A 57,671-nucleotide genomic window follows, 5' to 3' on the forward strand; every position below is an offset into this window, starting at 1 on the left:
CACCTCCTCCCAAGGCCGCACCGCAATCTCCGGTACCTCGTCGACCCACCACCCGGTCAACGTGTCGCCGATGTCGTCCAACGCCGCGGCGACCAACCGTGAACCGCGGTCATCCGCCGGACAAGGTTTCCCCGACAACTCAGCGGGAGACACCCTCAGCGCCTCGGCGAGGCCCTCCACCAGGCTTCGCTTCTCCACCGCACGACGACCGTGCTCGATCATGCTGAGGTAAGACTGCGAGATCCCCGCCAGGCCGGCCGTGACCGACATCGTCATACCCCGCCGCACCCGAATCTCACGGACACGACGACCAATACCCGGATCCTCAACCGTCACGCCTTCCCAGGTGTGCGATCCGCCGACCAGCCCGTGCGCGAACTCCGCCTCCGACCACAGGCACCACCAGCCTACACGGCGCAGTTTCCCCAGGTCATTACTGAATGTAGCGCAGGACGACGCCTGACCGTCAGTAGCCCAGGTCGGGTTTGTAGCGGTTGAGCAGGGGTTTGCCGTCGAGCCAGTGGCGGAGGTTGGTGCAGAAGAGGGTAGTGATGAGGGTGTTTTCGTTGGCGGCGGTGGAGGCTGAGTGGGGGGACACGAGCACGTTGGGCAGGTCCCATAGCGGTGAGTTGTCTGGTAGGGGCTCCACTGTGGCGACGTCCAGTGCTGCGCCCCGGAGGGCGCCGGTGGACAGGGCAGTGATCAATGCGGGTTCGTCTACGACCTGGCCGCGGGCGATGTTGACGACCACGGCGTCCGGTTTGAGGGCAGCGAGTTCCGTGGCGCCCAGTAGGCCCTCGGTGTCGGGGGTGAGTGGGCAGGCCAGTACGACCGCGTCCACGGTGGGTAGCACTGGTCCGATCGCGTCGAAGGTGACCACTTGGGACACTCCGGGCGCGCTGGCGGTGCCGCCGGGTCGGACCGCGGCGACCACCTCCACGCCGAGGCCGGCCAGTACGGTCGCGGTGTGTCGGCCGACTGCGCCCAGGCCGACTATCAGTACGCGTTGGCCGGTCAGGGTTCGGCTTGTGTAGCGGCTCCAGCGGTGTTCGGCTTGCCAGGCCTGGAGCTGCGGCACGTCTTTGACGAAGTGCAGCAGGCCGGTCAGCACGAACTCGGCCAGTGGGGCGGCGTGCACGCCCGCTGCCGTCGTCACGACGACCTTCGACAGGTCCAGGGGGAAGCGGTCGGTGAACCTGCCCAGGCCCGCGCTGGTTCCCTGGATCCAGCGCAGGAGCGGGAAGTTCGTGTTGATCTGGGCGGGGGCGCGGCGGTCGAAGTCGAAGGCGATTTCGGCCGATGAGGTCAGGTCGAACCACCGTGCTTGTTGGGCGTCGGTCAGTTCCGGCAGCACGCCGACGTGATCGCCCGCGTAGGCGGGGACGGGCAGCAAGTCGGGTTCGTACAGCACTTCCACCCGGGGGTCGACGGCCGCGATGCGGGCCACCAGTTCGGGTTCGAGCGGGGAGCAGATCACCACCCTGGTCACGAGACCTCCTTCGCGGCGCCGTTGAGCGCGTCGACCATGCGGTCCAGTGCGGCCGACCACCCGGCTTCCTCCCGGGCATAACACACCCGGAACCGGCCGTGGCCGGACGGGCCGAACTGGTACCCGGGGCTCACAACCACCCCAGCTCGCTCCTGCAACGCCCGCGCCACCGCCACGTCGTCCAGGCCCAGCGCCGAGACGTCCGGCCAGAGGTACGCGGTGCCCGCGCCGGGGCGCACGACCAGGCCCTCGACCCGGCGCAGCCGATCCGTGGTCAGCTCCCGCAACGCGGCCAACTCCGTGACGCGGGTGCGCACGAACTCCACGTCGTCGACCAGCCAGCGGGTCAGCACGTGCTGGGCGTACGCGGGCGCGCGCAGGCACGAGATCGCCATGACCTGTTCGATGGCGTCCACCACGTCGGCCGGGCCGATCGCGACGCCCACCCGGTAGCCGCTCAGCGATTCCGTCTTCGACCCGCCGAGCAGTGTGACCGTCCGCGCCGCCATCCCTGGTTCGGCCGCGAGGTGGGTGTACGGGACGTCGTCGTAGACCAGCCTGCAGTACAGCTCGTCCACGACCACCAGGAAGTCGTGCCGCACAGCGAGAGCGGCCAGCCCGCGCACGGTCTCGGGTGTGTACACCGTTCCCGTGGGGTTGTTCGGGTTCGACGTGAGCACCAGCTTCACGCCCTCGCGCGCCACAGCCTCCAGCGCGACCAGGTCCAATTGCGGTCCGGCGGGGTGCTCGACCATGCCCACGCGCACCACCCGCGCGCCCAGGAACCGCAGCATCCGCTCCACGAACAGGTACTCCGGATCGGCCAGCGCCACCACGTCGCCGGAGTCGACCAGGGCGGCGAGGGTGGCGAACAGACCGCCCTGGGTGCCGGTGGTGATGACGATCTCGCGGTCCGGGTCGACGTCGACGCCGAGCAGGCCGGACACCGAGCGAGCGCACGCCGCCCGCACGGCCGCGTTACCCCGGTAGCCGGTGTAGGCGAGTTCGCCGTCGGTCGCCGCGTCGGTGAACGCGGGCAGCGCCCACGGCGGCGGCGGGAAGCGGACGGTGTCGAAGTGGGTGGTGTCGAGCAGGCCGTGTCCGGCGCCGTCCAGCCGCAGGCCCAGGTCCGCCTCCCGCACGGACATGCCGAGCGTGTCCGCCCGCTCCGGCAGGTGCGTCCGCAGCACCCGCCGCGATTCGACGGTGTGACGGGTTGCCGCCATGTCGGTGTCTCCCTCTGCAGTCGTCTGGTTCGCCTCGGCCGGGTTCACGGCTCCGCCCAGTGGCAGGCCACGCCGCCGAGCAACGCGGGGACCTCACCGGAGCACCGCGCGCGCTGCGCGTCGGTCAGCTCCGCCAGGTACTTCGGGCACCGGGTGCGGAACCGGCACCCGGACGGCGGGTGCGCCGGGCTGGGCACGTCGCCGGTCAGCACGATCCGTTCCCTGGCCCGCTCCGCGCGCGGGTCGGGCAGCGGCACCGCCGACACGAGCGCCCGCGTGTACGGGTGGCGCGGGCGGTCGAACACCGCGTCGCGGTCGCCGGTCTCCACCACGCGCCCCAGGTAGAGCACGGCCACCCGGTCGGCGATGTGCCGCACCACCGACAGGTCGTGCGCGATGAACAGGTACGCCAGGCCCAGCGCGTCCCGCAGGTCCTCCAGCAGGTTGATCACGTCGGCCTGCACGGACACGTCCAACGCGGACACCGGCTCGTCGAGCACCAGCACCCGGGGCCGCAGCGCCAGGGCGCGGGCGATGCCGATGCGCTGGCGCTGCCCGCCGGAGAACTCGTGCGGGTAGCGCTCGGACCGTGCGCCGGACAGCCCGACCGACCGCAGCAGCTCCAGCGCCCGAGCCCTGGCCTCGCGGCGGCCGGTCCCGTTGACCCGCAGCGGTTCGGCGACCAGTTCCGCCGCGGTCATCCTCGGGTCCAGCGAGTTCGTCGGGTCCTGGAAGACGATCTGCAGGTCGCGGGCGTGCCCACGGCGCGAGAGCGGTTCGCCGTCGAGCAGCACCCGCCCGCCGGTCGGGTCTTCCAGGGACATCAGCAGCTTCGCGATGGTCGACTTGCCCGAGCCGGACTCGCCGACCAACCCCAGCGTCTCCCCCGCCGACAACTCGAACGACACGTCGCACACCGCGTGCAGCTCACCCCGGTCGCGGCGGAACAGGCCGCCGCCGCGCACCCGGTAGTGCTTGACCAGGCTAGCCGCGGTCACAATCGGCGCGGCAACTGTCGGTGTGGTGATGATCGGTGTGGCCTGCTCGGCGACCGGCGCGTCCGGCGGCGGGGGTGCGGGGCGCGGTGGGAACACGTCCTGCGGCCGCTTGCCGACGAGGTCGGCGCTGAAGTGGCAGGCGGCCAGGTGCTCGCCGTCGACCGATGCCAGCGGGGGCTCCTCGGTGCGGCACAGGTCGGTGGCCAGCGGGCAGCGCGGCGCGAACGCGCACCCGGTGATCGGCCGGTCCAGCGGCGGCGGGGTGCCCGCGATGGGGGTGAGCCGCGCCTGCTGCCTGCCGTCGAGCCGGGGCAGGCTGCCCAGCAGGCCCAGTGTGTACGGCATGCGCGGCGAGTAGAAGACCTCCTCGACGGTGCCGGACTCGACGACCTTGCCCGCGTACATCACGACCACCCGGTCGGCCTGCCCGGCGACCACGCCGAGGTCGTGGGTGATCAGCACGGTCGCCGCGCCGGTCTGTTCCCGGGCGGTGCGCAGCGCGTCGAGGACCTGGGCCTGGATCGTCACGTCCAGCGCGGTGGTGGGTTCGTCGGCGATGATCACGTCCGGGTCGTCGGCCATCGCGATGGCGATCACCACGCGTTGGCGCATCCCGCCGGAGAACTCGTGCGGGTAGTCCGCGATCCGTTCCCGCGCGTTCGGGATGCCCACCACCTCAAGCAACTCGATCGCGCGCTCGACGGCCTCGTCGCGACCCAGTTCCGGGTGGTGCGCCCGCACCGCCTCGGCGACCTGGAAACCCACCGAGTACACCGGGTTCAGCGCCGAGAGCGAGTCCTGGAAGACCATCGCCACCGACCGGCCGCGCACCGCCGCGAGCTCGTCGTCGCGCAGGCCGAGCAGTTCCCGGTCGTGGACCCGGACCGAACCGCCGACCTCGGCCCCGAGCGGTAGCAGCCCCATCACCGCCAGCGCGGTCGCGGACTTGCCGCACCCGGACTCGCCGACCACGCCCAGCACCTCCCCCGGCCGCAGCGACCAGGACACGCCGCGCACGGCCGTGACGCGACCGCGCTCGTCGGGGAAGGACACGGTGAGGTCCCGGACGCCGAGCACCTCGGCCACCACGCCGCTCATCGCCTGCTCCTGGACCTGGTGTTGTCGAAGGCGTCGCGCAGGCCGTCGCCGGTGAAGTTGACGCTCAGCGCGATGAGCACGATGAACAGGCCGGGGAAGTAGAACAGCCACGGCCGGGTGGACACCGCGGTCTGGTTCTGGCTGACCAGCAGGCCCAGCGAGGTGTCCGGCGGGCGGACGCCGAACCCGATGAACGACAGCGCCGTCTCGGCCAGGATCGCGACCGCGACGATGATGGTCACCGCCACGATGATCGTGCCCAGCGCGTTCGGCAGCACGTGCCGGAAGATGATCCGCCACGAACCCGCGCCGAACGTGCGCGCGGCGGCGATGAACTCCCGCTCGCGCAACGAGAGCACCAGGCCGCGCACCAACCTGGCCACGTACGGCCAGGTGAGCGCGGCGAGCACCAGCCCGATCAGCAACCAGCCCTGGCTGGACGCGCCGACGTTGTTGGCCAGCACCGCCGCGACCGCGATCGCCGGGAAGATCAGCACCAGGTCGGCGATCCGCATCAGCACCGTGTCGACCTTGCCGCCGTGCAGGCCCGCGACCGCGCCCCACACGCTGCCGAACACCCCGGACACCGCCGCCACGAACAGCGCGATCTCGACCGACCGCTGGGTGCCGCGCAGCACCTGGGCCAGCAGGTCGTAGCCGGTGGCGTCGGTACCGAACGGGTGCCGGGCCGATGGCGGCTGGGAGTTGTCGGGGGTGTAGACGTCGTAGGAGTAGTGCCACAGCGCGCCGCCGACGAAGGCCAGCAGCACCAGCAGTACGAACACGACCAGGCTGACCGTCGCCAGCCGGTGCCGGAGGAACCGGCGCACCACCAGCCGCCACCGGGGCGTCGCGGTGGACAACTCCCCGTCCGCGGGCGCGTACGCGATCTCAACCAAGGCGGACCCTCCTGTCCAGCACGGCGTAGAGCAGGTCGGCGATGAGGTTGAACAGCACGACGATCACCGAGACCAGCAGCAACCACGCCATGACGGCGTAGATGTCCTTGTCCCGCACCGCGGACAGCAGGAACGAGCCCATGCCGCGCCACTGGAACACGGTCTCGGTGACCACCGCGCCGGAGAACAGCACGGCCAGGTCGAGCGCCACCACCGTGGTCAGCGGCACCAGCGCGGTGCGCAGCGCGTGGCGGATGAGCACGGTGCGCCGCTTGAGGCCCTTGGCGCGGGCCAGCCGCACGTAGTCGCTGTCCTGCACCTCGATCATGGACGACCGGACGAACCGGCTCCACGGCGCGAAGGCGGTCATGGCCAGCACGACCGTCGGGAGCACCAAGTGGCCCAGCACGTCCCACACCGTGGGCCAGAACCCGGTCGGCGGGGGGATCGAGGCCTCGCCGACCGTGTAGACGAGCGTGGCGCCGGTCGCCTGGTTGAGGTCGATCGCCTGCTGCTTGAGCAGGATCGCGAACCAGAAGGCGGGCATCGACAGCAGCAGGAACCCGATGGCGGTGAACACGTAGTCCACTGTGGAGTACCGCTTCACCGCGCTCACCACACCGACCAGCAGGGCCAGCGTCAGCGCCAGCAGCACGGCGAGGGTGACCAGCCGGGCCGACACGAGCAGCCTCGGCCAGATCTCCGCGCCGATGTCGATCTTCTTGACCGACGGACCCCAGTCACCGCCGAGGATGCCGGTCAGCCAGTGCCAGTAGCGCTCCAGCACGGGCTGGTCGAGCCGCATCCGGTGCGCCTCGGCGGCCAGGACGGCCGGGGGCACCGGCGGCTGCTTGGCCTTGAGGTCGCCGAGCGGGTCACCGGACGCGCTGACCATGATGAACGTGATGAACGAGCCGACCAGCACGATCGGGACCGAGTGCAGCAACCGCCGCAGCACGTAAGCCAACATCGTCGCCCTGCCTTCCCTGGCGTGGCGCGGACTCCGCGGCCCGCGCCACGCTGCTGTCAACCGTTGTCCGTCAACCCGTGAAGCCCCACTCGCCACCGTTGTACGGCGGCCCGAAGTAGGTGCCGTTGGCCCGGACGTTGACCAGGTTCGCCTTGTACACCAACAGGTCCGGCACCTGGTAGAGCGGCAGGATGTAGGCGTCCTTGGTCAGTTGGGCGTCCACCCCGTTGAGGTACTCGGCGACCTGTGTCTCGTCGGTGGCACCCAAAGCCTTGGTGAGCAGGTCGTCCACCACCGGGCTGGAGTAGCCGCCGAAGTTCAGGCCCGCCTTGGTCATGAACGCCTGGGAGTACTGGGAGGCCAGGAAGGTCTGGCCGATCCAGCCCATCGCGAACAGGTCGAAGTCCTTGCCCGCCTGGTGGGTCACGGTCGCGCCGACCGAGTCGGTGGTCTGCACGTCCACCGTCACCCCGAGCTTCTTGGCCGTGTCGGCGAACAACTGGCACACCGTCTGCAGGATCTGGTTGTTCTGGATGTAGCGCATGGTCAGCGTCGGCACCGGCACGCCCTTGGGGTCGACCAGCTTGCCGCCGTCGATCTTGTAGCCCGCGTCGGTGAGCATCGACGTCGCCTTGGCGACATCACCGGTGCCCAGGGTGTCCAGGTTGTCCTTGTACCCGGGTTGCTGCGGCACGTAGATCCGGTTGCGCAGCGGTTGGGCGTCCGAGGTGAGCTGACCGACGGTCTTCTGGATGGTCTGCCCGACGTCCATCGCGGTGAACAGAGCCTTGCGCAGCACCGGGTCCTGCATCGCCGGGTTGTTCAGGTTCGGCAGGATCATCTGCTTGCGCAGCCCCTGCACGAGCTGGTACCTCACCCCGCTGAGGGCCTGCACGTTGCGCAGCAGGTCCACCTGCGGATCGGGGTTGATGACCTGGACCTCGTTGTTCTGCAACGCGGGCACCTCCTGCGAGGTGTCGGTGATGACGCGGAACACCAGGCTGTCCAACGTGACCGGCTTGCCCCACCACTTCGGGTTGGGCACCAGCGTCGCGGCCTGGTTGGTCTGCCAGGACTTGAAGATGAACGGGCCGCCGGACCAGTCGGGGAACGAGTCCTTGTAGCGGAACCCGTCGTTGAACGACTTGGCCAGGCCGTCGGGGGTGCCGTCGTCGCCGAGTTTGTGGGCGACGTGCGCGGGCAGGATCGGGCCGAACAACGACTTCCAGTCGCCGAAGGGCTGGCTCAGCGTCACGGTGACCGTGCGGCCGTCGTCCGAACCGACCAGCGAGGTGATGTGGTCGTAGCCCATGGTGGAGGCGACCTCGCACTTGGGGCAGGTCTTGGGGTCCGACGCGCGTCGGACGTAGTCGAAGTCGGCGGCGGTGATCGGGGTGCCGTCGTTCCACACCGCCTTGGGGTTGATCTTGTACACCAGGGTCTGCGGCGACGTGCCGGTCTGCTCGGCGCTGACCAGCAGGTCCTTGTTCAGCTCGACGGTCTTGAGGTCGGGCAGGGTGACGAACGGGGCGGGGTCGTAGACGTCGGCGACCAACTGGGTGGCCACACCGATGTCGGCGCCCAGCGGGTTCCAGTCGACGATGTTGCGTTCCAGGACATAAGTCAGGGTGCCGCCCTGCTTCGCCGTACCCGTGTTGGCGGTGTTGGCCTCACCCTTGACCTGGTTGCCCGTGTCGCCGCCCCCCGGCGAGCCGGCGGAACAGGCGGTCACCACAACGGCGACGGCGAGGAGACCGGAAAACTTTCGACCTTTCATGCTGCTCCACATCTCTGTGCGATGGGGCGGATCGCGGTCTCCAGAGTGAACAGGTGGCCTTCCTGGAAAAGCAAGCAACAACCGGTGAAGGCGTCCGTTAAGACCTGCTAAACGCATTCGGTGGCGGGCGCGCATTCGCTTCAAGCAAACGTAACCGCCGGGGTCGTCGAACTGTGTCTTGCATTCCCGGATCGGCGCGACGCAGAATCCGCGCACCGAATGTTCAGCGCAAGAACGCCAGGGAGCGAATATGCCGACACTCGCCGAAACGATCGAGTGGACCGACCACCCGGTCACCTCGTCACTGGCCTACGGCTCGGTCGACGTGCGGATCGGGACCGTCGGGCACGGCGGCCCGGTCGGGTTGGTCGTGGCGAGCGTGCACGGGGACGAAGGGCCCTGGGGGACGCTCGCGGTCAACCGGCTGCTGGCCTCCGTGCGGGAGGAGGAACTGCTCGGCACGCTGCGGGTGGTGCCCGTGGCCCACCCGCTGGCCACCGAGGCCGACGCCAGGCAGACCCACCTCGACCTGCTCGACCTCAACAGCTCGTTCCCCGGCGACCCGGCGGGCTCGCACACCCAGCGGCTGGCCGCCGTGCTGGCCGAACACGCGGTCGACGGCGCGGAGGTCGTGCTGGACGTGCACGGCGGCGGCAGTTGGAACATCAACTGCTTCAGCTACCGGTTCCCCGGCAGCGAGCACGTCGCCGAGTGGATGGGCACGCCGCTGATCCTCGACGGCCCCGACCGCGCGTCCAGCCTCACCGGGTACGCCAGGGTGCGCGGCGCGGTCGCCGTGTGGATCGAGATGGGCGGCCGCGGCGAGTTCGAAGAGGACAGAGCGGCCACCGTCACCCGCGGCCTGCGCCGGGCGCTGGGCAAGGCGGGGGTGCTGACCGAGGCCGACCTGCCCGACGAGCCGGGCACGCCCGCCGCGGGCAAGGTGCCGCTGTCGACCTCCCGGCCGGGCATCTACCAGCCCGTCCTGCGCGAGTCCGCGCTCGGTTCGGTGGTCGAGGCGGGCACCGTCGTCGGCCACCTGCTCGACCCGGTGTCCAGCGAGGTCCTGGAGACCTTCCGCGCGCCGTTCCCGCGCACCGCGCTCGCGCTGCTGCGCCCCACCCTGGCCAGGATCGAGTCGCCCGGCCAGGTAGTCGCCCTCGTCGCCGAGATCGTTTAGGAGAACCAGGATGATCGACCCCACCGGCCGGTTCGCCATCGTGGCGGGCAACGCCGAGGACATCGGCCACGCCGTCGCCCGGGAACTGGCCACCGCGGGCATGACCGTGGCGGTGCTGTGCGACCAAGCCGACGCCGTGCGCGCGTTGGCCGAAGAAGTGCCGTCCGTGCACGCGTTCGTCACCGATTTCACCGACGCGGAGGTGCTGCGGGCGTCAGCGGAGGAGGCATTGCGGCAGTTCGGCGCACCGCGGGCGCTGGTGCACAACTCGGCGGTGTTCCGCGAGGTGTCCGTGTTGGAGTTGGGCGTGGCGGCGTTCAAGGCCGAGTCCGACAGCATCCTGCAGAGCGCTTTCGTGCTGGCCAAAGCCGTGTGGCCGCACATGATCGAGGCGCGGGACGGCAGCATCGCGTTCGTCTCGTCGGGTTCGGCGTTGTCGGGGTTCGCGAACGAGGCCGCTTACGTCGCGGGCAAGCACGGGCAGGAAGGGTTGATGAAGGTGTTGGCGTTGGAAGGCAAGGAACACAACATCGCCGTCAACACCATCACCACCGGGGCGCCGATCGACGGTCCACTGGCCTACACCTACTCCGACGCCATGCGCGCGGTGATGGTGCCGCCGTCGCGGCTGGCGCCCGCGTTCGCGTTCCTGGCCGGGATCGACGCGGACTTCGCAACCGGCCAACGGTTCAACGCGTTCCAGGTCTCCGAGGCCATCCGAATCACCCGGGAAGGGGTGTCCGCGTGATCGACATCAACGGCAAGGTGGCGTTCCTGACCGGCGCCGCCGAGGGGCTGGGTCGCGAGATCGCGCGTGAGCTCGTCGCGGGCGGCATGCGGGTGGCGCTGATGGACGTGCAGGCCGAGAAGTTGGCGGCGGTGGCGGAGGAACTGCGGTCGACGGGCGCGGACGTACTACCGATCACTGTGGACCTGGCCGACCCGGTGGCCACGGCTTCCGCCGTCGAAACGGCATTGGCGCACTACGGCACGCCCCGGGTGCTGATCCACAACGCGGCGGTGCTCAAGGAGGTGTCCATGGTGGACGTGTCCTTTGCGGACTGGCGGCGTGAGGTGGACATCATCTTGGGTGCTGCTTACGTCCTGACGAAAACGGTGTGGCCGCACATGGTCGAGGCGCGCGATGGCAGCATCGTGTTCCTGTCCTCGGGGTCCGCGCTGTTCGGTTTCGTCAAGGAAACCGCCTACACGCCTGGGAAGCACGCGCAGGAAGGGTTGATGAAGGTGTTGGCGTTGGAGGGAAAGGAATACAACATCGCCGTCAACACCACGTCCACCGGTCGTCCTATCGACACACCCATGTCGGACTCCCACTACACCGAGGAGATGCGGATCGGCATCGTGCCGCCGTCGCGGCTGGCGCCCGCGTTCGCGTTCCTGGCAGGCATCGACGCGGACTTCGCGACCGGCCAACGGTTCAACGCCTACCAGTTGTCCGAGGCGATCCGGGTGACCCGCGGATGACCCCGCCCGCCGGGCACTACCAACCGTTCGTGCGCGCGGGCGACACCGTGTACGTGTCCGGCCAGGTACCGCGCCTGTCAGACGGTTCCTACGAGCCCGCCGACGTCGCCACGGAGACGGCGCTGGCGCTGGACAACCTCGCCGCGGTCGTGCGGGCGGCGGGCGGCGACCAGACCTGCGTGGTGAAGGTGACCGCGTACCTGACCGACGTGGCGGACTTCGCGGAGTTCGACCGCGCCTACGCCGCCCACTTCGGCGAGTGGAAACCGGCGCGGACCACGGTGGTCGCGGGGCTGCGGTCGGTCAAGGTCGAAGTGGACGCCGTGCTGCACCTGCCGTCGGCAATCGGTGACGGTGAGTGACAGTTGACCGGTTTGCACCGGTGTTGTGCCAGGATGGCCGGGGAAGGCGAGTACTGGGAGTGAGGTGACGCCGGCGTGCTGACGGTGAGCCTGGCTGGGCTGCGCGCGATCGACGCCCTCGCCACCCACGGGTCCATGACGGCCGCCGCCAGCGCGCTGGGCTACACCCCGTCGGCGATCTCGCAGCAGATCGCCCGGCTGAGCCGCGACGTGCGCCAACAGCTCGTGGAACACCAGGCCGGGCGGACCACGCTGACCCCGGCTGGCCGGGTCCTGGCTGAGTCGGCCAGCCGGATCGTCATCGAGCTGGAAAGCATGAACGCCGAACTGCAGGCGCAAGCCGCGACGGTCACCGGCACGCTCACCATCGCCGCCTTCCCCACCGCCGCCCGCGGCGTCCTCCCCGCCGCCATGCGGGAACTCGCCGACACCTGGCCCGGCCTGTCCCTGCGGCTCATCGAGGCCGACTCGCACCGCGCGGTGGAACTCGTCGCCCGCGGCACCGCCGACCTGGCAGTCGCCCACGACTGGATGGCGATCCCGCTGTCCCTGCCGGAAGGGCTGCAGGCCAAACACATCGGCAACGACCTGTCCGACGTACTCGCCCACCACACCCACCCGCTGGTCGACCGCGACTCAGTGGACCTGGAAGAACTCCGCGACGAACCCTGGCTCTACGAACCCGGCTCCGTCGCCCACGACTTCCTGATCAACGCCTTCCACCGCACCCCCAGCCCCTCCCGCTTCACCCACATCGTCAGCGAATACGCCACCCAGATCCAACTCGTCGGCGAAGGACTCGGCCTGGCCCTGGTCCCCCGCATGGGCCGCGGCCAACTCCCCCCAACAGTCCGCCCCCTCACCATCCGCTCCCCACCCCTACGCCGCACCTACGGCGTCTGGCGCATCCCCACCGGCCGCCGCCCCGCGTTGACCACCGCACTGGACGTCCTGGAAGCCGTATCCACCCGACTGGAACAGGAAAACTGACCGGATCGTTCCACAGCGGACACGCAGACCGACGTAGGGCCACAGGCGATATCTGAATATATTTTGTCAGCGACGACAGGTCATTCGTCGCGGTTGAGCTCGTCGTCCGCCGTCATTTCCTCGGAGGAGGACTCGGGAACAGCCTCAGTCACCTGTCCCAAGCGATAGTAGCGGCACGCGCTCTTGTACTCATCCGGCGAATCGTCATACATGATCACGTAACCCATGAGAGCCGCTACCTGCCATGACTCGGGGAGCGCCTCCGAGACGAGCCGAAATGCCTCATCAGCCGACGGGCTGTACGTCGAGAGCTCGATTTTCGCGAGCTTGGATTCTGGTGGTTCGGCATAGCGAAAATTGTAAGGCAGCCCGCTCTTGAGCGCCTTAAGGAAATCGTGTAGAATGTATTCACCTGGCTTCAGGCCTTCGACACGCTTGCCAAGGTCTATACTGTACACCACATCGAAGTGGTTCTTCTTCAGCAGCGTGCTGTCACGCCTACGTCCGGGGTCCTTGTTTCCGAAGCCATTATTGTTCCATGAAATTCCACCTTTCCCCTTGTAGTGACTGATAAGTAGCTGCTCGGGAGCCAGCGCGGAGAAATCTTCGTCAACATACAGGCAGGAAAATGTAACGTGGGCGAGGTCGATTCCGAGTCGACCGGAAAGCTTGCGAAGGTGATTCTTGAGCCTGCCTGGCAAGGTTTTGTCCGCTTTACCGACGTACACCAGATCGCCGTCGAAGTACAACTGGTATACCCCCGGTCGCTCCTCGAGGACAGCGAGGCTGTTGTCATCCAGAGGGGCCTGCACCATGCCATCCAGCGCCACAGCCAACTGGTCGCCGAGCGCCTTCGTGATACTCAGCCGGAAGTCACCATGAAACCCGTGCTTGACCTGCCGGTCTGGCCACTTCATGTGTCCACCCCTTTCCACAGCGTGATCACCCGCAGCCTATGCTCCACCGAACGCCGGGGACGACTCGCCCCAGTGCGATCACCTGACCCACGCGAGGCCCGCGGTAGGATTCCCCCATGGTTGACCAGCCCAAGGGCAAAGTCGAGGCCCGCACCAGCGTTGAGCTGTTCGCGGGCGGGGGCGGTCTCGCCATGGCGGTCCACCAGGCCGGTTTCCGCCCGCTGTTGTTCAACGAGTTCAACAACCGCGCTTGCGAGACGCTCGTGGCGAGCGCGCGGACGACCCTCGGGGTCGATGGCTTGGTCGTCGCGGATGAGAAGACGCCGAGCCCACCGAAGCCGGGTCAGCCCGCTCCCCTTTACCCGGGAGACGTGCGCGACCTCGACCTGAGCGCTCTCGAGGGGCAGGTGGACGTTCTCGCCGGAGGGCCGCCCTGTCAGCCGTTCAGCGCCGGAGGAGTGGCCAAGGGGGACGAGGACAAACGCAATATGTTCCCCGCCATGTTCAAGGCGGTTCGCGAGATCCGGCCGAAGGCCGTCATCTGCGAGAACGTTCGCGGCCTGCTCAGGCCCTCATTCGCTGGATACTTTCAATACATCCAGAACGAGCTCCGCCTGCCGTTCGAGAAGCGCGACAGCGCCGCGAGATGGCAGGATCACGACGCTCACCTGAGCGGCATCCTGCGTGGCTTGTCCGACGATGACGATGACCCCGACCACTACAAGGTCGTGATGGTCCCGGTCAACGCCGCCGACTACGGCGTTCCACAGGTGCGCAACCGCGTTGTCCTCGTGGCGTTCCGCGCGGACCTTGGCATCGATGTCCACGCCTTCGCGAAATACGTCACGACACCAAGGTTCTCCGAAGCCGCGCTACTGCGCTCCATGCGGGACGAAGATGGACCCTACTGGCAACGCCATCCGTACGTACCAGACCATGTGCGCGAACGAGTCCGCAGTCGCCTGCCCAAAACAATCAAGGAGGACGACTGCAGGCCTTGGCGCACCCTCCGCGACGCGATCACCGGATTCGGCACCGACGGAAAACTGCCTCCACTGCCTCCAGTGGACTTCACGCGGCTCGCGGAGAAGCACGACTTCGGCGACGCGATCGGAGTCGTCGACCACATCGGATGGCCTGGGGCGCGAATCTACAAGGGGCACACACCCAACGAACTCGACCAGCCCGCCAAGACCGTCAAGGCGGGCGTCCACGGTGTGCCGGGAGGGGAATCGGTCATGCTCCTGGACGAGCGAGTCCCGGACTCCGGTTCACCCGACGGCTGGTCCTACCTGCACCGATACATGACAGTCCGTGAGACCGCCCGGGTGATGACTTTCCCCGACGAGTGGCTGGGTTCTGGCCCGCGGGGCGAGCAGATGCGACAGTTGGGCAACGCCGTTCCCGTGGTGCTCGGCGAGTTCTTCGCCAAAGCGGTGGCTGAAGCCTTGACCGCCGCGGGGCACTGACCGATGGCGCGGCAGATGGAAAAGCAGAGTGTCTGGAAACCGCGATTGCCGCCGGACCGGGCCTACAAGCGGCGCGCCACTGGTGCGTCGCCCGCGATCGAACAGGATCGGGCCGCAGGCGGCCGTGACCAACGCTCTGTCGATCTCGGTGACGGCCGCCTCGCACGGGCTTCAATCACTTTGCGGCTATACCGCCGGACGCGGCGTATCAGGGCATACCTCCGGTGGGCCCAGGAAGGGAAGACACGCGAGCGGTATGTCTGCGAGGTCGACCATGACTATCGGGGAAAGAACTTAGCTGAGGCATGGCGACGCGCGCGGGAAATGGGGTTTCTGACCGAGGAGACTTTGCCGCCTGAATCGAGCGCGTCCTCGCCAGGAGTCCGCGCCTCCATGCGCGGCAACAAAGGCAAGGACACCCGGCCGGAGCTCGCGTTGCGCAGTCTGCTCTACCACCGTGGCCTTCGCTACCGTGTCGACGCCAGACCACTTGCCGAGATTCGGCGCAAAGCGGACGTGGTGTTCCCAAGCGACCGGCTGGCGGTCTTCGTCGATGGCTGCTTCTGGCACGGCTGTCCCGAGCACTATCGTCCCGCGGTGAAGAAGGCCGAGTTCTGGCGCGACAAGATCACTGGCAATCGCGCCAGGGACGCCGATACCAACGACACACTTCTCGCCGCGGGCTGGCAGGTGCTGCGAATCTGGGAGCACGAGGACCCCGCGAGCGCGGCCGAACGAGTCATACAGAGGCTTCAAGAGCTCCGCTCTTGACCTGGTTCCCAGGACCGCGTCCAGTACGGTACTCCGAACCCGCCCGGATGTCCGCGGGGGTGGACATCCGGGCGGGTGGAGGTGGTGGGGCGGGCCGTGGGGGGAGGGGCGGCCCCACCTGGTCAGGCGGGTTGGGGGGTGCCGAGTTCGGTGAGGCGGTGCCAGCCGGGGGTGCCGAGGTGGGCGTGGAGGGCGGGGTCGTCGCCCACGATGACTCGGTGGGCTACCTGGGTGAGCATGGGGAGGTCGGAGCTGTGGTCGCCGTAGGCGATGCAGTGTTCGGGGCTTGCCTCGTGGTCGCGCATGGTGGTGAGGACGGCTTGGGCCTTGCCGTCGCCGATGACGGGGGGGCCTGCCAACTCGCCGGTGTGTTTGCCCGCGGTGATGATGGGGCGGCTGCACAGCACGATGTCGGCTTCGACGTGTTCGGCGATGGGGTCCAGGCAGGCCGGGAAGGAACCGGAGACCAGGGCGATGGTGGCGCCTGCCGCTTTGTGGTGGCGGAGCCAGGCGAGGGTGTGCGGGTTGAACAGGTCCGGGGCCGTGCGGTCGAACCAGGCGCGGCCGGTGGTGGTGATGGTGGCGGCGGAGTGGCCTGCGAACATGCGGTAGTAGGCGCGGTTGGTGTATTCGCGGGGGACGCCCGCGGCGGCCAGGGTCTTGAGGTGGGTTTCGGCGCGTTCGTAGTCGGCGGGGGTGAAGTAGTCGGCGAGGAAGGCGAACATGCTCTTGGGGTGGATAAGGGTCTCGTCGACATCGAAGAACGCCAGGCGGATGGGGGTCATGACGCGCACGCGGGGGCCGGGACGGTGACGGCGAAGGGGGCGCCTTCAGGCAACAAGTCGGTCACGTAGAACACGACCGGCTCGGTGCCGCGGTTGACGCCCTTGTGCACCTCGGTGGACCCGGCGGGCTCGATGTAGGCGTCTCCGGCGCGGTAGGTGCGGACCTTGCAGTTGCGGTCGAGGCGTTCGACGACGCCCTGGATCTGGACGACCACCTGCTCGCCGACGTGGTAGTGCCACGGGGTCTCGCCGCCCGGGGGGATGGTGACCTTGCGGGCGACGAACTGGCGTTTCTGCCACGACACCAGCAGGTACGGGTCGGTGGTGGTGCCCTGGCCCAGGATCTCCGCGGTCGGCGCGGGCGGGGCGGTCGCGGCGGCGGGGGCGGCGACCAGGAACAGGGCGGCCGCCAGGGCGGCGAGGGTGGCGAACAGGCGGGTCCTCATCGTGGTGTCCTTTCCGGGGAGGTGAGTTCACGGGCGAGGTCGCGGATGCCGCGACGGGTCTTGCGGCCGAGGTAGCCCCCGGCGACGGCCTCGACGAGCAGCGGGGCGGGCGTGTCCCCCAGCCCTTCGACCACGCGCGCCGCCACGTCGAGGCCGACCAGGTCGAGCAGCTTCGCGGGACCCATCGGGAACCCGTGCACCGCGCGCATCGCGGCGTCCACCTGGTCGATCTCGGCGGGTTCGACCAGCCGCAGGGCGTTGTTGAGGTACGGGAACAGCAGCGCGTTGACGACGAACCCGGGCCGGTCGCCGCACTCGACGGCGTGCTTGCCCAACCGCCCGCACACTTCCCGGGCGACGGCGAGCGCGCGGTCGCCGGTGTGGGCGGTTCGGACCACCTCGACCAGCGGCATCGTCGCCGCCGGGTTGAAGAAGTGCAGTCCCACCACCGTTTCCGGGCTGCCGGTCGCCTCGGCGCACGCGGTGACCGGCAGCGCGGAGGTCGTCGTCGCCAGCACCACGCCCGGTCCGCACACGGCGGCGAGGTCGGCGAACAGCGACCGCTTGACCTCGGCGTCCTCCACCACCGCCTCGACGACCAGGTCGCAGTCGGCGACGAGGTCGAGGTCGGTGCCGCCCACCCAGTGCCCGGGTTCGTCCACGCCGGTGCGGGCGACGTGCCAGTCCACGGCGTCCCGCACGGCGGCGACCCGATCACCGGACCGTCCGACCTGCGCGACCGCGATACCGGCTGACACGAACGCCTGCGCGATGCCGGTCGCCATCACTCCGGTGCCGACGATCCCGACCCGCCGCACCGTCTTCTCGGCGCCCCAGACCGGCTTTGCAGGCTCCGGCAGCGGTCCACTTGGGACACCTTCGACGATGGCGTCCAGCAGGCGCAGCGGCCCCCACGGCAGCCCGCAGCCCACCCGCATCGCCAGGTCCACCGCAGCGGCGTCCACGTAGCCGACCATGCCCGCCGCGGCGTTGAGCAGACCGAGGACGAGTTCGAAGCTGACCGGTCGGTCCCCGGCCTCGACCACCGGGAACCCCAACAGGTCCACCAGGTCGCGCGCCCGTTCCCGGGCCCACGGCGCGACCGCGTCCGGGATCGCCAGTTCGACCCCGGTCCCGCCCCAGCCGACTCGGAGCCCGACCGTGCGGTCCTCGGCCCCGCTCGGCGCGACCGCGCTCACCGGGAGCGTCACCGAGGTGGTCACCAGGAGCCCGGTCCCGCTGTACTCGGCCAGCGCGCCCGCGGCGCCCTCAACGAGCACGTCCACGTCGTCGAAACCCGCAGGCACGACGTCGATCCCGGCGGCGCGGGCCGCCTCGGCGATGCGGGACCCGGCGGCTGAGTGCCCGACCACCCCGATGCTGCCGATCGCGCGGGCGAGCGGGGGAACCAGGGACAAGGCGCGGTCAGGCACGGCTGAGCACCAGGGCCGCGTTGTGGCCGCCGAAGCCGAGCGAGGTGCTGACCGCCACGTCGACCCGGGCGGTCCGCGCCGCGCCGGTGACCACGTCGACCTCGACGGCCGGGTCCACCTGCTTGGTGCCCGCGGTCGGCGGGATGATCCCGTCGCGGAGGGTGAGCGCGGTGAACACCGCCTCGATCGCGCCCGCCGCGGCCAGCGTGTGCCCGGTGACACCCTTGACCGAGGTCACCGCGACCCCCTCCCCCAGTTCCGCCCGCAGCGCCCGCGACTCGGTGACGTCGTTGAGCTGGGTTGACGTGCCGTGCGCGTTGACGTGGTCGACCTCGGTCGGCGCCACGTTCGCCTGGGTCAGCGCGGCGCGCAACGCCCGCCGGATGCCCGCGCCGTCGGGAGCCGGGGCGGTGGCGTGGTGCGCGTCGGAGGACGCGCCCACCCCGGCGACCCGCGCGTACCCGGTGACCCCGCGCGCCCTGGCGTCGGCGGCCCGCTCCAGCACCAGGGCACCCGCGCCCTCGGCGGGCACGAACCCGTCGCGGTCGAGGTCGAACGGCCGGGACGCGGTGTCCGGGTCGTCGACCCGGTGCGAGAGCGCCCCCATCCGGCGCAGCCCGGTGATGGTGGCCGGGGTGATCGCCGACTCGGTGCCGCCCGCGATCGCCACGTCGCACGCCCCGGCGCGCAGCAGGCCGGACGCGATGGCGACCGCGGTGGTGCCGGAGGCACAGGCGGTCGCGGTCACCAGGCTGGGGCCGGTGGCCCGGATGTCGATGGCCACGTAGCCCGCGACCATGTTGACCATGGCCATCGGCACCATCAGCGGCGAGACGTCGTCGGCGTCGCCGTCGTGGAACACCTTGTACTGCTTCTCGAACGTGGTGGTGCCGCCCAGCGAGTTGCCCAGCACCACGGCGACCCGCGCTCCGTCCCAAGTGGACGGTACGAGTCCGGCGTCGCCGACCGCCTCGCGGACCGCGCACAGGGCGAGCTGGGTGAACCGGTCCAGCCGCCACGCCTGCCGAGCGCCCAGCGCGGCCACCGGGTCGAAGCCGGCCACCCGGCACGAGACGTCCGCGTCCAGCCCGGCCAGGTCCGGGTCCGTGCGGGCGGTGGGGATGCCGGAGCGGACCCGCTCCCAGTTCTCCGCCACGCCGATCCCGGCCGGGGTCAGCAGCCCCAGTCCGGTGATCACGACCTCCGGGGTGCTCATCCGCGCACCGCCTTGGCCGCCACCAACGCTGCGGCGTCGGCCACGGTGTGCGTCGGCTCCAGCTCGCCCTCGGCCAGCAGCACGCCCCACTCCTTCTTGATCTTCAGGGCCAGCTCGACCAGCACCAGCGAGTCGATGTCGAGCTGCTCGAAGGTGCCCTCCCCGGCCAGCTCGGCGCGCGGGATGCCGAAGTCCTCGCTGAGCAGCTCGGTGATGCGGTCCTCGATGTCGGCGGTGGTCGCGGCAGTCCCAGTCAGGGCGGTCTCGATCACAGTGGACTCGATCACAGCAGTCTCGATCACAGTGGACTCGGTCATAGCGGTCTCGGTCATGGTGGTCTCCTTCATCGGTGTCTCGGTGGTGCCTGCACGGCCAGGTCCGGCCAGAGCAGCGCGGCCGACCCCCAGGTGAGGCCGCCGCCGAAACCGCACAGCATGGTGCGCGCCCCCGGCGGCAGCACGCCGTCGACGACGGCGTCGGCCAGGGCGAGCGGGATGGACGCGGCGACGGTGTTGCCGACCCGGTCCAGGTTGAGCACGACCTGCTCCTCGGTCAGCGCGAGCTGTTCGCCGACGGCGGCCAGGATGCGGGCGTTGGCCTGGTGCGCGACCAGCCGGTCGACCCCGGTCCAGCCGACCGCCGAGCGCACCGCCAGGGTGGACTCGCTCATCCGCAGCACGGCGTGCCGGAACACCGGCTTGCCCGCCATGGCGAAGTAGTGTTCCCGCTCGGCGGCGGGCACCCCGGTGGAGCGCTGCCGGGAGCCGCCGGCGGGCACGGTGATCAGGTCGGCGCCCGTGCCGTCGCTGCCCAGGTCGAACCCGAGCAGCGCGCCCGGTTCGTCGGCGGCCCCGGCGCGCAGCACCACGGCGCCCGCGCCGTCGCCGAAGATCGCCCGGGTGGTGCGGTCCTCGGGGTCGAGGATGGTGGAGAACGTGTCCGCGCCGATGACCAGCACCGAGTCCGCGCCGGTCGCGATCAGGCCCGCGCCGACCCGCAGGGCGTAGACGAACCCGGTGCACACCGCCGCCACGTCGAACGCCGCGATCCCACCCAGACCCAAGCGGGACGCCACATCCGGCGCTGTCGCCGGGCACGAATGGTCCGGTGTGCTGGTGGCCAGCACCACCGCGGACACCCGCGTGGTCCCGGCCGATTCCAGTGCCCGCCGCCCGGCCGCCACCGCGAGGTCCGAAGTAGACTCTCCTGGCGCGACGATGTGCCGCAGGCCGATGCCGGTCCTGGTGCGGATCCACTCGTCGGAGGTGTCCAGGACGGTGGACAGTTGGTGGTTGTCGACGGTCCGTTCGGGCAGCCAGGCCCCGAGTCCGGACACGACCGCCGCCGGGCTCACGTGCTGGTCCTCTCCACGACCAGGCAGGACCAGGTGAATCCGCCGCCCGCTCCCAACAGGACGACGATCTCCCCTGCGGCCAGGTCGTCGTCGGCGTACAGGTCGGCCAGGCTCGCGGGGACGTCTCCCGCGCCGAGGTGACCGGTGCGGGAGCCGACATCCAGCACCGGCGCGCGCACCACGGACCCGACCACCGGGCCGTAGATGTCGCGGGCCGTGCTCACGCCGAGCCTGGGGAGGATGACACGGGTGATGCGCGAGTCGTGCGGGTGGATGCCCGCGTCGGCCAGGCCACGGCGGACGACGGTGGCGACCTTGTCGCGCACCAAGTCCATGAACCGCTCCTTGCCCGCCAGGCGCAGGAAGTCCTTTTTGGTCCGCCGGGCGTTGACCACCGCCCGCGGCGCGGAGGTGAACTCGTCGGTTCCCCGGTGCATGAGTTCCAGCGCGGGGGCGGCGAGGGTGACGATGGAGCGCAGGGCGAACGGGGATTCGTCGCCGCGCTCCAGCAGCAGCGCGGTTCCGGCATCCCCGTACCAGAGGCCGTAATCGCCACGCCAGCGGTCGAAACCGGGGTTGGCGAACCGGTCCCCGGTGGTGACCAGGGCGCGTTCGGTGTCCGGGTCGGACAGCAACCGAGCGGCGGCGACTTCGACCGCCATCGCGCCGCCGTTGCACATCTGCTGCACCCCCACCGGCAGCGCCCTGTCCACACCGGACTCGTGGGCGACGTAGTGCGCGGGCGACCAGAAGTCGTGGCCCTGGTGGTAGATCCAGGCGTGCAGGGCGAGGCCGATCCGACTCGGGTCCCACCCGGTGAGGGCCAGCGCCTCCCGGGCGGCCGACACGGCCAGGCGCGGCGCCGGGACGTCGGCCACCGGGAGTTGCTCGTAGCCGACCGCGACCGCTTCCTCCTCGGTGACCCGGCCCGCGGCCACCATGTCGACGGTCTTCTCGGCGAAGTCGGGGTACCAGGCGACCGCCGCGGTCAGCCCGACGCGTCCGTCGATCTTCACCGGCTGCTCCTGGACACGGTCGTGGTGGACATGGTTCCCACGGCGATCGCCTCGCCGTGCTGGGCGAACTCGACGGGGTAGGTGCGCACCGCGGGCAGAGCGGCGGAGAGCTCCGGATCGGCCGGACCGGGCCGGAACAGGGTCACCGTGGTCGGCGCGTCGAGCTCGGCGTAGCGGCTGAAGGAGAAGTCGAACCCGGCGACGGTGGTGCGCGCGGGCGACGCGGCGAAGTAGTCGTCCCCCGCCAGCAGGCACAACTGCCGCGCCGCCTCCATCAGCACCATGCCCGGCACGTGGTCCTGGGCGTGGTCGAACATGCTGCGGTTGTCCACTGGGACCCGCAGCGCCGCGACCGCGTGCTCATCGTCCACTTTGGCCTCGGCCAGCACGACGTTGGCCTGGTCGGACCGGCCGACGGCGCGGGCGGGAACCCCGGGCGGCGGCACCTGGATGTCCGAAGAGGATGGTGGGGCGACGCCGTCGCGGCGGTCGAGCCGCAACTGCCGGTAGGACTCGCCGGTGAGGTAGCCGACGTCGATGGTCACCGCGCCGACCGGGACCCCGCCGAGGAACACGGCGCTGTCGTAGGTCAGCGCCCGCAACCGCCCCGGCCGACCCCGGTGGCCGCTGGTCCGCACGTCCATGGCGACCGCGTCCGAGCCGGTGGCGGCGGCGGTCAGCAGGCCGGGCAGGCGCACCCGCCACGACCGCAGGATGAACTTGGTCGAGTCGGGGACCGCGAAGAACGCGTGCCCGCCGTAGGTCTCCGCCTGGCGGGCGGATTCCAGCAGCAGCAACGGGTCCGGGACGGGTACCCGCAGCGCGTGGTCGGTGTAGTAGGCGTGCGCCGGGGGGAGCTGCGCGGCGGCGAGGTACCGGTCCGCGCCCGCCGGGGTCGCGTCGGTGAGGAACACCTCCGAGAGCGAGCGGCGGTGCAGCAGGGACCGGTCCACCGTGCGCAGGTAGCTCAACCCGGCCAGCGCGGTGGAAAGGTCCGGGCCGTCCAGTGCGGTCGTCACGTTGTCTCCTTGCCGGGATCCGGCGGTGGCGCGAACGCCACCCGTTCGTGGTGGAACCCAGACTCGCCGCCCGCGCTCAACCACCGCTCAAACCGATCTCACCCGGCCGCGCCCGCGGCGGATTCCGGACAGTTCGAGCAATGTCCGAGAGGACGGCACAGAACTGCGAACCCGCGTCGGAAGCACCTTTTGTCGTTGGTGCCGGTGGTGTAACCTCATCGCATACGAGAAACGCACCGACACCACCCGTGAACTGAAAGGCGGTGCCGGTGCGGCTATTCGCACTATTCTCAGGCAACCGGGGCGGCGGCCGCCAGCGGTGGCGGGACTGGATCGCCGACCAGGATCGATTGGTAGAGCCGGGAGAGCCGTCCCGACGGCTGCACGCCCAGTTCCGCCACGATCCTGGCGCGGAAGCGCAGGAACGAGTCCAACGCCGCCGCGCTGCGCCCGCACTGGTGCAGGATCATCATCAGCAGCGCCTGGAACCCCTCGTGCAGCGGGTGCTCCGCGCACAGCGGGGTGATCTCGGCGTGCATGTCCCGGTGCAGGCCCGCGGCCATGTTGAGCTCGATCCAGCGCTCCTGCATGGACAGCCGCAGGTCGGCGACGCCCTCGGCCCACCGGCTCAGCAGCGGGCCGGTCTTCAGGTCCTCCACCGGGTTGCCCCGCCAGCACTGCAGCGCCGCGCGCAGGTTGCGCCTACCGGCAGCGAGGTCGCCGACGGCGATCGCGGCCCTGGCCCGGACCACCCCGGTCTCGAAGGTGTGCAGGTCGAGGCCACCCTGGTCGAGCCGCAGGCTGTAGCCGCCCGCCTCGGTGACCAGATACCGGCAGGCGACTTCCTTGCGCCCCAGGCACAACCGCTCGGCGAACGCCTGCCGGATCTGGCCGATGTAGGTCTGCAGCGCGGTCAGCGCCGACCGCGGCGGCTGGTCGTGCCAGACCTCGCGCACGATGGAGTCCACCGGCACCACCCGGTTGCGGTGCACCGCGAGCAGCGCGAGCACCTGGCGCTGTTTGCCCGCGCCGGGACGGGCGTCCCGGCCGTCCGCGACCGCGGTGAGCGGCCCGAGCAGGCCGAGCCGCACCGCTGGCCGGGGCACCCCGGCGGCGACCGGCGGCTGCCGCGCCGACGCGGCCGCGTCGGCTAAGTCATCGAGATCGTCTTGTTCCAGCGCCGCGTCCTGGTCGACCGCCGCCGAGGATTCCGCTACCGCCCCTGATACGCTTGGCATACAATTCCCCCACGAAATTGATATCTGCCCTGGTTGGGATTCAACCCGGTCAGCGTATCGTAAGAACACGATTCACCAGATGGCCGTGACCTACATCACCGACCAGGTTTTCACAAAATGGTCCCGTCTTGACATCAACCATTTTGGGAGAATGGCGGAGAAGCGCCACACCCCTTTCGGCGAGAAGTGCAATGCTCCACCCGGAAGGAGCATTGCACTTCTCGGCGCCGCTGTTCGATTTCGCTAGCCGTCCACGCCGACCGGCGAGTCGGCGCGGGCGGCGTTGGTGGAGATCTGGTGCCAGTGCGGGTACGGCGGCGGCGCGTAGCTCACCAGGTCCAGGTCGGCCCGCTCGGTGTCGTCGAGCGTCCAGCCCACCGCGGCCAGGTTGTCCTCCAGTTGGGCCAGGTCCCGCGCGCCCAGGATCACCGAGCTGACCGCGGACTGGTCGAGCAGCCACCGGATGGCCACCTGCGCCGGTGTGACGCCGCGGTTGTCGGCGATCTTGTGCAGCACCGACACGGTGTCGAACGCCTTACCCGTGTCGTGCGGTTCGAAGTAGCCGATCGCCCGCCGGGTGCCCGCGGGCGGGTGCTGCCCCGGTCGCTGCCGCCCGGCGAGCAGGCCGCCCGCCAGCGGGCTCCAGCAGGTGATGCCCACCCCCTGGTCGACGGCCATCGGCAGCAGGTCCCACTCCGCCTCCCGGCTGATCAGGTTGTACTGGATCTGGTGCCCGACGAACCGCTCCAACCGGTCGCGCTCGCTGATGCCCAGCGCCCTGGTCAACTGCCAGGCGGCCAGGTTGGACGCGCCGAGGTAGCGGACCTTGCCGGTGCGCACCAGGTCGTCGAGCGCGCGCAGGGTCTCCTCCCACGGCGTCCGCCCGTCCCAGCCGTGCACCTGGTACAGGTCGATGTGGTCGGTGCCGAGGCGGCGCAGGCTCGCCTCCACCGAGCGGACGATGTGGTGGCGGGACAGGCCCTGGTCGTTCGGCCCGGGGTTGCCCGCGACCGCCCACCGCACCTTGGTGGCGATCAGCACCTCCGAGCGCAGCCCGCGCAGCGCCTCGCCGAGCACCTCCTCGCTGCGCCCGCCGGAGTACACGTCGGACGTGTCGAACAGGTTGACCCCGGCGGCGACGCACCGCTCGACGATGGCCTTGGCCTCGGTGCCGTGCACCTGGCCGATGTGCTGGTAGCCGTGGCTGCCGCCGAAGGTCATCGCCCCGAAGGACAGTTCCGAGACTTGCAGGCCGCTGCGGCCGAGGAATCGGGTGCGCATGGCTACCGGCCCACCGGTGCTTCCGAACCGGACTCGGTCGACGCGCCCGCCTCGACGGCGACCGGCGCGGCGCCCGCCCCGCGGCGCAGGAACACCACGGTGGTGAGCACACCGAACACGATCACCGCGGCGGCGGTGAGCACCCCGGCCTGGATGCCGTCGAGGGTGGCGGCCAGTTTGGCGGCGGCGTCGGTGATCGAGCCGAGCCCGCCGGTGGCGATCGAGCTGAGCACCGGGATGCCGACGGTCAGGCCGACCAGTTGCGAGGTGGTGATCAGACCGCTGGCCAGGCCCTGCTCCTCGTTGGGCAGCCCGGAGGTGGCGACGATCGCGTAGGCGACCACGGCGACCATGTGCCCGAAGCCCGCGATCCCGGTGCCGACCAGCAACAGCACCGTGCTGTCCGAAGTGGACAACCAGAACAGCGCGCCGGTGCCGATGGCCTGCAGCACCAGGCCGACGATCAGCGTGCCGCGGGCCTGCAGCGCCCGGACCAGTCGCGGCGCGACCGCGCCACCGACGACGGCGGCCAGGCCGAGCGAGGCGAACGACAGGCCGGTCTGCAGCGGGTTGAACGCCAGCACCCGCTGCATGTACAGGGTCATCAGGAACACCGTTGCGGTGATCATCGAGAAGGTGATCAGACCGGCCAGGTTGCCCCAGCCGACAGTCGGGCGGCGCAGCACGTGCAGCGGCGCCAGCGGGGCCTTGCTGCGCGCCTCGATCGCCAGGAACGCCGCCAGCAGCACCACACCCACGGCGAGTGAACCCAACGTCGTCGGCGCGGTCCAGCCCGCCTTCTCCGCCGTCGCCACACCGTAGATGACCGCGAGCAGACCGCCGGTGACGGTGATCGCGCCCGGGATGTCGAGCGAGGTGCTCGCGGCGTTGCGGCTCTCCGCGATCAGCAGCGGGGTGGCGATGAGCACCAGCGCGCCGAGCGGCACGTTGATCAGCATGGTCCAGCGCCAGTCCAACGCCTCGCCGATGACCCCGCCGAGCACCACACCCGAGGTGAAGCCGAGCGAGATCAGCGCGCCGTTGACGCCGAGCGCCCGGTCGCGCTGCGGTCCCTCGGGGAAGGAGGTGGTCAGCAGCGCCATGCCGGACGGCACGATCATCGCCGCGCCGAGGCCCTGCCCGGCGCGGGCGGCCAGCAGCAGCCACGCCGACCCGGCCAGCCCGCCCAGCAGCGAGGTCAGCGTGAACAGGGTGAGACCGGCGAGGAAGATCCGCCTGCGGCCGAGGAAGTCGCCGAGGCGGCCGAACAGCAGCAGGAACCCGCCGCACGGCAGCGCGAACGAGGCGACCACCCACTGCAGGTCGGACACGGCGATGCCGAGGTCGTTGCCGATGCTGGGCAGCACGACGCTGACGATGGAGAAGTCGAGCGCCACCATGAACTGGGCGGCGCAGAGCAGGACGAGGATGAGCCAGTACCGCGATCCCGCGAGCGACGCGGGCTGGTCGGTATGCCGAACGGTAGCCATGGTGGCAGCTTGGTGAGATCTTCACCGCCGTGGGGAGACCGAACTTATAGTAGTGGTGTGACCACTACCAGTCCGCCCGAGTTCGTCCGGCGTCGCGAGGCACTCCGGGACTTCCTGCGCAGCAGGCGCGCGCGGCTCTCCCCCGAGGACGTCGGCCTGCCCGGCGGGGGCCGCCGCCGCACCCCTGGCCTGCGCCGCGAGGAGGTCGCGGTGCTCGCGGGGGTGGGGGCGTCCTGGTACATGTGGCTGGAGCAGGGCCGCGACATCCGCGTGTCGGAGAGCGTGATGGACGCCATCGCCGTCGCCCTCCGGATGAGTGAACTCGAACGGGTGCACTTCTACCGGCTGGCCGGGATGAACCCGCCGCAGCCGGTCGAGTCCGCCGAGGCCGAGGTGTCCGCCGAGCTGCGCCGGGTGCTGGACACGTGGCTGCCCAACCCGGCGTACGTGCTGGACCGCTACTGGAACGTCCTGGCCGTCAACGACTCCGCCCGGGTGGTGCTCGGCCTGCGCGACGGCGACGGCACCGGCGCCGACGGGGAACCGATGAACTGCCTCGTCGCGTACTTCACCGAGCCGTCGTTCCGCAACCGGTACCGGTACTGGGCGGAGTACGCCCCGCACGTCGTGTCGGAGTTCCGGGTCACCGCCGCCCAGTACCCGGACGACCCGGAGTTCCAGGCGCTGGTGGCGGACCTCTCCGAGCGCAGCACCGACTTCGCCGGGCTGTGGGCCGAGCAGGAGGTCCGCCTCCCGGGCGGCGGCGTCAAGGCGATCGAGCACCCCCGGGCGGGCTGCCTGATCTTCGAGCACACCACCCTGCGCCTCGCCGAACGCACCGACCTGCGCCTGGTCCTGCAGACCCCCCTCGCGCACACCGACACGATGACCAAGCTGACCACCCTCCTCGAACAGGAAGCATCAGCTCCCCGCATCACCTTGGTAGAAGCAGGCTGAATCCACCCGAACGCCCGCCAAGCCGGGGATGGCGCGGGTGAGCCGACCTGCCAAGCCGGGAACGATGCCGGGCGGGGAAGAGGGGGCGGGGGGCGGGAGAAATAGGCACTGAGGGGAGCTTGAGTCGGGGTTGAGAACCGTCCAGCAGGTTGGCGAGCGGCCGAGAGCACGGCCGAACCACCCCACCTACTGGAGGGCCTCTCCCGCCATGAGCACAGCCTCCCCACCGGTCGCCCGGCCGGGACTGACGTTGTTCGCCGTGTGCGCGGCCGTGTTGGTGTTGCCCGCCTCGCTCACCGGGACCTCCGTGGCCCTGCCGAGCATCGGCGCGGACCTGCACGCCACGCTCGCGCCGACCCAGTGGGTCGTCAACTCCTACAACCTGACCTTCGCGACCTTCATGCTCGCGACCGGGGCGCTCGCCGACGCGATCGGGCGTAAGCGGCTGTTCGGCTTCGGTGTGCTCGTCTTCGCGCTGACGTCGCTGGCCAGTGTGTTCGCCGGGGACATCTACCTGCTCGACGTGCTGCGCGGCCTGTCCGGGGTCGGCGCGGCGGCCGTGTTGACCGCGGGCAGCGCGATGATCGCCGACGTGCACCAGGGTCCGGCGTTGACCCGGGCGTTCGGGGTGTTCGGGACGGCGGCGGGCGCGGGTCTGGCGCTGGGGCCGAGCACGTCCGGTCTGCTCGTCGGCGCGTTCGGCTGGCGGGCGGTGTTCGGCTCGCACCTGGTGATCATGCTGGTGGTGCTGGCGCTGGTGCCGTTGCTGCGCGAGTCGCGCAACCCCGGTGCGTCCACAGTGGACTGGCTGGGCACCGTGACGTTCACCGGCGGGCTGTTCGCGTTCACCCTCGCCGTGGTGGAGGGCCCGCTGCGCGGCTGGGTCGACGTGCTGGTGCTCGTGTTGCTGCTCGCGGCGATCGTGCTGCTGCGGGTGTTCGTCGGTGTTGAGCGCAGGCAGGCGCAGCCGATGTTCGACCTCTCCCTGTTCCGGCAGCCGCGGTTCGTGGCGCTGTGCCTGCTGCCGGTGGTGGCGGCGTTCGGGTTCGTCAGCCTCGCGGTGCTGCTGCCGCAGTACTTCATCGGCGTGGACGGGGTGTCCAGTTCGGCAGCCGGCCTGCGGATGCTGCTGCTGACCCTGCCCGTGCTGGTCGTGCCGATGGTGGGCGCCTGGCTGGCGGCCAAGGCGCTGGGCACCCGGACCGTGCTGGTGCTGAGCCTGCTGTGCATGGCGGCGGGCACCGCGTGGCTGGCCGCCGTGCTCGGGCCGGGGGTCGGCGTGGGCGACCTGGCGGTCCCGCTGCTGCTGGTGGGCTCCGGGATGGGGCTGAACGCGGGCATCATCGACGGGGTCGCGATCAGCTCGGTGGAGCCGGAGCGCGCCGGGATGGCGGCGGGCATGTTCAACACGATGCGGCTCTCCGGTGAGGCCGTGGCGATCGCGGTCATGGGCGCCCTGCTGGTCACCTTCACCCAGGCGCGGTTGCGCGGCGGACCGGTGGACGCGACCTCGGACCTGGCCGGCCAGGTCGTGCAGGGCGATGTGGCGGGCGCCGCGACCCAGGTCGCCGCCACCGACCGCGGCGGGTTCACCGCCTTCCTCGCCGACGGCTACACCGGCGCCTTCCAGACCGCGCTGTGGCTGATCGCCGGGATCTGCCTGGTCGGCTCGGTCGTGCTGGCCGTCCTGCTGCCCGGTCGGCAGCCCGAGCCCGTGGCGCCGGAGCCGGTGGGTGAGCCCGCGTGAGCCGCCCGGTGCTGGTGGTCGGCGCGGGGCCGGTCGGGCTGACCGCGACCACCGAACTCATCCGCCGCGGTGTCCCGGTCCGCCTCGTCGACCGCGCCGACGGCCCCTCCCCGTTGACCAAGGCGCTGGGTGTGTGGCCGCGCACGGTCGAGATCCTTGACCGGCTCGGCGCGGACGGGGCGGCGGGGCGTCGCGGCCTGCGGGTCCAGTCGTTCCGGTACTACTCGTCGGCGCGGCCGGTCGCCCGCATCCGGTTCCCGGACCGCACCGCGCCGCTGATCCTGCCGCAGCCCGAGGTCGAGGACATCCTCGCGGACTGCCTCGGCCGGGCAGGCGGCAAGGTCGACTGGGGTACCGAACTGCTCGACCTGGTCCACCACGACGACCACGTCACGGTCCGGCTGCGTGACCCCGCCGGGGCCGAGCAGGTCGAGGAGTACTCGCGGGTGATCGGCTGCGACGGGGCGAGCAGCGCCGTCCGCACCCTGGCCGGCATCGGGTTCGACGGCGCGACCTACCCGCACACCTTCGTGGTGGCCGACGCCCGGCTCGACGGGTCGCTCACCCACGACGACAACCACTACTTCTGCTCACCGCGCGGCGTCCTGGTGATCGCGGGCCTGCCCACCGGCCAGTTCCGGGTGTTCACCTCCGCCCCACCCGACCTCACCCGGGACCAGGTGGACCTCGCCGTGGTGCAGCGGCTGATCGACGAACGCGGCCCCGGCGGGCTGCGGCTGCGCGACGAGTCGTGGATCAGCGCGTTCGCGGTGCACGCCCGGCATGCCGACCGGGCCAAGGCGGGGCGGGTGCTGCTCGCGGGCGACGCCGCGCACATCCACAGCCCGGCGGGCGGGCAGGGCCTCAACACCGGCGTCTACGACGCGTACAACCTGGCCTGGAAGCTGGCCCTGGTGGAGCGGGGATCCGCAGGCGAGTCCCTTTTGGACAGTTACGCCGACGAGCGCGGCCAGGCGGCCAGGGATGTGGTCCGGCAGGCGGACAAGCAGACCCGGCTGTGGATGCTGACCAAGCCGCACCAGGTGACCGTCCGCGACCTGGCCCTGCGCGCGGCGTCGGCAGCCCGGGTGGCGCACGTGTCGTACATACCCGCGTTGGCGGGGTTGCGCACCAGGTACGCGGCGGCAGGCCAGGAGGCGAACGGGTTCACGCCCGGGATGCTGGTCCCCGACCGGTCGGTGTGGGATGTCCGGACCAGTCGGCGGATGTCGCTGCGGGCAGCGCTGCCGGACCTCCGGCACACCCTGCTGCTGTGCGACGCCACCGCGCCGGACGGGCTCGACGAGTTCGTGGACCTCGACGTGCGGGTGCTCGACACCCAAGGCGGGCGGCTCGGTGTGCCCGGCGTGCCACTCCCCCGCCGCGACGGGTCCGGCGGGACGCCGTTGGCCGTGCTCGTGCGACCCGACCAGCACATTGCGCTCGTCACGCCCGCGCGGGAGACCGGCCCGCTGCTGACCTACCTGCGGCGGAACCTGCGTCCCGCCCTGACCACTCACGGAAGGTGATCGCCTTGCGCAGAGCAGCCCTCGTGGCCCTCGCCCTTCTCGCCCTGACCGGCACTCCCGCGGTGGCCACGCCCGTGCACCACGTCACCGAGATCGTCGGGCACGCGCCGTCGCTGCACCCGGAGGGGGTGACCTGGGACCCGACCCGGGGGGCGTTCCTGGTCGGGTCCGCCCGGCACGGCACGGTCTCCGTGGTGCGCCCGGACGGCTCGACCCGGGTGCTCGTCGACGACCCCGGCGTCATCTCCAGCTACGGGGTGCACGTCGACCCGGTCCGCGGCCGCGTCCTGGTCGCCTACGCCGACCTGGGGGTGTCGACCCGCTCCACGCCCGAGTCGACGTACAAGGTCGGCGGGCTCGGCGTGTTCGACCTGGCCACCGGCAGGCGGCTGTTCCTGGTCGACCTCACCCGGCTCGAACCCACCCGCACCGCGTTCGCCGTCAACGACCTCACCATCGGCCCCGACGGCACCGCCTACGTCGCCGACGTGTTCGGCTCCGCCGTCTACCGCGTCACCCCGCGCGGCGAGGCGTCGGTGTTCGTCCGCGACCCGAGGCTGACCGACGGCAAGGGCACCGGCATCAACGGCATCGCCTACCACCCCGGCGGCTACCTCCTCGGCGTCAACACCGGCGACGGCAGACTGATCCGGATCTCCCTGCGCACCAAGGAGATCAGCGCGGTCGAGCTGCCGCACCCCCTGGTCGGCGGCGACGGCCTCGCCGTCCACCCGGACGGTACCGTGGTCGCCGTGACCAACTCCCTCGGAAGTCCACAAGGGACGGACGCCGTCCGGGTGCTGGCCTCGCGCGACGGGTGGCGCAGCGCGCGCGAGCAGTGGACCGCCCCCGCCTGGCCGGTGCGCGGCCCCTCCACCGTGACGGTCACCCCGCGCGGGGACTACGTTCTCAGTGGCCGCCTGGAGGTGCTGTTCGGCCCCGACCACAACACCACCGACGACTTCGTCCTGCACCGCGCTCCCGAGGAGACCCGTTGACCGCCACCGTCCCCAGCGTGATCCCGGCCAGCCACCTGGACCTGCTGGAACGCCCCCTCTTCGCCCACCTGGCCACCACCCGCCCCGACGGCCAACCCCAAGTCAACCCCATGTGGTTCCACTGGGACGGCGAGTTCGTCCGCTTCAGCAACACGACCATCCGCCACAAATACCGGAATGTGACGGCCAACCCCCGCGTCGCCTTCTCGGTGAACGACCCCGACCAGCCCTACCGCTACCTGGAAGTCCGCGGCACCGTCGAACGCATCGACCCCGACCCCAACGCCGCCTTCTTCATGCAACTCGCCGACCGCTACTCCCTCCGCATGGACGCCCTCCCCCCGGACGCCCCGCACCGGGTCATCTACGTCGTCCGACCGACGTCGGTGAGCAAGCAGTAGCAGCAACCACGAAAGCGGCCGACCTCGTGACGAGGTCGGCCGCTTTCTGCTTTTCGATCACGGTTTCGATTCTGGGTGCCACCCCCGGCTGTCGCCGTTCGGCGAGAACCACACTCGGTGGTTCTTCGGTCGCGACCGCATGATCGCCGACTTGGTCGCCCGACTCGACAACCACCGTGGTGGCCCACTGATGCTCGTCGGACCGTCCGGGGCGGGGAAGACGTCAGTGCTGCGGGCGGGTCTGGCGCAGGCGGTGGCGAATGGGGCACTGCCGAACTCGCGAACCTGGGCGCGTGTGCTGTGCACGCCCACGACGCATCCGGTGGCCGCGTTCATCGAACACCTCGCCGCGGCTGTGGGATGTGCGGATACCGGATCACCCCGTGTCCGCGGGTGGTCCGCTGACGGGGCACACCGGCATCGTGTACTCGGCGGTGTTCAGCTCGGACGGGAAACGCCTCGCCAGTGGAAGTTCCGACGGCACGGTCCGGCTCTGGGAGCTCGACCCCGACCGGTTGACCCAGCGCGTCTGCACCGCGGCGCACAACGTGCTCACCGCTGAGCAGTGGCACAACCACCTGTCTGCGGGCCTGGCTTACCAGCCGCCCTGTCCATGAGGGCGAGCTGGGACACGGCCACGTCACTCGCCTAACGCTGTGGTGCAGGCCCGCCGTCGGGTTTGTTGGCGCGGCGGCGGGCCTGAGTTACGGCGGTGACGACTGCGGTGATGAGGAGGGCGGTGGCGGTCAGGGCGATGACGAACCACAGGGCGTTTCTGGTGGGCGTTGTGTCCACAGTGGCCTGCGGGGGAATCGTGAGGTGTTCGGCGGCCAGGGGCGGGTGGTGGGGCGAGCCGGTGATGGTTGTGACCGCGGCGACTGGGTCGACGATGCCTGCGCCGATGGTGGGGGTGGGGGCGGCTGGGGCGTCGGCGGTGGTGGTCAGTCTGGTGGTGGTTTGGGCGGCGGTGAGGGTTGGGGCGCGGTCGCGGAGGAGGGCGGCGGCTGCGGCGGCGTAGCCGACGGCGAGTTCGGGGCCGGTGGCGAGGCGGTGGCCGGGGCCGGACGGGCCGATGCCGACGAGTTGTTCGGCGGGGGCGGCCAAGGTGGGGCGCGCGCCGAGCGTGGCGGTGGTGGGGCCGTTCGGGCCGACGGGGGCGACGGCGAGGACGCCGTCCAGGGATGCCGGGAACGCGTGCTGGTCGGACTGGCGCACGGCGGCCGGGGCGACGACGAGGGCGTCGTGGTCGTGGGCCGAGGCGATGGCGGCTCGCAGCGCGGGGCTGTCAGTGGTGTTGATCAAGCCGACGGCGATGACCCGGGCGCCCGCGTCGACCGCGAGTTGGATGCCAGCGGCCAGGCGGTCGGCGTTGACCGACGACGGGTCGTTGGTGACGCGGACCGGGAGGATGGTGGCGGCGGGGGCGACACCGACGAAACCGACGTCCGTCACCGGGCGGGCGGCGATCAGGCCCGCGAGGAAGGTGCCGTGGCCCGCGCAGTCGGTGTTCGCCGGTCCACCGTCCACATCGGACCCGGGTAGCACGGCGCCCGCCAGGGTGGGCGCGGCGGCGCTGACCCCGGTGTCGACGACGGCGACGGTGATCGCGCCCCGGGTCAACGGCCACACCCGGGCGGCGTCGAGTCTGCGGACCGCCCACGGCAGGGGGCTGACCACAGTCGATTCCGCTGGCGCGCAACCGTTCGCCGCTTGGGCGGTCGCCTGCACCGGGACTGTCCACAGTGCAACCACCGGCACGGCGACCGTCGCCGCCACCCGCACACCGAACCGGCGGGCTGTCACGGGGTTTCCTCGGTCCACCCGATTTGCAGCAGCAGGGTGGTGCGCCTGGTGACGAGCATCGCGCGGCCGGGCGGCAACTGCCTGCCGCGTTGGCCGTTGAGCAACGGCATCTCGGTCGGCGGGACCGACAGCGCCAGGTCCGGGGTGTTGGACTCCTGGAGCCTGCGCACGACCTGGTCCATCGACATCCGGCCGGACCCGGCGGCCGCGCGGGCGAGGACCACGTGCAGGCCGATGTCGGCGGCCTGCGGGAGGAGTTCGACCAGCGGGTCGAGCGGTCCGCCCGCGCCGGTGCTGAGCAGGTCGTAGTCGTCGACGATCACGTAGTGCTCGGGGCCGGTCCACCAGTCGCGCAGGCGGAGCCGGGCGGGCGTGATGTCCGGCCCGGGTACCCGGGCCTTCAGCTCGGCGGCGAGCGGGCGGATCAGTTCCGCGGCCTGGGTGGAGGCGACGGCGACACCGCGGCGGTACTCGGGGGGAACGGATTCGAGCAGGGTGCGACGGGAGTCGATCAGGACGACCTGGGCCTGTTCCGGCGTGTACACCCGGGAAATCGCGGAGGCCACGAGGCGCAGCACGGCCGTCTTGCCGCTGCTGGTGTCGCCGAGCACCGTCAGGTGGGGCTGGGTGGCGAAGTCGTGCCAGACCGGTTCGAGGTCGAGTTCGCCCGCGCCGAGGGCGATGCGCATGCGGCCGGTCGGGGCGGGGAGGTCGGCGGCGGGGAGCACGGCGGGCAGGGTGCGGACCCGCGGCGCGGGGCGGCCGGGCCAACTGTCGGCGATGGCGGCGACCACGTCGCGGGTCGCCTCGGCCAGCCCGTCCGCGCTGTCGTAGCCGTCCGCGCGCGGGACGGCGGCGAGGAAGTGCAGTTTGTCCGGGGTGAGGCCGCGGCCGGGCTGGCGCGGGACCTGGGCGGCCTTGCGCATGTCGACGACCGAGTCGATGGCGTCACCGAGGCGCAGCTCCAGCCGGGTGCCGAGTTGGTCGCGCAGCGCACTGTGCACATCGGACCAACGGCCCGCGGTGAGCATGAGGTGCACGCCGTAGGCCAGGCCGCGGACGGTGAGTTGGCGGATGGTCTGGTCGTGTTGCTCGAAGTCGGTGCGCAGCGAGCCCCACCCGTCGACCACCAGGAACAGGTCGCCGTGCTGGTCGTCGGGGAACTCACCGGCGGCGCGGCGTTCGCGGTAGGCGGCCATGCTCTCCACCCCGTGCTCGGCGAAGATCCGCTCCCGCTTGGCGAGCACGGCTTGCACCTCGGCGATGGTCCGGCCGACCCGTTCCGGCTGCAGCCTGCCGCAGACCCCGCCGACGTGCGGGAGTCCTTCGAGGACGGACAGCGTGCCGCCACCGAAGTCCAGGCAGTAGAACTGGACCTCGGCCGGGGTGTGCGTGAGCGCCAGCGCGGTGATCACGGTGCGCAGCAACGTGCTCTTGCCCGCCTGGGTGCCGCCCGCGATGCCGACGTGACCGCCCGCCCCGGCCAGGTTGATCATGTGCAGGTCCCGGACCTGCTCGAACGGCTTGTCCACCACCCCGACCGGGACGACGAACCGACCACGGCCCGGCCAGCCCACCGGGGTGAGGCCGAGCACCGGGTCCGGCACCAGCGGCGGCAGCAACTGGTCCAGCGGCGGCGGGTTGTCCAGCGGCGGCAACCACACCTGGTGCGCGGGCGGACCTTGGTCCACCAGTTTGTCCACGACGACGTCGAGCACCGTGTCGAGCGGACCGGTCCCGGTGGTGTCGGCGATCGTGGTCGGGGTGGTCCTGGTGGTGGGGAGCCTGCGCGCGCCGAAGGCGACGACCTGCCTGCGGACCTCTTCCTGCCGTTGCTCTCTCGTTCGCCGCTGGTGCGGGCCGGAGACGTAGGCCGCCTTGAAGCGGGTCAGGGTGGCGACATCGCTGCGGAGGTAGCCGTTGCCGGGGGCGTTGGGGAGTTGGTACGCGTCTGGAACGCCGATGACGGAACGACTTTCCATGGCGGAGAACGTGCGCAGACCGATCCGGTACGACAGGTGGGATTCGAGCTTGTGCATGCGGCCGTCGTCGATGCGCTGCGACGCCAGCAGCAGGTGCACGCCCAGCGACCGGCCCAGGCGGCCGATCATGACGAACAGCTCGGCGAAGTCCGGGTTGGTCGCGAGGAGTTCGCTGAACTCGTCGACGATCAGGAAGAGAGTGGGCAGCGGGTCGAGCGAGGCCCCGCCGTGTCGGGCGCGCTCGTAGTCGAGCAGCGAGCTGTAGTTCCCGGACGATCTCAGGAGTTCTTGCCTGCGAACGAGTTCACCGTGCAGCGAGTCCTGCATCCTGGCGACGAGGGGTGCTTCGTCGGCGAGGTTGGTGATCACCGCCGAGGTGTGCGGGAGGCGGTCCAGACCAAGGAACGTCGCGCCACCCTTGAAGTCCACCAATACGAAGTTGAGGATCTCGGACGAGTGGGTCATCGCCAGACCGAGGACCAGCGTGCGCAGCAGCTCGGACTTGCCGGAGCCGGTGGCGCCGATCAGCAGGCCGTGCGGGCCCATGCCGCCCTGCGCGGACTCCTTGATGTCCAACTCGACGCTGGAACCGTCCTCGGCCACGCCGAGCGGGATGCGGAACCGGTCGGGGCCGAACTCCGCGCGCCACAAAGATCTTGACTCGAACGCGTCCAGGTCGGGTACGCCGAGCAGGCGGGGCAGGTCGAAGTCGGCCACCATCGGCTCCGCCACGTCACCGGTCGAGTTCAGCCGGTAGGGGGAAATCACCCGCGCCAACGCGCCCATCCGCGCGACGCTGAGCGTGTCGGGGATGCCGAGGTGGGTGCGGACCTCCTGCCCGGTGCGGTCCGTGCGCACCGTGTGCAGCTCGTCACCGGCGAGGTCCAACCGGAGCCGGGACCGGCTGACGCCACCGTCGATCGCGCCGGAAAGGTCCAGTACCACGGTGTTGCGATACCCGGCGGCGGCCAACCGGGACTCCGCGGGCACGCTCACCCCGTCGAGGACGACCACCATGTAGGGCTCCTCCCGACTCGGGGTCGCGGCGGACTCGAACCTGGCCCGATCACCGAGTTCGGTGGCGAGCAGCTCGGTCAACGCGTCGACACCGTCCGCGAGGAGCCGCACGTGCCCCGCGCCGTCCTGCTCGACGGGGTGCTGCGCGTGCGGCAGCCACTTCACCCAGTCCCACAGGCCAATCCGGTCCGCGCTCGCGCACACGGCGACGCGAAGGTCCTCAGGGGAATGAAAGGTGACCAGTTGCGCGAGCACGGCGCGCGCGGTGGCGCGCACCGCGTCGGGCTCGCCGCTGAACCGCACCTGGGCGAAACCACGCAGGAACAGGGCCGTCGGCTGGTCGGTGATCGTGGTGTAGGCGTTGGTGAACCGGCGCAACGCGCGGGCGGACAACGGTTCCAGATCGGCGACGGGCTTGGTGTTGAGCGGGGTCATGGTCATCGCCAGCCGCTGCGGTCCGACCCCGATGCGGATCTCGGCGAAGTCGGCATGCGCGGCCCGGCGCTCCCACAGCCGCCCGGTCATGGCCACCGACCAGAGCCCGGCGGGATCGGGGTGCCGCCAGCGCAACGCGGTCCGCTGTTGTTCGGCGACGGCGCGTACCCGAACCCGGGTCGCCGCCAGGTACCGCAGGTAGTCCCGCCGTTCCCCGCGCAACCGCTGCCTGCGCTCGGTGCCGCCCTTGCCCAGTTGGCCGACCACCATCATGACGCCCATCAGGCCCATCATCCCGGCCATCATCATCGCCATCTTCGGGTTCTGCGGCCCCATGAAGAACAACATCGCCGCGCCGCCACCGATGGTCATCGGCAGGTACATGAGCATGCCGCCCATGCCGCCGCCGATGGTCTCGGGCAGCACGGGTGGTTCCTGCAACGACAGCTCACCACCGGGCATCTCCGGTGGCTTTTCGCGTGCCTGCCTGCGAAACAACGTCGTGCTCATCGGTGGACTCCCTCGATGCCGCCGTCATGGCGGGGGTGCGCCGGGCACAACCTAAGCCCATCGCCCGTCGGAGTCAGCCACCACCCCCGGGACTTCAGTCCGGTTAGGACGGCGGATACGCGGAACTCCACGCGGTCTGGCCGGTCTGCGGCGCATTGTCCATTTTGGCCTGCACCTTGGTCTGGACCAAATGGCCCAACGCACCAGAATGTCACCTGGAATTAAAGCTTTGTTCACCTCAAGTCACGTTTACCAGGCCAGCGCCGGCTTACCTTTCGCGACTATGACCCCCGCTCCGCCAACAACGTCCGGCGAGATGTGCAGGCTCACAATATGTGGACCAGGGTCTCGGATCGAACTGGCGGTTCCCGCCCACGTTCCGCTCGCCGACCTGATGCCCACCGTGCTCGGCCACCTGGACCCCACCCTGGCCACCTCCGGTTTGGCGCACGGCGGCTGGGTTCTGCAGCGCCTCGGCGAACCGCCGCTGGACGAGGACCACGGCACCGCCGCGCTCGGGCTCTACGACGGCGACCTGCTGCACCTGCGCCCCCGTGACGGGTTGTTGCCGCTGGTCGCGTTCGACGACCTGGTCGACGGAATCCACACCGGACTGTCCACGAAGGAAGACCGCTGGCGCCCGGCGCTGACCCGGCGGGCCTGGACCGCGGTCACCGGGCTGGCCGCGGCCCTCGCCGTGCTCGGCGCGGCGCGCGCGGACACCGGCGTCGCGATGGGGATCTCCGGCGGTGTGCTCGCCCTGGTGTTGTTGGCCGCCGGTGCTGCGGCCGCGCGCTCACTGGGAAACCGGACCGCGGCACTGGTTTTCGCCTGCGCCTCGGTCGCCGCGGCGGCGGTGGCCGGGTTGGGCCTGCCCTACGGCGGACACCCGGTCGACCGGCTGCTGACCGGACCCGGTCTGCTCGCGGGCGCCGCTGCGACCACCGCGGCGGCCGTCCTGGCCCGGTTCGTCATCGGCGGCAAGGACGCGGCGTTCATCGCGCTCGCCCTGGCCGGGGCGCTGGCCACCGCGGGTGGCGCCGTGGCCACCGGGACCGGCCTTGGCGGCACCACCGCCGCGGCGGCCACCCTGGTCCTCGCGCTGCTGCTGGTCCGGGTCGTGCCGCTCGCGGCGGCCCGGCTGGCCGGGTTGACGGTGGACCCGGTCCCCACCTCCGCGTTGGAGTTCCAACAGGACCTCGACCCGCGTCCGAGCGGGACGGTGCTGGCCAGGGCCGAGCGGGTCGACGCGTACCTGACCGCGCTGCTGGCGGCGCTGGGCGCGGTCGCCACTGCCTGCCTGGTCGTCCTCGCCGCGAGCCCCCGCTGGGACGCCAAGGTCCTGGTGGGCGTCGTCGTCGCGCTGATGTTGTTGCACGCCAGGGAACTCGCCGCCGTCTGGCACCGGGCCGCCGCGCTGGTCCCCGCGGTGGGCGGGCTGTCCGCGCTGCTGGTCGCGGCCTTCGGCGAGCTCGACCCGGCCGCCCGGCCGCTGCTCTCCGGCGGGCTGGTCGTCGCCGCCGTCCTCGCCCTGGTGGCCGCGCACACCGTGCCCGGCCGCCGGTTCGTGCCCAGGTGGGGACGGTGGGGTGATCTGGCGCACTGGGCGTGCGCACTGGCCGTGCTGCCACTCGCGCTGTCCGTGGCCGGGGCGTACACCGCCCTGGTCGCCCTCTGGCATTGACCCGGAACCCCAGCCACGAAAGGTGATCCTTGTACAGCAGACGCGACCAGGTCCAGGCGCACTCGTTCCTGGTTGGTCGGCTCACCAACGCCGTGCTGCGCGTCGACCCGGACGCGCTGGAACGGCCGTTGCGCCGCACCTCGTCCGGCCTGACCGGCGGGGTCGCGGTGGCCGGTCTGGTGCTGGTGGTCGTGCTGGTCGTCCGGCTGATCTCGCCGGGCGGTGGTGGTGACGCCTGGCGCGCGCCAGGCACGCTCGTGCTCGATTCCGGGACCGGAAACCGCTTCCTTTACGTAGACGGCACGTTGCGGCCGGTGCTCAACTACGCCTCGGTCCGCCTGCTGCTCGGCGCCAACCCCAAGGTCGCCGCCGTGGACAGCGCTGACCTGGCCGGTGTGCCGCAGGGCGGTCCGATCGGGATCATGGGCGCCCCGGACGTGCTGCCCACCCCGGGTGGCGCCCCTCGCGTGTGGACGGTCTGCTCGATGTCCACACCGGACGGCCCCGGCGTCGCGCTGGCACTGTCCGCCGCCGCCCCGGCACCCGCGGTGACCGGCGCCCAACTGGTCCGCGCACCGGACGGTTCGATCCACCTGGCCTGGGGCGACCAGCGGATGGCGGTCACCGCGCCCTGGGTGCCCGCCGCGCTCGGGCTGGACCCGACCGCAGTGCCGGTGGCAGCGAGCTGGCTCAACGCGCTGCCCGCGGGGCCCGACCTCGGCTCGCCCAAGGTCCGCCGCGGTGACCGCGGTCCGGTTGTCGCGGGTGTACCGACGGTCACCGGGCAGCTGCTGCGGGTGCCGGGAACCGTGGTGGGGACCAAGTTCTACCTGGTCCAGACCGCCGGTCTGGTGCCGGTCAGCGCGACCGCGGCGGCGCTGCTGGTCGCCGACCCGGCCGCCCCCGCTCCCCCGCGCGAGGTCACCGCGTCCGCCCTGGCCGCCATCCCCCTGCTGCCCGTCCCGGACGAGCTCCAGGCACTCCCGGCGGACATGCCCACCCCGCTGCGGCTCGACGGCGGCGCCCCCTGCGTGCGCTGGGCCGACGACCACGCCGAACTCTTCGCCGGTCCCGCGCCCGACAGCAGCCGGGTCACCGCCGCGCCCGGCGTCGCGCGGGACGAGTCGACCGCCGACCAAGTGCGCGTCGCCCCAGGGGCCGGGTTGCTGGTGCGCACCCGGCCCGCGCCCGGCGTCCCGGGAGCCGGGGTCTACCTGGTGACCGACGCCGGCACCAAGTTCCCCGTCGCGAGCGGCGCGGCCGCGACCGCGTTGGGGCAGCCGGTGGACAACGCGTCGCTGGTCCCCTCGGGACTCATCGCGTTGCTGCCCACCGGGCCTGTGCTCGACCGCATCACCTGAAGTGCCGATCAAACCCAGGAGAGAACAACCATGACCGCACCGGGAAACCGTTACGGCTACGACGACGCCACCCTGCAGGGCATCATCAACGCGACCGAGACCGGTCTGCAGCAGATGGCGCACCTCAACAGCGGCGTGCTCAACATCCAGTCCACCCTGCCCGTGGTCAACAACTCCGCCTCCGGCGTCAAGCTGGCCACCGTCATCGGCGAGTGGAGCGCGGACTTCAACCAGGTCCGCAACCAGCTCGACGCCCTGAACAGCAAGGCGACCGCGCTGCTGCAGACCAACCGGTCCGCCGACGCCGACGCGTCCGCGGCCACCGCCTGAGCCCGACGATCCGAAGAGGACAGAGAAGATGACCGCGTTCGACATCGACCACGACGGCTACCTGCAGCTCAACGAGCAGCTCTACATGTACGTCCGCCAGCTCGGCGACATCCTGGACGCGCTCAACGGCGCGCTCAAGAACATCGAGGTGGCCACCCAGGGCAAGGCGACCGCGCTCTGGCAGGAGGCCCAGCAGAACTGGACCAACACCTACGCGGAGATGGAGACCAAGCTCAACGCGCACTCGCTCTCCTCGATCAACGTGCACGACATCTTCAGCAACGGCGACAGCCGCGGCCAGGGGATCATGCTCGGCTGACCACCGCGCCCGGACCGCGACCGCGCGGTCCGGGCGGCCCGTCCACCGTCCACAGGAGACGCAAGATGGCCAACATCACCTTCGACGAGAACCAGTTCGACCAGCTCGCCACCATGCTCGACCAACTCGAGGACATGGTCCTGCACCACTCGACCAACTCCGACACCAACCCGCTCAACGCCGACTTCACCCTGCTGCCCGGCACCCCCAAGTGGCAGGCGGCGCAGGACATGTTGAGCAAGGGCAAGCACTTCGGCGGTTCGGTGCAGCAGCAGAACGACGCACTGCGCCAGGCCATCGTGAAGTTCCGCAACGCGTTGTTCGCGGCCAAGGGCGTGTTCAACGAGACCAACGACCTGGCGCAGTACGACGTCAACCGGTTCGTCGCCGAGTTCCCCGACCTCAACCCCAGCGCGCACTGACGCAGACGAAGCACTAGGGAGCACCATGGCCGACCCCGTCGTCCCGTCGTCCGGCGATTTCAGCACGGCGACCTACGAGCAGATCCTGTTCGCCGTCACCGGGCAGGGCAGCGATCTGCGCTCGATCGCCGACGCGGGCGACGGGCGCGGGGACCCGTCCGGCGCGTGGCTGAAGGTCGCCTCGACGCCGTCGGCGTCGAACTCGATCTCCTACCACGCCTGGGACACCTACTACTTCGGTTTCGACGTCAACATGGCGGCGTTCAACGCCTGGCAGAACGGCTGCCTGAACATCGACGGGATCACGCAACGGGCGGCTTCCGGCAAGACCGGGCTGTTGGACGTGCAGCGCCTCTTCGACGCCATGGTGACTGCCGACCGGTACCTGGACTTCCTGCACAACGGCCAGTCCATGGTGCAGAAGTGGGTGGACAGCCTCAGCGGCGACGACGCCGCCCTGCGCGGCAAGGCGGCCTACGCGATCCTGGGCAACCTGAACCGGCTCTCGTTCACCTTCACCGACCTGAGCAGGCAACTGACCGCCGACCGCACACCGTCCACGGTCACCGGGCTCAAGGAAGCGGCGCTGGCATTGGGCGCCTTCGGGGTGAACATGGCCAACATCTGGAACCAGCACCGCGGCCTGATCAACCTGGCGGTGCAGAACCTCAACGGGTTCCTGGTCACCCTCGACGACTACCTCATCCAGCAGGGGCTCGACGCACGCGCCAAGACGATGTCGGTACCAGGGGGAAAGGGGTACGCGCTCGACGCGTTGACCGACAACGGGCATTTCGGCCGGAGCATTGCCGAGAACTACATCAAGGATAGGTTGGCAGCGTTCGCGGTCAACTCGACCGGGGAGCGGTTGACCGGCCCAATGGCCGGGATCAAGGGCGACCTGAAGACGGGCGCGCCGATGAACCAGTTCAACCCGATCCTCAGCGACCTGCTGCGGGCCGAACTGGACGCCATGGACCAGCAGGCGCGCATCGAGTTCGAGAAGCTCGACGCGGCCTACCAGCGGGCCGGCTTGAGCCTGGGCGACCTGCAGGCCAACCAACCACCGACCGTCGGCATCCTGAGCTCCAGCGACGCGGACACCACGCTCGCCGACGCCGGTCTCACCTCGCCGGACGGGTCGGGGCTGGCCGACCTGGCGGGCGGCGGCGCCGACGGCACCGGACTGCCCGACTTCTCGGGCGGCGGGGCGGACGGGACGGGCGTGGCCGATCTGGCAGGCGGTGGCGCCGGTGGCACGGGCGTACCGGACCTGTCCGGCGGTGGCACCACCATCCCCGATTTCGCGGGCGGCGGCTCGGGGGTGGCGGACCTCGCCAACGGCGGCGCCACCGTGCCGAATCTGTCCACTGGAGACAGTGGCGCGGGTGTTGGGCTGCCCACGAGCGGCGGGGTGCTGTTCCCCAACCTGAACCCGGGCGGCGGCACCGACGACTCGCACGCGGGCGTCAGTTCCGGCGTGATCCCCACCGTGCCGAACATCAGCGGGCAGGTACCGGACGGGACGATCGACGAGCACGGCTGGTCACCGAACCCGATCACCGTGCCGAACGGGTCCGGCAGCGGGGTCCCGTCCCTGCCGTCGTCCGGCGGGGGCGGTTCGACGAGCGGATTCCCCGGGAGCACTGCGAACGGTGGGCTCAGCCTGGGTCCGGGCGCGACCCCGGGATCAGGTCCCGCCCCGGACTTCAACGCCTTCCGGGCCACCACGCCGTCGCCCAGCCTGGATTCCTGGGGCTCGGCGGGCGGCGGCGCGGGCCTGGACTCCGTCGCGGGCCTCGGCTCGGGTGCCGCGGGTGGCGGACTCAGCGGCGGGCTCGGCAGTGGAGTTGGCGGTGTGGGCGGCACCGGCTCCGGCGCGGTGGGGACCGGCTCGGCGGGGGGCTGGGCCGACTGGGCGGGCACCGGCGCGGGCTCCGGGTCCGCTGCCGCTGGTGCGCCCGGAGCGGCCGGGACCTCGGCGTCCTCCGGTTACGGCGGTATGCCGTACATGCCGATGGGTGGCGCGGGTGCGGGCGCGGGAGGTGGCCGGGAGGAGAAGGAACGCGAGCGGGCGACCTGGCTCACCGAGGACGACAAGGTCTGGGGTACCGACAGCGCCGCCGGTCTCGGCGTGATCGGCCGCCCGGACATCGGCCTGCCCGAGACCGACGAGCCGCTCGTCAGCACGCACGTCCACCTGCGGTCGACCACCACCCCGGTCGCCGCGACCCCGGTCGAGCGCGAGGCCGCGCCGACCGCCGAGAGCACCGGCAACTAGGAGGCGACCGTGTCGACACCACTGCACAACGAGATGGCCGCGGCGCTGGCGTCGCTGCGCGAGGAACACGAGAAGATCACCGCCGCGGTCGAGCGGGTGCGCTCCGCCACGACCACGGTCACCGCGGACGACCGCATGTTCGAGGTCACCGTGGACGGTCGGGGCAAGCTGCTCGACCTCAAGTTCAGCGGCAGGCGCTGGCGGGAACTGGCACCGGCCGAACTGAGCGGCAAGCTCATCGAGACGATCACGAAGGCGCAGGAGCTCGCCGCGGCGGGCACCCAGGGCACCTTCACCGAGCTGATGCCGAAGGGGTTGGCCCCCAACGGCTTCGAACTGTCCTCCGTAGACGCTTTGCGGGCCGAGGTGGAGACCATGCTGAACTCCGCCGCCACCGACTCGACCAGGATGTGGACCAAGTGAGCAACCGTTTCTCCGTTGACCCCGAGGCGCTGCACAACGCGGGCATCAACTTGGAAGGCGTGGTGAACGTCGCCGACGACATCTGCGACAAGCTGTTCGCCGCCGTGGCGGACGCGCGCGGCGCGGGCGGCACCGGCACGATGGGCAGCCAGTTCAACAACGGGTACCAGCCCAGCGCGCAGCAGGGGCTGGACTTCCTGCGCCTGCTGCGCAAGACCCTGGACGACACCGGCGCGGGCACCGTCAAGGCGGCCGCCGTGTTCGCCGAGACATCGGACGACGCCGAAGCCGCCGTCCAGCCCTCCTGACAAGGACACCCACCCCTGATGGCGATGATGGTCCCGGACGACGTGCGCCGGATGTTCCTGGTGATCACCGGCGAGGAATGGCCGGACGCGAACGAGGACAAGCTGCACACGTTGGCCACCGCGTGGGACACCGCGGCGAACCGCCTCACCGGCGAGTTGGCCCCGGAGCTGCTCAAGGCCGTCATCGCCATCAGGTCGACGTTCAACGGCGCGACCGAGCAAGCGTTCGTCGCCAAGATGTCACCGTTCGTCGAAGGGGCGGACAACTACATCGCCGCCTCGGCGGAACAGTTCCACGGGTTGGCGAAATACCTGCACGACCTCGCGGTGGACGTCGAGTACGTCAAGCTCGTCTCGGTGCTGAGCCTGGTCGCGCTGGCCGTGGAAATCGCCTGGGCGTCGGCGGCCGCGGCGGAGACGGGCGGGGCGAGCATGGCCTGGCTCGCCGAACGCGTCGCCGCCGTGCGGGCACTGCTGCGGACCGCGGCGGGTCGACTGCTGCTGCGGTTCGCCCAGGCCGAGATGGTCGGCATGGCGTTCCAGGTGGTGATCGACGTGGTGGCGCAGGGCATGCAGTTCGCCATGGGCACCCGACACCAGTGGAACACGGGCTACACCACCAACGCCCTCGGCGTCGGCGCGCTCGGCGGTGTGCTGATGATCCCACTGGCAGGCGTCGGCGAGGTGCTCGCGCACGCCACCGCCCAGGGCGTCGAGTCCGTGCTGTCGAAGTTCGCCAAGTTCGCCAAAGGCATGCCCGGCTGGGCGCACACCATCCCCGAACTGATCTCCGAGGTGGGGGTGGAGGCCTTCCACGAGGTCTTCACCGAGACGCTCTACAACTTCCTCACCACCGGTGAGTTCAGCATGAACGTGTTCTCGGCCACCTCCGGCGGCGTCTCCGGCATCGGCGGCGCCGCAGGCCGGTCGGTCCGCCACGCGGGCACCGGCGCCGGACACGCCCCCACCCTGCACCTCGGCGAGACCCCGCACAGCCCAGAAGTCCACAGTGGATCTGAAGCGGTTGTTGAGACCACAGTGGACAATGCGGCCGCGTCGCCCGTTTCGTCGACCGGACAGACGAGCCTGCCGGTCCCCACGCCCCACTCCGCCGAACCCGCGACAACCACACCAGTGGCCGGGAGCCACCCGCTCACAGCGAACGGGTTCGCGCGGACCCCAGGCGCCACTCCCACGGCCACGCCGTCGCCCGCCACCGAACACGCGGGCAACACCGACGCGCCGCGACCGGTGTCGCCCGGCCAACCCACCAGCACCCCGCCCGCCACCGGCACCTCGACGACTACCCACCCGGCCGAACCCGCCACCCAGGCCGGCCGGAACCCCCGTCCCAGCAACGAGGTTCCCGGCACCACACCCCGGACAGGCACCGGACCCACCACCACACCGCGATCCGATGTCCCGACGAGCACCGGTGGGCCGACCACAGCCACGCACAACGCCACCACAACCCCCACGAGCACGGTCCCCCACACAGCCACACCCACCACCGGACAACGGCCCGAGGTGCCGGCGGGCACCAGCGAGCCCACCAGTACGGCACCCACCACCGCCGCGCCGCGATCCGACGTCCCGACGAGCACCGGTGGGCCGACCACAGCCGCGCACACCCTCGCCACAACCGCCACGAACGCGGTTCCCCAAACAGCTACACCCGCCGCCGAGCAACGGCCCGCAGTGCCAGCGGGCACCAGCGAACCGACCACTCCGGCACCCACCACCGTCGCGCCTGCCGCCACCACCGCACCGCGACCCGATATCCCGGCGAGCACCGGTGGATCGACCACAGCCACGCGCGGCGCCACCACAACCACCACGAGCACGGTCCCCCAGACAGCCACACCCACCACCGGACAACGGCCCGCAGTGTCGGCGAGTACCAGCGAACCGACCACTACGGCACCCACCACCGCCGCACCCGCCACCGTCGAAGCAACCACAACCCCTGTCACGGCAACGGCAGGCGGCCAGACCGCCGCCGAGCCCACGCCCACCACCGGCCAACGCGCGAGCGACCTGGCCAACACCAGCACGCCAACCACCACGGCAAGCCAGACCGCGGGCACAACCGCCGAGGTCACAGCAAGCACCGGACAAGGCGCAGGCAGCCCGACAGTCCTCACTCCGGCTCCCGCTCTCCCCACCCCGGGCAGCAGCACCACCCCGACAAGGCCCACCAGGTCCGGAACCCCCACCCCACCGGCCACTCCCACCAGCCCGGCCGCATCCATGTCCGAATCGGCCACCTCCACCAGACCGGCAGCGCCGATTCCCGCAAGCACGCCAACGGAATCGGCCCCGCCCATCGCTCCGGGCAGCCGCACCGAACCGGACGCACCGACCGTGACCGCGGCCGCGGGGCAGACCGGTACGGGCACACGGCGGCGCAGAGTCCCGCCGCCGATCGCCACCACCCTGCAGGCGGCGGTTGCCGCAGGCTTCCCGGTCGACGCGGCTGGACGGCGGCAGGTCATGGAGGCGTGGGGACTGCGCCACCGCTCGGAGCCGGAGAGCTGGGGCCGCCTGATCAGCGATGGTCAGGCCGCCGGGTACGCGGCGGCGAGCGCGTTCTACTCGACCTTCCGGGGCTACCCCATCATCGCCGAGGACGTGACGGACTCGGCCTGGGACCGGCACGCCATGGAGGACGTCGGGCACGACCAGGCCGGCCTGGCCACCGTGGTCGAGCGGATTGATCGCGGTGGGGACGGCTCGATCGCGATGATGCTGACCCACAACGGGTCACGCGTGTGGATCGTGGTCAACCAGGGCGGCACCGTGCGGATCTACGACCCGGTGTCCGCGTCCCACAGCGATATCGCGACCGCTCCCCCGATGCCCGGTCTGGGTTCGGTGCGCGCGATCACGCTGGACGCCGGAGACAACCCCATCCTCCCCGAGCGGCTGGACCTGCTGAGGCGGATCGTGCCGGAGGGCACCAGGTTCGTCCCCCCGCAGGAATGGGCACACCTGATCAGCGACGTCGCGTCGGAGGGCGACAACTTCGACGCCGCACTCGCGGTCCACTCCACCTACCAGGGCCATCCCGTTGCCCTGGGCGCCAACGACCTCGGCAATCCGGCCTGGGCGCAACGGGACGAGGAAATCTTCGACGACGGTCCGGACGGCCTGGTGCAGGTGATCAACCGCCTCCGCACAGGCGGCCCGAACTCGACTGCCATCTTGCAGACCACCACCCACGGCTCGGTCATCCAGTACAACTGGAACCTCATCAACCACAACAACCAGATCCTGCTCGTCGACCCGGGCAACGGCACGGTCGTCGATGCCACGCCGGACGCGATCCCCGAGCTCCACCACGTCGCCGCGATCACATTCGACCGCGACAACAACCCCCTACCGCAGGCGCCCATCGAGATCGCGGCTGTGCGCCAGGCAACCGGGCCGGAGCTGCGACTGCGCGCGCTGCGATTGGAGATTCCGGACGCCAACGCCCGGTACGGGGACCCGGCGAGGTGGGCGAGCCTGGTCAACGGCGGCCGCGTCGAAACCTACCTCGGCGCCGCGGCAATGGCGTTCCTGTCCAGCTACCACGGTCGTCCCGTGGTCATGGGCGCCAACGACCGTGGACTCATCAGCCAGTGGTGGACCGGCGCGCGCTACATCGGTGTGGATGAGATCGGGTGGCAGGACGTGGTCAACCGCGTCCGCGCGGACGGCCCCGGCGCGGCCGCGATCGTGATCGTCCACCGATTGGCGGAGGACAGTTGGTTCCACCGGAACCTGGTCAACCACAACGGCCAGGTGCTGGTCTACGACGCGCTCGACGGCCGTCCGCTGCCCGGGTACACCCTCCGTGAGCTCGGGAATGTCTTCGCGACCTTCACGAACACCACCAACAACCCCTTCCTCGGCCACGGGCCCGCCCTGCCATCTCTGGCGAGCATCGGCTCGGCCGACCCGCACACCCAACTGGCGGACCTGACACAGCGGCTCGGCGACGGCCCGCGGAGTTGGGTGGGGCTGGTCAACGGCCTGGGGGACCACGGCACGAGTGTCGATGCCGCCCTGGCGTTCCACTCCACCCTCCGCGGCCACCCCGTTGTCCTCGGCGCCAACGCACTCGGCAGTCCGCCCTGGGTCGAGTACGGCGCCGAGGCCTACGGCGACGGTGCGGCGGGTCTGCGAAACGTGATCAACAGCCTGTTGGCCAACGGCGACGGCTCAGCCGCCGTCATGTTCGGCCAACGGGGCAGCGACGAGCCGCACTTCTGGAACCTGGTCAACCACCAGGGCGAGGTGTGGCTGTTCGACGCGCTCGTCGGCGAGGCCCGGGTCGCCACGGCGAACGCCCTCCCCGGGCTCGGGCGGATCTTCGCGACCATCACGGACGCCGCCAACAACCACGTGCGGCTCGGCGCGATACCGCTGACCGACGACAACGCCCCCCGATCGCAACTCGACGCGCATCAGCGACTGCGCGCCATGCGGAGGGAGTTCGCCGACGGTACGCCGTATGCCCACCCGACAGGGCTCATGGACCTGGTCAACGGCATCGGCCCCGAGGCGGACGGCCTCCTCGCCGCCTGGGCCCTCCACTCCTCTTACCACGGCAACCCCATCGTGGTGGGCGCGAACGAGCACACTCTCGGCGTTCCGGCGTGGGCCGAGCACGACGGGGAATACTTCGGCGAGGGACCGGCGGCCCTGCAGCGGGTGATCCACCGGGTCCGCCTCGGCGGCGCGGGCTCGGCCGCCATCGTCCGGACCGACAGCACCACCACGACCGAGCTGTCCACCTGGAACGTGTTCTTCCACGACGGCACCGTGTGGCTCGTGGACCCGGTCGCGGGCACCGGCCGCACGGCCACGCCGAACGCGATCCCCGATCTGGCGAACGTGCAAGCGGTGCCGCTGGACGCCGACAACAACTACATCCACGCTCCGGAACCGGCGGTCGACGCCCACGGCAGGCCGCTGACCGACGCGGACTCGCAACTGCGGCAACTGCGGGCGTTCATCCCCCGGGGCGTCCGGTACACCAACCCGGAGACATGGGCGCACTTGGTCAACGGCGACCCCACCGAGCCCGACTCCCCGGAAAACAGGCATCGGCTGGCGTTGGCGGTCCTCTCGGGCTACCACAGCGTACCCGTCGTGGTGGGCGCGCAGGGCAACGCGGTCCGCCGCGCGAACTGGCACCGTCTGGAACCGGCACGGGTCACCGGCATCGACGCCGTGGTCGGCCTGCTCCACGACGCGGGAAGCAACTCCGCCGCGATCGTCATCGGCCGCCTGGGCGCCAACGCCGAGTTCCGCACCTGGACCTTGATCAACGACGACGGCGGCATGCGGCTGCTCGACCCGTACTCCGGCGCGAGCCACCCCTACTACCTGGACCTCGAGGACGTCTCGGCGGTCCTGGTGGACCACCAGAACCAGTACCTGCCGATCCCGGTCGAGGCACGGGTACTGAGCCCCGTCGACAGCGACGCCGACACCCTCCTCGGGCGCCCGGCCACCCCGCCGGACATCCCGGTCGACAGCCCCATCAGCTCCTCCGGCGCCGAGACCGCCGCGTCACCCAGCAGCTCCATCTTCAGCCTGCCCGCTTCGGAGATCGGACAACTCTTCGCCGAGCAGGAGGCGGCGAACCCAGCCTCCCCCGCCGAGCCTGCCATCCTCACTCCGCAAGAGGACGCCGTCGACGTGGGCAGGCAGGACCTCGTCACGCTCCGGGGTGCGCTGGTACTGGAGATGCTCCGGCCACTCGTGTCCTTCGGCACCCCGGCCGACTGGGCACACCGGATCAACGAGACCGGGCCGGACGCCAACAGCCTCGACGCCGCCCGAGCGTTCCACTCCACCCTCCGCGACAACCCCGTCATCCTGGGCGTCAACCACCTCGGCGACCCGGCCTGGGCCCGACGCGACGAGCAGGTCTTCCCGGACGGCCCGGAAGGCCTGGCTCAGGTGATCGACCTCGTCCGCGCGGGCGGCCCGAGCGCCGCCGCCATCCTGCAGACCACCACCCGCGATTCAGTCCTGCAGGAAAACCGCAACCTGGTCAACCACGGCAACCGGGTACTGCTCATCGACCCGGTCCACGGCACCGTCACCGACGCCACCCCGAACGCGATCCCCAACCTCCACCACGTCGCCGCCATCACGTTCGACACCAACAACAACCCGCTCAACGCCAACCCCGCGCAGCCGAACCGCACCGCGGCGGTTCGGCGGCCCAGGGGTCCGCTGCCACCCCGGATCGACACCAGCGGGCAGGCGCCGGTGGGGGCTCCGCTCAACTCGGCCCAGGCCGTGGCCCGGCGGCGACGCGACATCGAGGACGCCGGATTCATCTACCGCACGGTGCCGGCGAGGTGGGTCGGGCTGATCAGCGACGGTCGGGCGACCGGGCGCGACGCGGCAGCCGCGTTCCTCCTGACCTTCCGGGGCCGCTCCACCATCGCCGAGGACGTGACGTACTCGCCCTGGGACGGGTACGAGATGGAGCACGTCGGTCGCGACGAGGCGGGCCTGGCCGCCGTGGTCGAGCGGATCACCCGCGGCGGAGACGGCTCGATCGCGCTGGTGCTGACCGGAGACAACCGGCAACGCACGTGGCTGGTGGTCAACGAGAGCGACGTCGTGCGCGTCTACGACCCGGTGACCGCGTCGCACAGCGACTTCGCGACCGCACCCCCGATGCCCGACCTGGGTGCGGTGCGCGCGATCACGCTGGACGCCGGGGACAACCCCATCACCCCCGGACCCCGGGAGCAGCCGTCCCCCGCCGAGTTCCAGCCGGAACCCACGGCCGAACCGCGACAGGCGACGCCGGAGGCCAACGCCCGGTACGCGGACCCGGACGAGTGGCCGAGCCTGATCAACGGCATCGACGACCAGGGGGACGGCAGCACGGCGACGCGGGCGTTCCACCTCGCCTACAACAGGCACCTCATGGGCATCGACGCCAACGATCCGGCTTTCGCCGGGCAGGTGCTGCGCCCGGCGGCCTACCTCGGTCTGGACGCGACCGGGCGGCAGGACCTGGTCAACCGCCTCCGCGCGGATGGTCCCGGCGCGACCGCCATCATGGAGGTCCACCTGAGGACGGGCGTCCGGTACTACCGGAACCTGGTCAACCACAACGGCCAGGTGCTGGTCTACAACGCGCGCTCCCGCATCCTCGTCGAAGGCGAGCCCACCATCGCCGAAGGCACGCATGTCTACGGGACCTTCGCGAACGTCACCGACAACCCCGTCCGCCTCCGACGGTTCGGCCATGATGTGGCCCACCTGAGCAGGCCACTGCGGCGGCTGGCATGGCTGGTCGGTGCCGGCCCGCACCCGCTCGAGTGGGTGGGGCAGGTCAACGGCCTGGGGAACAGCGCAACGAGCCTCGACGCCGCACGGGCTTTCCACTCCACCCTCCGCGGCAACCCCGTCATCCTGGGCGTCAACGAAGTCGGCAGCCCGGAGTGGGTCGGGTACGACGCCGAGGTCTACGGCCACGGCACCACCGGCCTGCAGAACGTGATCGACAGCGTCGCCGCCAACGGCTACCGCGCGGCCGCCATCGTGACCGGCCACCTGGCGGACGGCGGGCTGTACCACTGGAACCTGGTCAACCACCAAGGCGACGTGTGGCTTGTCTACGCGCGCACCGGCATGGCCACGCTCGCCACGGCGGATGCTTTCCCCGAGGTCGGACTGGTCTCCGCGACCGTCACGGACGCCACGAACAACCACGTCCGGCGCGGGCAGGCACCCCCGGTCGACGACCACGGCCGCAGGCCACTGCCCCAGGCACGTCTGCAATTGCAAGAACTGCGCGAAGCTGTGCAGGAGGTCGCGTCGTACCCGCTACCAACGATGCTCATGGACCGGGTCAACGGCATCGGCCCTGAGGTGAACGGCCTCCTCGTCGCCTGGGCCCTGCACTCCTCCTACCACGGCAACGCCGTCGTGATCGGTGCCAACGGGCACGACCTGGGCACTCCGGCGTGGACCGAGCACGACGGGGAACACTTCGGCACCGGACCGGCCGCCCTGCAGCAGGTGATCCACCGCGTCCGCCTCGGCGGCGCGGGCTCGGCCGCCATCCTCCAGACCGGCACCACCACCTCGGCCGAGCTGTCCACCTGGAACCTGTTCTTCCACCTGGACTTCATGATGCTCATCGATCCGGTCGCAGGCACAGTCAGGCACGCCGCACCGAACGCGATCCCCGACCTGGCGGACGTGTACGCGGTCCCGCTGGACGCCAACAACCAGTACATCCACCCGCGACCGTCGGTCGACGCCCTCGGCCTGCCGTTGACCGACGCGGACCGGCAATTGGCGCGACTGCGGTCGTTCGTGCCCGAGGGCGTCCGGCACACCGATCCACACACGTGGGCGCACCTGGTCAACGGCGACCCCGCGTCGCAACACAACGGGTACCAGTTGGCGCTGGCATTCGACTCGACCTACAACGGCAGGCCCGTCGTGGTGGGCGCGGAGGGCAGCGCGGTCAGCCACCGGCCCTGGCACGACACCCCGCCGGTGCGGTTCAACGAGGTCGGGAACGTGATCGACCTGATCCGCAGCACGGGACCGCACGCCACCGCCATCGTCACCGGAAGGCTGACCGAGGACGCGGCGCCGCACACCTGGAACCTGATCAACAGCAACACCGGTCTGCGGATGTTCGACCCGAGTTCCGGCGTGAACGAGTTCCGCTTGAACCTGCGGGACGTCTCGGCGACCGTGCTGGACGCCCGGAACCTGCCCGTCCAGGTGCCACGCCAGATGCGGACCCAGAGCCCGGTGCACAACGATGCCGATACCCTCATCGGGAGCCCGGACGACACCCAGCCGACCATGCCGAGCCCGGACGACACCCAGCCGACCATGCCGGTACGACCGATCAGCCTCGGCACCATCAGCCCCACGACCGCCGGGTCGCAGCACGAGTCCGTTTTCAGCCTGGCCGCCTCAGAGGTCGACGGGCTGTTCGCCGCCCAGGACGCCGCGAACAATCACCTGCACGGCGACCCCGGTGACGGGTCCAGCGACGGTTCCAGCGATGGGTCCGGTGACAGCTCCGGCGGGTCAGGTGCCGGGTCGTCGAGCCGTGACTCCAGCAGCCTGTCGGATGACCTCGACCGGATCGACCAGGAGCTGGCCGTGAACCGGCAGGTCGCGGACGAGTTGTCCGGGCCGTCGCGGCGCACTGTTCTGGATCGGATCGCCGCGTTGGGGGCGCATCGGAACCGGGTGATCGAGACCCACCTGCGCGCGGCGGCCGCACGCGGCGGCGTGATCACCCTGCCCGACGGCATCGGCAACCTCGTCCCCTACCGCGGCGGCTGGGTGCTGCAATCGCCCGCACCGGTGCAGGCGGGCACAGTGGCGCACTTCGCCTGGGTCCTCAATGGACAGATCACGGCCATGGTGGTCGGCGCGGACCTGGAAGGCTTGCGGCATCTGCGGTTCCCGCCGCGTGGCAGGCCGTTGCCGGTGGACCGGGAAACCTCGGGGGTGGACCAGTGAAGCGAGGAGAGGAGTTGGGGGCCGTGGCGGTCGCGGTGGAACGAGTGGGCGGGGCGATGCTGCTGCGCGCGCCCGGGACGGACGAACAGGCGGTCGCCTTCGCGGCGGCCCTGCGGCCCGAACGGCACCGGACGGCCGTGGTCGTGGCCCCGTCCGCGGCGGCGGCGCTGGCCAGGCTCGACCCGTGGCTGATCGCCGACCTGGACGACGCGGTCACCACCGGGGTGCGGCTCTACGCCGCGCACGCCGCCACCCTGCGGCCCGACGAGGACGTCCCGCTCGCCCGCAAGCTCGCCGACCGGCTCGGCGTCGAGGTCGTCGCCCCGGACGGCGACCCGGTGCGGCTCGCGGACGGCCACACGTTCGTCACCGGACCGGCCGCGACCTGGGTCACCCACGGCGTCGACGGCGGCCACCAGCGGACCGGCCCGCGCTTCCCCGAGCCCTGGTGGCAGGCGCACCTGCCCGAGGACCTGGCCGACGAGGTGGACCAGGTCCCGGTGGGCCTGTGGCTGCACGGCGGCGAGCCGGTCGACGACCCGGTCCGCCGGGTGCTGCCCGACCCGGACCGCCCGGTGCTGGTGGTCGGCGCGCCAACCCCGACATCAGCGCCCGCACCGACACCCGCCGCGGTCGCGGCGATCGTGCGGCGCTTCCCGGACATCATCCGCGACACGCTCGTGCTGGCCTTCTACAACGGGGCCGACATCGCCCAGGACGTCGCGGAGGAGTTGGGCACCGGGGTGCGCGCACTGCACGGGATGCCCGCCCCCGGCGGCCCGATCCACCTGGACGCGAACGGGAAACCCGCGTGGTCGCCGTTCGCGGTGGAGAGCGTGTACCGGCCGGGGCAGCCGCCGACACTGGACCGGTGGTCGGTGCCGGGCGCGCTGCCGCTCATCGCCCCGGCCCGGTACCGGCTGGCACCGGGCTGGACGCTGGAGGTGCTGGCCAGGGGTCTGCTCGCCCGGCCGGACAACCGACCGGTCGACCCGGTGTGGCTCACCCCGACCACCGACCGGCCGGACTTGGTGCTGGCCTGCGTCGACCACGTGCCTGCCGGGGTGTCGGCCGCGTTGGCCCGGGTGATCGCCTCGCTCGCCCCGGCCATCCGGGCCCGGCTGCGAGTGGTCCCCACGTGCGCGAACACCATCCCGCTCGCCGACACGCTGGCCCAGTCCGCTCCGGTGCGCAGGCCTGTCCGCCCGGAACCCCCAGTGGCACCGGGCGTTCCGGCGACCACGGGCACGCTTCCGCGGCCGGCGAACACGGGCACGCTACCGCGCCCGGCGACCACGGGCACGCTACCGCGCACCTCGACGCGGACCCCCCCTCCGCCCGGACCGGTCACCACGCCGTCGCCCTGGGCTCCCCAACGGACCGCACCCGCCCAGCCGCTGCCCGCCGTCGCCCGGACGGTGACCACGTCGCTGGTCGGACTGACCAGTCAGCCCGCCCTCCCGTTGCCGCCCACGGTCCCCCGCCGCGAGCCGACGCCACTGCCGACTCCACTGCCGCTGCCAACTCCACTGCCGCTACCGCTGCCCGTCGGCCCCGAGTCGGTCGCGGCCATCGCCGCACTGCCCGCACCACAACCGTCAGCACCGCCACAACCGTCAGTACAGCAGGCCCCCGCGGTGGCACGCACAACCGCCGCGGTGGCACCGGTCCTCCCGCCGATCACCGCGCCCGCCACGTCCGCACCGTCCACACAGGTTCCAACCACCCAGGTCCCGGCCACACCGGTTCCGTCCACCCAGGTCGCGTCCACTCAGGTATCGCTCACCCCGCCTCCACCCGCGCCCGTGCGGGTCGAACCGGTGCCGGAGAGCGCGGCGGAGCCCGAGGAACTGGTACCGGCCGACGCGGTCAGTTCCGCCGAGCAGCGCCGGGCGGTCCGGTCCGAACTGGGCACCCGGTACGACTCGGCGACCCGGGCGGTGGTGCGGCTGCTGGCCGAACGCCCCGGGCTGCGCGCGGTGGACGACCCGGGCACGGTGATGACCGAACTGGCCGTGGTCCGGGTCTACGTGGAGAGCCCCGGCCGCTACGACACCGCGTTCCGCACCTGCCTGACCGCCGGGCTGCGCAGGCTGCCGACCGCCCGGGGCGTGGTCGTGCGCGGGACGAGCGGCGTCCGGCACCGGGAGGGTGCGGTCCTGCGGCTGACCGGACCGGTGCTCGCCGCCGGGTCGGTCGGGTCGGCGGTGCCCGGTGACACCGAACTGCTCATCTGGACCTCGACCGCGCGCAGGCTCGGCGGGCTGCTCGACGGGAACCGGCGGGCCGATGTCGTGCTGCTCCCGCACACCGAACTGCGGGTGATCGCGGTGGAACCCGGCCGGGCGCTGCTGGTCGAGGAGGGCGCCCCGGTCGAACGCGCGACCGCCGGGTTGCGTGCCGCCGCGACCGCCCGCGCCACCACCGCCGTCCCAGCCGCGCCGGACGATCCCGTCCGCTGGTTCGGCACCGTCCCGCCCGCCTGAGCACGCCCCCACCACATCGAGGAGACCGCCCCGTGTCCGACCGGCTGACCACGACCCGATCCGTTCTCGGGGTCTCGCCGACCGAGGCCGACTGCTTCCGCACGATCAACGACGCGATCGCGGCAGCGGCCGACGGCGACGTGATCTCGGTGCGGCCCGGCGTGTACCGCGAGTCGGTCGTGCTCGACCGCGACGTCACGCTGTCCGCGGTCGGGCCGGTGGGCGGGGTGCGGATCGAGGCGGTCGGCGA

Annotated in this window: 45 protein-coding genes and 1 pseudogene (1 of these 46 running past the window's edge); 25 read left to right on the top strand and 21 right to left on the bottom strand. The window is 71.1% G+C overall.

Translation table 11 applies throughout. The features are described from left to right. The 7 genes from H504_RS41000 to H504_RS0109545 form a co-directional block, all read right to left on the bottom strand. The coding region (locus H504_RS41000) for a helix-turn-helix domain-containing protein (protein ID WP_157440311.1) at positions 1-336 on the bottom strand (336 nt) is incomplete at its 3' end. Positions 337-466: 130 nt separating this feature from the next. After that, complete coding sequence (locus H504_RS0109520; protein ID WP_035303840.1) at positions 467-1,489, bottom strand: D-2-hydroxyacid dehydrogenase; 1,023 nt, start codon at positions 1,487-1,489, stop codon at positions 467-469. Then, a complete protein-coding gene (locus tag H504_RS0109525; RefSeq protein ID WP_026422593.1) occupies positions 1,486-2,715 on the bottom strand; it encodes a pyridoxal phosphate-dependent aminotransferase in 1,230 nt (409 codons plus the stop codon). Before H504_RS0109525 ends, H504_RS0109520 begins: the two co-directional genes overlap by 4 nt. A gap of 44 nt (positions 2,716-2,759) precedes the next feature. After that, the gene (locus H504_RS0109530) at positions 2,760-4,811 is read right to left on the bottom strand and encodes a dipeptide ABC transporter ATP-binding protein (protein ID WP_026422594.1); all 2,052 of its coding nucleotides are present in this window, start codon (positions 4,809-4,811) and stop codon (positions 2,760-2,762) included. Beyond that, positions 4,808-5,710 carry an ABC transporter permease gene (locus H504_RS0109535; RefSeq protein WP_026422595.1) on the bottom strand — a complete coding sequence of 301 codons (903 nt, stop codon included), beginning with the start codon at positions 5,708-5,710 and terminating at the stop codon, positions 4,808-4,810. The genes H504_RS0109530 and H504_RS0109535 overlap by 4 nt, the downstream gene beginning before the upstream one ends. Next, positions 5,703-6,680 carry an ABC transporter permease gene (locus tag H504_RS0109540; protein WP_026422596.1) on the bottom strand — a complete coding sequence of 326 codons (978 nt, stop codon included), beginning with the start codon at positions 6,678-6,680 and terminating at the stop codon, positions 5,703-5,705. The genes H504_RS0109535 and H504_RS0109540 overlap by 8 nt, the downstream gene beginning before the upstream one ends. Before the next feature lie 70 nt (positions 6,681-6,750). After that, positions 6,751-8,457, bottom strand: a complete 1,707-nt coding sequence (locus tag H504_RS0109545) for an ABC transporter family substrate-binding protein (RefSeq protein ID WP_026422597.1) — start codon at positions 8,455-8,457, stop codon at positions 6,751-6,753. A 250-nt stretch (positions 8,458-8,707) separates the two neighbouring features. Between H504_RS0109545 and H504_RS0109550 the strand changes: the two genes are divergently transcribed. The 5 genes from H504_RS0109550 to H504_RS34150 all read left to right on the top strand — a co-directional run bounded on the left by H504_RS0109550 (position 8,708) and on the right by H504_RS34150 (position 12,474). After that, positions 8,708-9,637: a succinylglutamate desuccinylase/aspartoacylase family protein gene (locus tag H504_RS0109550; protein ID WP_026422598.1), complete on the top strand. Its 930-nt coding sequence runs from the start codon at positions 8,708-8,710 to the stop codon at positions 9,635-9,637. Between the two features lie 10 nt (positions 9,638-9,647). Next, positions 9,648-10,385 carry an SDR family NAD(P)-dependent oxidoreductase gene (locus H504_RS0109555; protein WP_026422599.1) on the top strand — a complete coding sequence of 246 codons (738 nt, stop codon included), beginning with the start codon at positions 9,648-9,650 and terminating at the stop codon, positions 10,383-10,385. Next, positions 10,382-11,122, top strand: a complete 741-nt coding sequence (locus tag H504_RS0109560; RefSeq protein ID WP_026422600.1) for an SDR family NAD(P)-dependent oxidoreductase — start codon at positions 10,382-10,384, stop codon at positions 11,120-11,122. The genes H504_RS0109555 and H504_RS0109560 overlap by 4 nt, the downstream gene beginning before the upstream one ends. Next, positions 11,119-11,484, top strand: coding sequence for a RidA family protein (locus H504_RS0109565; protein ID WP_026422601.1), 366 nt, complete (start codon positions 11,119-11,121; stop codon positions 11,482-11,484). The genes H504_RS0109560 and H504_RS0109565 overlap by 4 nt, the downstream gene beginning before the upstream one ends. 75 nt (positions 11,485-11,559) lie before the next feature. Beyond that, a complete protein-coding gene (locus H504_RS34150) occupies positions 11,560-12,474 on the top strand; it encodes a LysR family transcriptional regulator (RefSeq protein WP_035303841.1) in 915 nt (304 codons plus the stop codon). Positions 12,475-12,554: 80 nt separating this feature from the next. Here the strand turns inward: H504_RS34150 and H504_RS0109575 are convergent, their stop codons facing one another. Beyond that, on the bottom strand, positions 12,555-13,391 hold the full coding sequence (locus tag H504_RS0109575) for a GIY-YIG nuclease family protein (RefSeq protein ID WP_026422602.1): 837 nt from the start codon (positions 13,389-13,391) through the stop codon (positions 12,555-12,557). 116 nt (positions 13,392-13,507) lie between these two features. Between H504_RS0109575 and H504_RS0109580 the strand changes: the two genes are divergently transcribed. Together H504_RS0109580 and H504_RS43845 are read left to right on the top strand one after the other, a co-directional pair. Then, complete coding sequence (locus H504_RS0109580) at positions 13,508-14,860, top strand: DNA cytosine methyltransferase (protein ID WP_026422603.1); 1,353 nt, start codon at positions 13,508-13,510, stop codon at positions 14,858-14,860. Positions 14,861-14,863: 3 nt separating this feature from the next. Beyond that, positions 14,864-15,631, top strand: a complete 768-nt coding sequence (locus tag H504_RS43845) for a very short patch repair endonuclease (RefSeq protein WP_342668765.1) — start codon at positions 14,864-14,866, stop codon at positions 15,629-15,631. 122 nt (positions 15,632-15,753) lie between these two features. Here H504_RS43845 and H504_RS0109590 read toward each other — a convergent pair whose 3' ends face one another. The 11 genes from H504_RS0109590 to H504_RS34170 form a co-directional block, all read right to left on the bottom strand. Further along, the gene (locus H504_RS0109590) at positions 15,754-16,416 is read right to left on the bottom strand and encodes an HAD family hydrolase (protein WP_035303842.1); all 663 of its coding nucleotides are present in this window, start codon (positions 16,414-16,416) and stop codon (positions 15,754-15,756) included. Beyond that, complete coding sequence (locus H504_RS0109595) at positions 16,413-16,862, bottom strand: cupin domain-containing protein (RefSeq protein WP_026422606.1); 450 nt, start codon at positions 16,860-16,862, stop codon at positions 16,413-16,415. Before H504_RS0109595 ends, H504_RS0109590 begins: the two co-directional genes overlap by 4 nt. Continuing rightward, a complete protein-coding gene (locus tag H504_RS34155; protein ID WP_051385664.1) occupies positions 16,859-18,295 on the bottom strand; it encodes a 3-hydroxyacyl-CoA dehydrogenase family protein in 1,437 nt (478 codons plus the stop codon). Before H504_RS34155 ends, H504_RS0109595 begins: the two co-directional genes overlap by 4 nt. Further along, positions 18,288-19,511, bottom strand: coding sequence for a beta-ketoacyl-[acyl-carrier-protein] synthase family protein (locus H504_RS0109605; RefSeq protein WP_026422607.1), 1,224 nt, complete (start codon positions 19,509-19,511; stop codon positions 18,288-18,290). Before H504_RS0109605 ends, H504_RS34155 begins: the two co-directional genes overlap by 8 nt. Next, a complete protein-coding gene (locus tag H504_RS0109610) occupies positions 19,508-19,843 on the bottom strand; it encodes an acyl carrier protein (RefSeq protein ID WP_211239292.1) in 336 nt (111 codons plus the stop codon). Before H504_RS0109610 ends, H504_RS0109605 begins: the two co-directional genes overlap by 4 nt. 11 nt (positions 19,844-19,854) lie before the next feature. Beyond that, complete coding sequence (locus H504_RS0109615; RefSeq protein ID WP_026422609.1) at positions 19,855-20,865, bottom strand: beta-ketoacyl-ACP synthase III; 1,011 nt, start codon at positions 20,863-20,865, stop codon at positions 19,855-19,857. Continuing rightward, positions 20,862-21,881: a ketoacyl-ACP synthase III family protein gene (locus H504_RS0109620; RefSeq protein ID WP_026422610.1), complete on the bottom strand. Its 1,020-nt coding sequence runs from the start codon at positions 21,879-21,881 to the stop codon at positions 20,862-20,864. Before H504_RS0109620 ends, H504_RS0109615 begins: the two co-directional genes overlap by 4 nt. Next, the gene (locus tag H504_RS34160) at positions 21,878-22,900 is read right to left on the bottom strand and encodes an AfsA-related hotdog domain-containing protein (RefSeq protein ID WP_051385665.1); all 1,023 of its coding nucleotides are present in this window, start codon (positions 22,898-22,900) and stop codon (positions 21,878-21,880) included. The genes H504_RS0109620 and H504_RS34160 overlap by 4 nt, the downstream gene beginning before the upstream one ends. Positions 22,901-23,190: 290 nt before the next feature. Then, entirely contained in the window at positions 23,191-24,138 is a 948-nt protein-coding gene (locus H504_RS34165) for an AfsR/SARP family transcriptional regulator (RefSeq protein ID WP_051385666.1), read from the bottom strand. A gap of 243 nt (positions 24,139-24,381) precedes the next feature. After that, complete coding sequence (locus tag H504_RS0109635; protein ID WP_026422611.1) at positions 24,382-25,419, bottom strand: aldo/keto reductase; 1,038 nt, start codon at positions 25,417-25,419, stop codon at positions 24,382-24,384. Between the two features lie 2 nt (positions 25,420-25,421). Next, complete coding sequence (locus H504_RS34170) at positions 25,422-26,909, bottom strand: MFS transporter (protein ID WP_051385667.1); 1,488 nt, start codon at positions 26,907-26,909, stop codon at positions 25,422-25,424. A 57-nt stretch (positions 26,910-26,966) separates the two neighbouring features. On the opposite strand from H504_RS34170, the gene H504_RS0109645 reads away from it, so the two are divergent. The 7 genes and pseudogenes from H504_RS0109645 to H504_RS0109675 all read left to right on the top strand — a co-directional run bounded on the left by H504_RS0109645 (position 26,967) and on the right by H504_RS0109675 (position 33,158). After that, complete coding sequence (locus H504_RS0109645; protein WP_026422612.1) at positions 26,967-27,866, top strand: helix-turn-helix transcriptional regulator; 900 nt, start codon at positions 26,967-26,969, stop codon at positions 27,864-27,866. A 208-nt stretch (positions 27,867-28,074) separates the two neighbouring features. Then, the gene (locus H504_RS0109650) at positions 28,075-29,613 is read left to right on the top strand and encodes an MFS transporter (RefSeq protein ID WP_051385668.1); all 1,539 of its coding nucleotides are present in this window, start codon (positions 28,075-28,077) and stop codon (positions 29,611-29,613) included. Beyond that, positions 29,610-31,142, top strand: a complete 1,533-nt coding sequence (locus H504_RS34175) for an FAD-dependent monooxygenase (protein WP_051385669.1) — start codon at positions 29,610-29,612, stop codon at positions 31,140-31,142. The genes H504_RS0109650 and H504_RS34175 overlap by 4 nt, the downstream gene beginning before the upstream one ends. A 5-nt stretch (positions 31,143-31,147) precedes the next feature. After that, entirely contained in the window at positions 31,148-32,140 is a 993-nt protein-coding gene (locus H504_RS34180; protein WP_157440312.1) for a hypothetical protein, read from the top strand. After that, positions 32,137-32,541, top strand: a complete 405-nt coding sequence (locus H504_RS0109665; protein ID WP_051385671.1) for a PPOX class F420-dependent oxidoreductase — start codon at positions 32,137-32,139, stop codon at positions 32,539-32,541. The genes H504_RS34180 and H504_RS0109665 overlap by 4 nt, the downstream gene beginning before the upstream one ends. Before the next feature lie 88 nt (positions 32,542-32,629). Then, positions 32,630-32,914, top strand: a pseudogene (locus tag H504_RS43850) (ATP-binding protein); the annotation flags it as partial. A gap of 10 nt (positions 32,915-32,924) precedes the next feature. Continuing rightward, a complete protein-coding gene (locus H504_RS0109675; protein ID WP_026422616.1) occupies positions 32,925-33,158 on the top strand; it encodes a WD40 repeat domain-containing protein in 234 nt (77 codons plus the stop codon). A gap of 31 nt (positions 33,159-33,189) precedes the next feature. Here H504_RS0109675 and H504_RS34185 read toward each other — a convergent pair whose 3' ends face one another. After that, the gene (locus H504_RS34185) at positions 33,190-34,344 is read right to left on the bottom strand and encodes a S8 family serine peptidase (protein ID WP_051385672.1); all 1,155 of its coding nucleotides are present in this window, start codon (positions 34,342-34,344) and stop codon (positions 33,190-33,192) included. Further along, positions 34,341-38,288: a type VII secretion protein EccC gene (locus tag H504_RS0109685; protein WP_026422617.1), complete on the bottom strand. Its 3,948-nt coding sequence runs from the start codon at positions 38,286-38,288 to the stop codon at positions 34,341-34,343. The genes H504_RS34185 and H504_RS0109685 overlap by 4 nt, the downstream gene beginning before the upstream one ends. 316 nt (positions 38,289-38,604) lie before the next feature. Between H504_RS0109685 and eccD the strand changes: the two genes are divergently transcribed. From eccD to H504_RS0109740, 11 genes are all read left to right on the top strand, one after another. After that, positions 38,605-39,972, top strand: a complete 1,368-nt coding sequence (gene eccD / locus H504_RS0109690; protein WP_245614162.1) for a type VII secretion integral membrane protein EccD — start codon at positions 38,605-38,607, stop codon at positions 39,970-39,972. Positions 39,973-40,001: 29 nt separating this feature from the next. Further along, positions 40,002-41,333 carry a type VII secretion protein EccB gene (eccB, locus tag H504_RS0109695; RefSeq protein ID WP_026422619.1) on the top strand — a complete coding sequence of 444 codons (1,332 nt, stop codon included), beginning with the start codon at positions 40,002-40,004 and terminating at the stop codon, positions 41,331-41,333. Positions 41,334-41,363: 30 nt separating this feature from the next. Beyond that, positions 41,364-41,663, top strand: coding sequence for a hypothetical protein (locus H504_RS0109700; protein ID WP_026422620.1), 300 nt, complete (start codon positions 41,364-41,366; stop codon positions 41,661-41,663). A gap of 28 nt (positions 41,664-41,691) precedes the next feature. After that, on the top strand, positions 41,692-41,982 hold the full coding sequence (locus H504_RS0109705) for a hypothetical protein (protein ID WP_026422621.1): 291 nt from the start codon (positions 41,692-41,694) through the stop codon (positions 41,980-41,982). A gap of 65 nt (positions 41,983-42,047) precedes the next feature. Further along, positions 42,048-42,404 carry a hypothetical protein gene (locus H504_RS0109710; RefSeq protein WP_026422622.1) on the top strand — a complete coding sequence of 119 codons (357 nt, stop codon included), beginning with the start codon at positions 42,048-42,050 and terminating at the stop codon, positions 42,402-42,404. A 25-nt stretch (positions 42,405-42,429) separates the two neighbouring features. Continuing rightward, entirely contained in the window at positions 42,430-44,685 is a 2,256-nt protein-coding gene (locus H504_RS0109715; RefSeq protein ID WP_026422623.1) for a hypothetical protein, read from the top strand. 9 nt (positions 44,686-44,694) lie between these two features. Continuing rightward, positions 44,695-45,108 carry a YbaB/EbfC family nucleoid-associated protein gene (locus H504_RS38560; protein ID WP_051385674.1) on the top strand — a complete coding sequence of 138 codons (414 nt, stop codon included), beginning with the start codon at positions 44,695-44,697 and terminating at the stop codon, positions 45,106-45,108. After that, the gene (locus H504_RS0109725) at positions 45,105-45,416 is read left to right on the top strand and encodes a hypothetical protein (RefSeq protein WP_026422624.1); all 312 of its coding nucleotides are present in this window, start codon (positions 45,105-45,107) and stop codon (positions 45,414-45,416) included. Before H504_RS38560 ends, H504_RS0109725 begins: the two co-directional genes overlap by 4 nt. Positions 45,417-45,434: 18 nt before the next feature. After that, on the top strand, positions 45,435-54,935 hold the full coding sequence (locus H504_RS0109730) for a toxin glutamine deamidase domain-containing protein (protein ID WP_026422625.1): 9,501 nt from the start codon (positions 45,435-45,437) through the stop codon (positions 54,933-54,935). Further along, positions 54,932-57,421, top strand: coding sequence for a hypothetical protein (locus H504_RS0109735; protein ID WP_157440313.1), 2,490 nt, complete (start codon positions 54,932-54,934; stop codon positions 57,419-57,421). Before H504_RS0109730 ends, H504_RS0109735 begins: the two co-directional genes overlap by 4 nt. A 32-nt stretch (positions 57,422-57,453) precedes the next feature. Continuing rightward, a protein-coding gene (locus H504_RS0109740; RefSeq protein ID WP_026422627.1) for an AAA family ATPase crosses the window boundary here: on the top strand, positions 57,454-57,671 show its start. It continues 2,773 nt past the right edge of the window; 218 of the gene's 2,991 nt are visible here — the first part of the coding sequence; it begins with the start codon at positions 57,454-57,456; its stop codon lies beyond the right edge, outside the window.

This window comes from Actinokineospora inagensis DSM 44258 (assembly GCF_000482865.1).
Lineage (GTDB): Bacteria > Actinomycetota > Actinomycetes > Mycobacteriales > Pseudonocardiaceae > Actinokineospora > Actinokineospora inagensis.

Bases quoted from the DNA above. Each gene is read 5' to 3' on its own strand.
- H504_RS0109525 (WP_026422593.1), bottom strand. From the start codon at position 2,715: ATGGCGGCAACCCGTCACACCGTCGAATCGCGGCGGGTGCTGCGGACG.
- H504_RS0109530 (WP_026422594.1), bottom strand. From the start codon at position 4,811: ATGAGCGGCGTGGTGGCCGAGGTGCTCGGCGTCCGGGACCTCACCGTG.
- H504_RS0109540 (WP_026422596.1), bottom strand. From the start codon at position 6,680: ATGTTGGCTTACGTGCTGCGGCGGTTGCTGCACTCGGTCCCGATCGTG.
- H504_RS0109545 (WP_026422597.1), bottom strand. From the start codon at position 8,457: ATGAAAGGTCGAAAGTTTTCCGGTCTCCTCGCCGTCGCCGTTGTGGTG.
- H504_RS0109550 (WP_026422598.1), top strand. From the start codon at position 8,708: ATGCCGACACTCGCCGAAACGATCGAGTGGACCGACCACCCGGTCACC.
- H504_RS0109555 (WP_026422599.1), top strand. From the start codon at position 9,648: ATGATCGACCCCACCGGCCGGTTCGCCATCGTGGCGGGCAACGCCGAG.
- H504_RS0109565 (WP_026422601.1), top strand. From the start codon at position 11,119: ATGACCCCGCCCGCCGGGCACTACCAACCGTTCGTGCGCGCGGGCGAC.
- H504_RS0109575 (WP_026422602.1), bottom strand. From the start codon at position 13,391: ATGAAGTGGCCAGACCGGCAGGTCAAGCACGGGTTTCATGGTGACTTC.
- H504_RS0109580 (WP_026422603.1), top strand. From the start codon at position 13,508: ATGGTTGACCAGCCCAAGGGCAAAGTCGAGGCCCGCACCAGCGTTGAG.
- H504_RS43845 (WP_342668765.1), top strand. From the start codon at position 14,864: ATGGCGCGGCAGATGGAAAAGCAGAGTGTCTGGAAACCGCGATTGCCG.
- H504_RS0109590 (WP_035303842.1), bottom strand. From the start codon at position 16,416: ATGACCCCCATCCGCCTGGCGTTCTTCGATGTCGACGAGACCCTTATC.
- H504_RS0109595 (WP_026422606.1), bottom strand. From the start codon at position 16,862: ATGAGGACCCGCCTGTTCGCCACCCTCGCCGCCCTGGCGGCCGCCCTG.
- H504_RS0109605 (WP_026422607.1), bottom strand. From the start codon at position 19,511: ATGAGCACCCCGGAGGTCGTGATCACCGGACTGGGGCTGCTGACCCCG.
- H504_RS0109610 (WP_211239292.1), bottom strand. From the start codon at position 19,843: ATGACCGAGACCGCTATGACCGAGTCCACTGTGATCGAGACTGCTGTG.
- H504_RS34165 (WP_051385666.1), bottom strand. From the start codon at position 24,138: ATGCCAAGCGTATCAGGGGCGGTAGCGGAATCCTCGGCGGCGGTCGAC.
- H504_RS0109635 (WP_026422611.1), bottom strand. From the start codon at position 25,419: ATGCGCACCCGATTCCTCGGCCGCAGCGGCCTGCAAGTCTCGGAACTG.
- H504_RS34170 (WP_051385667.1), bottom strand. From the start codon at position 26,909: ATGGCTACCGTTCGGCATACCGACCAGCCCGCGTCGCTCGCGGGATCG.
- H504_RS0109650 (WP_051385668.1), top strand. From the start codon at position 28,075: ATGAGCACAGCCTCCCCACCGGTCGCCCGGCCGGGACTGACGTTGTTC.
- H504_RS0109685 (WP_026422617.1), bottom strand. From the start codon at position 38,288: ATGAGCACGACGTTGTTTCGCAGGCAGGCACGCGAAAAGCCACCGGAG.
- eccD (WP_245614162.1), top strand. From the start codon at position 38,605: ATGTGCAGGCTCACAATATGTGGACCAGGGTCTCGGATCGAACTGGCG.
- H504_RS0109700 (WP_026422620.1), top strand. From the start codon at position 41,364: ATGACCGCACCGGGAAACCGTTACGGCTACGACGACGCCACCCTGCAG.
- H504_RS0109705 (WP_026422621.1), top strand. From the start codon at position 41,692: ATGACCGCGTTCGACATCGACCACGACGGCTACCTGCAGCTCAACGAG.
- H504_RS0109710 (WP_026422622.1), top strand. From the start codon at position 42,048: ATGGCCAACATCACCTTCGACGAGAACCAGTTCGACCAGCTCGCCACC.
- H504_RS0109715 (WP_026422623.1), top strand. From the start codon at position 42,430: ATGGCCGACCCCGTCGTCCCGTCGTCCGGCGATTTCAGCACGGCGACC.
- H504_RS0109730 (WP_026422625.1), top strand. From the start codon at position 45,435: ATGGCGATGATGGTCCCGGACGACGTGCGCCGGATGTTCCTGGTGATC.